General features: G+C 40.6%; 62 protein-coding genes and 2 riboswitches (2 of these 64 only partly in view). Of the genes, 37 read left to right on the top strand and 25 right to left on the bottom strand.

Annotated elements, in window-relative coordinates:
• From H538_RS0102715 to folD, 7 genes are all read left to right on the top strand, one after another.
• A protein-coding gene (locus H538_RS0102715; protein ID WP_026676264.1) for an undecaprenyl-diphosphatase crosses the window boundary here: on the top strand, positions 1-480 show its 3' portion. It extends 120 nt beyond the left edge of the window; only the last 480 of its 600 coding nucleotides appear in the window; its start codon lies beyond the left edge, outside the window; the stop codon is at positions 478-480.
• 21 nt (positions 481-501) lie between these two features.
• Positions 502-1,428: an ABC transporter ATP-binding protein gene (locus tag H538_RS0102710; RefSeq protein WP_026676263.1), complete on the top strand. Its 927-nt coding sequence runs from the start codon at positions 502-504 to the stop codon at positions 1,426-1,428.
• Positions 1,421-2,368 carry an ABC transporter permease gene (locus H538_RS0102705; protein WP_026676262.1) on the top strand — a complete coding sequence of 316 codons (948 nt, stop codon included), beginning with the start codon at positions 1,421-1,423 and terminating at the stop codon, positions 2,366-2,368. The genes H538_RS0102710 and H538_RS0102705 overlap by 8 nt, the downstream gene beginning before the upstream one ends.
• Before the next feature lie 219 nt (positions 2,369-2,587).
• Positions 2,588-5,122: a bifunctional lysylphosphatidylglycerol flippase/synthetase MprF gene (gene mprF / locus H538_RS0102700; RefSeq protein WP_026676261.1), complete on the top strand. Its 2,535-nt coding sequence runs from the start codon at positions 2,588-2,590 to the stop codon at positions 5,120-5,122.
• 29 nt (positions 5,123-5,151) lie between these two features.
• Positions 5,152-5,460, top strand: a complete 309-nt coding sequence (locus tag H538_RS0102695) for a DUF4870 domain-containing protein (protein WP_026676260.1) — start codon at positions 5,152-5,154, stop codon at positions 5,458-5,460.
• A gap of 96 nt (positions 5,461-5,556) precedes the next feature.
• The gene (locus tag H538_RS0102690) at positions 5,557-6,429 is read left to right on the top strand and encodes an ROK family protein (RefSeq protein ID WP_026676259.1); all 873 of its coding nucleotides are present in this window, start codon (positions 5,557-5,559) and stop codon (positions 6,427-6,429) included.
• A gap of 150 nt (positions 6,430-6,579) precedes the next feature.
• The gene (gene folD / locus H538_RS0102685; protein ID WP_026676258.1) at positions 6,580-7,434 is read left to right on the top strand and encodes a bifunctional methylenetetrahydrofolate dehydrogenase/methenyltetrahydrofolate cyclohydrolase FolD; all 855 of its coding nucleotides are present in this window, start codon (positions 6,580-6,582) and stop codon (positions 7,432-7,434) included.
• Positions 7,435-7,521: 87 nt separating this feature from the next.
• On the opposite strand, the gene H538_RS0102680 is transcribed toward folD, so the two are convergent.
• Positions 7,522-8,010, bottom strand: coding sequence for a C40 family peptidase (locus H538_RS0102680; protein WP_051291216.1), 489 nt, complete (start codon positions 8,008-8,010; stop codon positions 7,522-7,524).
• 372 nt (positions 8,011-8,382) lie between these two features.
• Positions 8,383-8,497: riboswitch (SAM riboswitch) on the top strand.
• Between the two features lie 92 nt (positions 8,498-8,589).
• Between H538_RS0102680 and H538_RS25360 the strand changes: the two genes are divergently transcribed.
• Positions 8,590-8,766, top strand: coding sequence for a Fur-regulated basic protein FbpA (locus tag H538_RS25360; RefSeq protein WP_081412552.1), 177 nt, complete (start codon positions 8,590-8,592; stop codon positions 8,764-8,766).
• Positions 8,767-8,810: 44 nt separating this feature from the next.
• Here the strand turns inward: H538_RS25360 and H538_RS0102670 are convergent, their stop codons facing one another.
• Complete coding sequence (locus tag H538_RS0102670) at positions 8,811-9,827, bottom strand: LLM class flavin-dependent oxidoreductase (RefSeq protein WP_026676256.1); 1,017 nt, start codon at positions 9,825-9,827, stop codon at positions 8,811-8,813.
• Positions 9,828-9,971: 144 nt separating this feature from the next.
• On the opposite strand from H538_RS0102670, the gene H538_RS0102665 reads away from it, so the two are divergent.
• The 3 genes from H538_RS0102665 to H538_RS0102655 all read left to right on the top strand — a co-directional run bounded on the left by H538_RS0102665 (position 9,972) and on the right by H538_RS0102655 (position 13,821).
• On the top strand, positions 9,972-10,406 hold the full coding sequence (locus H538_RS0102665; protein ID WP_026676255.1) for a hypothetical protein: 435 nt from the start codon (positions 9,972-9,974) through the stop codon (positions 10,404-10,406).
• A 183-nt stretch (positions 10,407-10,589) separates the two neighbouring features.
• Complete coding sequence (locus tag H538_RS0102660; RefSeq protein ID WP_026676254.1) at positions 10,590-12,071, top strand: amino acid permease; 1,482 nt, start codon at positions 10,590-10,592, stop codon at positions 12,069-12,071.
• A gap of 367 nt (positions 12,072-12,438) precedes the next feature.
• Positions 12,439-13,821: a glycine--tRNA ligase gene (locus H538_RS0102655; RefSeq protein WP_026676253.1), complete on the top strand. Its 1,383-nt coding sequence runs from the start codon at positions 12,439-12,441 to the stop codon at positions 13,819-13,821.
• A gap of 78 nt (positions 13,822-13,899) precedes the next feature.
• Here H538_RS0102655 and H538_RS22940 read toward each other — a convergent pair whose 3' ends face one another.
• Entirely contained in the window at positions 13,900-14,184 is a 285-nt protein-coding gene (locus H538_RS22940; protein ID WP_035349782.1) for a YjcZ family sporulation protein, read from the bottom strand.
• A 110-nt stretch (positions 14,185-14,294) separates the two neighbouring features.
• Positions 14,295-15,185, bottom strand: coding sequence for a LysR family transcriptional regulator (locus H538_RS0102645; protein ID WP_026676252.1), 891 nt, complete (start codon positions 15,183-15,185; stop codon positions 14,295-14,297).
• 139 nt (positions 15,186-15,324) lie between these two features.
• On the opposite strand from H538_RS0102645, the gene H538_RS0102640 reads away from it, so the two are divergent.
• Positions 15,325-15,864: a flavodoxin family protein gene (locus H538_RS0102640; protein ID WP_026676251.1), complete on the top strand. Its 540-nt coding sequence runs from the start codon at positions 15,325-15,327 to the stop codon at positions 15,862-15,864.
• Positions 15,865-15,879: 15 nt separating this feature from the next.
• Positions 15,880-16,815: an EamA family transporter RarD gene (gene rarD, locus H538_RS0102635; RefSeq protein ID WP_026676250.1), complete on the top strand. Its 936-nt coding sequence runs from the start codon at positions 15,880-15,882 to the stop codon at positions 16,813-16,815.
• A gap of 108 nt (positions 16,816-16,923) precedes the next feature.
• On the opposite strand, the gene H538_RS0102630 is transcribed toward rarD, so the two are convergent.
• Positions 16,924-17,286 carry a hypothetical protein gene (locus H538_RS0102630; RefSeq protein WP_026676249.1) on the bottom strand — a complete coding sequence of 121 codons (363 nt, stop codon included), beginning with the start codon at positions 17,284-17,286 and terminating at the stop codon, positions 16,924-16,926.
• A gap of 392 nt (positions 17,287-17,678) precedes the next feature.
• Between H538_RS0102630 and H538_RS22935 the strand changes: the two genes are divergently transcribed.
• Both H538_RS22935 and spoIIP read left to right on the top strand, forming a co-directional pair.
• Positions 17,679-18,710 carry an LCP family protein gene (locus H538_RS22935; RefSeq protein ID WP_051291215.1) on the top strand — a complete coding sequence of 344 codons (1,032 nt, stop codon included), beginning with the start codon at positions 17,679-17,681 and terminating at the stop codon, positions 18,708-18,710.
• 148 nt (positions 18,711-18,858) lie between these two features.
• Positions 18,859-20,004: a stage II sporulation protein P gene (gene spoIIP / locus H538_RS0102620; RefSeq protein WP_051291213.1), complete on the top strand. Its 1,146-nt coding sequence runs from the start codon at positions 18,859-18,861 to the stop codon at positions 20,002-20,004.
• A 60-nt stretch (positions 20,005-20,064) separates the two neighbouring features.
• On the opposite strand, the gene H538_RS0102615 is transcribed toward spoIIP, so the two are convergent.
• Complete coding sequence (locus H538_RS0102615; protein WP_035349781.1) at positions 20,065-20,274, bottom strand: hypothetical protein; 210 nt, start codon at positions 20,272-20,274, stop codon at positions 20,065-20,067.
• A gap of 140 nt (positions 20,275-20,414) precedes the next feature.
• Here H538_RS0102615 and H538_RS0102610 point away from each other — a divergent pair, with 140 nt between their 5' ends.
• Positions 20,415-20,645: a hypothetical protein gene (locus tag H538_RS0102610; RefSeq protein ID WP_026676246.1), complete on the top strand. Its 231-nt coding sequence runs from the start codon at positions 20,415-20,417 to the stop codon at positions 20,643-20,645.
• A gap of 15 nt (positions 20,646-20,660) precedes the next feature.
• Here H538_RS0102610 and H538_RS0102605 read toward each other — a convergent pair whose 3' ends face one another.
• Positions 20,661-21,647 (bottom strand): DMT family transporter, encoded by a 987-nt coding sequence (locus H538_RS0102605; protein WP_026676245.1) that lies wholly within the window; start codon positions 21,645-21,647, stop codon positions 20,661-20,663.
• A gap of 127 nt (positions 21,648-21,774) precedes the next feature.
• Between H538_RS0102605 and H538_RS0102600 the strand changes: the two genes are divergently transcribed.
• Entirely contained in the window at positions 21,775-22,335 is a 561-nt protein-coding gene (locus H538_RS0102600) for a thioredoxin family protein (RefSeq protein ID WP_026676244.1), read from the top strand.
• Between the two features lie 38 nt (positions 22,336-22,373).
• Here the strand turns inward: H538_RS0102600 and H538_RS22930 are convergent, their stop codons facing one another.
• From H538_RS22930 to H538_RS22920, 4 genes are all read right to left on the bottom strand, one after another.
• Entirely contained in the window at positions 22,374-22,826 is a 453-nt protein-coding gene (locus tag H538_RS22930) for a CotD family spore coat protein (RefSeq protein WP_035349778.1), read from the bottom strand.
• A gap of 89 nt (positions 22,827-22,915) precedes the next feature.
• The gene (locus tag H538_RS22925; protein WP_154657885.1) at positions 22,916-23,146 is read right to left on the bottom strand and encodes a hypothetical protein; all 231 of its coding nucleotides are present in this window, start codon (positions 23,144-23,146) and stop codon (positions 22,916-22,918) included.
• A gap of 242 nt (positions 23,147-23,388) precedes the next feature.
• Positions 23,389-23,685, bottom strand: a complete 297-nt coding sequence (locus tag H538_RS25950) for a DUF5316 family protein (RefSeq protein ID WP_154657884.1) — start codon at positions 23,683-23,685, stop codon at positions 23,389-23,391.
• A gap of 296 nt (positions 23,686-23,981) precedes the next feature.
• Positions 23,982-24,743, bottom strand: a complete 762-nt coding sequence (locus H538_RS22920; RefSeq protein ID WP_026676242.1) for a YdcF family protein — start codon at positions 24,741-24,743, stop codon at positions 23,982-23,984.
• A 579-nt stretch (positions 24,744-25,322) separates the two neighbouring features.
• On the opposite strand from H538_RS22920, the gene H538_RS0102580 reads away from it, so the two are divergent.
• On the top strand, positions 25,323-25,841 hold the full coding sequence (locus H538_RS0102580) for a hypothetical protein (RefSeq protein ID WP_026676241.1): 519 nt from the start codon (positions 25,323-25,325) through the stop codon (positions 25,839-25,841).
• A gap of 19 nt (positions 25,842-25,860) precedes the next feature.
• Complete coding sequence (locus H538_RS0102575; protein ID WP_026676240.1) at positions 25,861-26,202, top strand: DUF4064 domain-containing protein; 342 nt, start codon at positions 25,861-25,863, stop codon at positions 26,200-26,202.
• A 764-nt stretch (positions 26,203-26,966) separates the two neighbouring features.
• On the opposite strand, the gene trhA is transcribed toward H538_RS0102575, so the two are convergent.
• The 5 genes from trhA to H538_RS24970 all read right to left on the bottom strand — a co-directional run bounded on the left by trhA (position 26,967) and on the right by H538_RS24970 (position 32,160).
• A complete protein-coding gene (gene trhA, locus H538_RS0102570) occupies positions 26,967-27,608 on the bottom strand; it encodes a PAQR family membrane homeostasis protein TrhA (protein ID WP_026676239.1) in 642 nt (213 codons plus the stop codon).
• A 91-nt stretch (positions 27,609-27,699) separates the two neighbouring features.
• Positions 27,700-29,085 (bottom strand): sensor histidine kinase, encoded by a 1,386-nt coding sequence (locus H538_RS0102565; RefSeq protein ID WP_026676238.1) that lies wholly within the window; start codon positions 29,083-29,085, stop codon positions 27,700-27,702.
• On the bottom strand, positions 29,082-29,777 hold the full coding sequence (locus H538_RS0102560) for a response regulator transcription factor (protein ID WP_026676237.1): 696 nt from the start codon (positions 29,775-29,777) through the stop codon (positions 29,082-29,084). Before H538_RS0102560 ends, H538_RS0102565 begins: the two co-directional genes overlap by 4 nt.
• Positions 29,778-29,794: 17 nt before the next feature.
• Positions 29,795-31,045, bottom strand: a complete 1,251-nt coding sequence (locus tag H538_RS0102555; protein WP_026676236.1) for a hypothetical protein — start codon at positions 31,043-31,045, stop codon at positions 29,795-29,797.
• A gap of 101 nt (positions 31,046-31,146) precedes the next feature.
• On the bottom strand, positions 31,147-32,160 hold the full coding sequence (locus H538_RS24970; RefSeq protein ID WP_051291211.1) for a polysaccharide deacetylase family protein: 1,014 nt from the start codon (positions 32,158-32,160) through the stop codon (positions 31,147-31,149).
• Positions 32,161-32,253: 93 nt separating this feature from the next.
• On the opposite strand from H538_RS24970, the gene H538_RS0102545 reads away from it, so the two are divergent.
• The 4 genes from H538_RS0102545 (at position 32,254) to H538_RS0102530 (ending at position 35,546) form a co-directional block, all read left to right on the top strand.
• Positions 32,254-32,445 carry a hypothetical protein gene (locus H538_RS0102545; RefSeq protein WP_026676235.1) on the top strand — a complete coding sequence of 64 codons (192 nt, stop codon included), beginning with the start codon at positions 32,254-32,256 and terminating at the stop codon, positions 32,443-32,445.
• A gap of 64 nt (positions 32,446-32,509) precedes the next feature.
• Entirely contained in the window at positions 32,510-33,490 is a 981-nt protein-coding gene (locus H538_RS0102540) for a Bug family tripartite tricarboxylate transporter substrate binding protein (protein WP_081412556.1), read from the top strand.
• A gap of 51 nt (positions 33,491-33,541) precedes the next feature.
• Entirely contained in the window at positions 33,542-34,000 is a 459-nt protein-coding gene (locus H538_RS0102535) for a tripartite tricarboxylate transporter TctB family protein (RefSeq protein WP_026676233.1), read from the top strand.
• A gap of 19 nt (positions 34,001-34,019) precedes the next feature.
• Complete coding sequence (locus tag H538_RS0102530; RefSeq protein ID WP_026676232.1) at positions 34,020-35,546, top strand: tripartite tricarboxylate transporter permease; 1,527 nt, start codon at positions 34,020-34,022, stop codon at positions 35,544-35,546.
• A gap of 19 nt (positions 35,547-35,565) precedes the next feature.
• Here H538_RS0102530 and H538_RS0102525 read toward each other — a convergent pair whose 3' ends face one another.
• Entirely contained in the window at positions 35,566-36,864 is a 1,299-nt protein-coding gene (locus H538_RS0102525) for a purine/pyrimidine permease (protein ID WP_026676231.1), read from the bottom strand.
• Between the two features lie 401 nt (positions 36,865-37,265).
• Between H538_RS0102525 and flgM the strand changes: the two genes are divergently transcribed.
• Positions 37,266-37,544 (top strand): flagellar biosynthesis anti-sigma factor FlgM, encoded by a 279-nt coding sequence (gene flgM / locus H538_RS0102515; RefSeq protein WP_026676229.1) that lies wholly within the window; start codon positions 37,266-37,268, stop codon positions 37,542-37,544.
• 52 nt (positions 37,545-37,596) lie between these two features.
• Here flgM and H538_RS0102510 read toward each other — a convergent pair whose 3' ends face one another.
• Positions 37,597-37,992 (bottom strand): phage holin family protein, encoded by a 396-nt coding sequence (locus H538_RS0102510; RefSeq protein WP_026676228.1) that lies wholly within the window; start codon positions 37,990-37,992, stop codon positions 37,597-37,599.
• Positions 37,993-38,208: 216 nt separating this feature from the next.
• Between H538_RS0102510 and H538_RS0102505 the strand changes: the two genes are divergently transcribed.
• Positions 38,209-38,481, top strand: coding sequence for a hypothetical protein (locus H538_RS0102505; protein WP_026676227.1), 273 nt, complete (start codon positions 38,209-38,211; stop codon positions 38,479-38,481).
• An 89-nt stretch (positions 38,482-38,570) separates the two neighbouring features.
• Here H538_RS0102505 and H538_RS0102500 read toward each other — a convergent pair whose 3' ends face one another.
• Positions 38,571-39,194, bottom strand: coding sequence for a hypothetical protein (locus H538_RS0102500; RefSeq protein WP_026676226.1), 624 nt, complete (start codon positions 39,192-39,194; stop codon positions 38,571-38,573).
• Between the two features lie 136 nt (positions 39,195-39,330).
• Between H538_RS0102500 and H538_RS0102495 the strand changes: the two genes are divergently transcribed.
• Entirely contained in the window at positions 39,331-40,356 is a 1,026-nt protein-coding gene (locus H538_RS0102495) for a YkvI family membrane protein (protein ID WP_026676225.1), read from the top strand.
• Positions 40,357-40,721: 365 nt separating this feature from the next.
• On the opposite strand, the gene H538_RS0102490 is transcribed toward H538_RS0102495, so the two are convergent.
• Complete coding sequence (locus H538_RS0102490) at positions 40,722-41,822, bottom strand: hypothetical protein (protein ID WP_026676224.1); 1,101 nt, start codon at positions 41,820-41,822, stop codon at positions 40,722-40,724.
• 34 nt (positions 41,823-41,856) lie between these two features.
• Positions 41,857-42,705: a C39 family peptidase gene (locus tag H538_RS0102485; protein WP_026676223.1), complete on the bottom strand. Its 849-nt coding sequence runs from the start codon at positions 42,703-42,705 to the stop codon at positions 41,857-41,859.
• Positions 42,706-42,980: 275 nt separating this feature from the next.
• Here H538_RS0102485 and H538_RS0102480 point away from each other — a divergent pair, with 275 nt between their 5' ends.
• The 4 genes from H538_RS0102480 to H538_RS0102465 are packed head-to-tail and all read left to right on the top strand — an operon-like array spanning position 42,981 to position 45,678.
• On the top strand, positions 42,981-43,355 hold the full coding sequence (locus H538_RS0102480) for a YwqH-like family protein (protein ID WP_026676222.1): 375 nt from the start codon (positions 42,981-42,983) through the stop codon (positions 43,353-43,355).
• 16 nt (positions 43,356-43,371) lie between these two features.
• Positions 43,372-43,650 (top strand): YwqI/YxiC family protein, encoded by a 279-nt coding sequence (locus H538_RS0102475; RefSeq protein ID WP_026676221.1) that lies wholly within the window; start codon positions 43,372-43,374, stop codon positions 43,648-43,650.
• Between the two features lie 13 nt (positions 43,651-43,663).
• Positions 43,664-45,256, top strand: coding sequence for a ribonuclease YeeF family protein (locus tag H538_RS24965; RefSeq protein ID WP_051291209.1), 1,593 nt, complete (start codon positions 43,664-43,666; stop codon positions 45,254-45,256).
• Between the two features lie 14 nt (positions 45,257-45,270).
• Positions 45,271-45,678, top strand: coding sequence for a hypothetical protein (locus H538_RS0102465; protein ID WP_026676220.1), 408 nt, complete (start codon positions 45,271-45,273; stop codon positions 45,676-45,678).
• Between the two features lie 61 nt (positions 45,679-45,739).
• Here H538_RS0102465 and H538_RS0102460 read toward each other — a convergent pair whose 3' ends face one another.
• Both H538_RS0102460 and H538_RS0102455 read right to left on the bottom strand, forming a co-directional pair.
• On the bottom strand, positions 45,740-47,320 hold the full coding sequence (locus H538_RS0102460; protein WP_026676219.1) for an MDR family MFS transporter: 1,581 nt from the start codon (positions 47,318-47,320) through the stop codon (positions 45,740-45,742).
• A gap of 24 nt (positions 47,321-47,344) precedes the next feature.
• Positions 47,345-48,235 carry a TetR/AcrR family transcriptional regulator gene (locus H538_RS0102455; RefSeq protein WP_026676218.1) on the bottom strand — a complete coding sequence of 297 codons (891 nt, stop codon included), beginning with the start codon at positions 48,233-48,235 and terminating at the stop codon, positions 47,345-47,347.
• A gap of 267 nt (positions 48,236-48,502) precedes the next feature.
• Between H538_RS0102455 and H538_RS0102450 the strand changes: the two genes are divergently transcribed.
• On the top strand, positions 48,503-50,854 hold the full coding sequence (locus H538_RS0102450) for an FdhF/YdeP family oxidoreductase (RefSeq protein WP_026676217.1): 2,352 nt from the start codon (positions 48,503-48,505) through the stop codon (positions 50,852-50,854).
• A 36-nt stretch (positions 50,855-50,890) separates the two neighbouring features.
• Here H538_RS0102450 and H538_RS0102445 read toward each other — a convergent pair whose 3' ends face one another.
• On the bottom strand, positions 50,891-51,859 hold the full coding sequence (locus tag H538_RS0102445; RefSeq protein ID WP_026676216.1) for a YecA family protein: 969 nt from the start codon (positions 51,857-51,859) through the stop codon (positions 50,891-50,893).
• 159 nt (positions 51,860-52,018) lie between these two features.
• A complete protein-coding gene (locus H538_RS22905; RefSeq protein ID WP_035349777.1) occupies positions 52,019-52,249 on the bottom strand; it encodes an IDEAL domain-containing protein in 231 nt (76 codons plus the stop codon).
• Between the two features lie 423 nt (positions 52,250-52,672).
• Positions 52,673-52,780: riboswitch (TPP riboswitch) on the top strand.
• An 83-nt stretch (positions 52,781-52,863) separates the two neighbouring features.
• Here H538_RS22905 and thiD point away from each other — a divergent pair.
• The 6 genes from thiD to clpP form a co-directional block, all read left to right on the top strand.
• On the top strand, positions 52,864-53,673 hold the full coding sequence (thiD, locus tag H538_RS0102430; RefSeq protein ID WP_026676214.1) for a bifunctional hydroxymethylpyrimidine kinase/phosphomethylpyrimidine kinase: 810 nt from the start codon (positions 52,864-52,866) through the stop codon (positions 53,671-53,673).
• A 16-nt stretch (positions 53,674-53,689) separates the two neighbouring features.
• Complete coding sequence (gene thiM, locus H538_RS0102425; RefSeq protein ID WP_026676213.1) at positions 53,690-54,493, top strand: hydroxyethylthiazole kinase; 804 nt, start codon at positions 53,690-53,692, stop codon at positions 54,491-54,493.
• A complete protein-coding gene (gene thiE, locus H538_RS0102420) occupies positions 54,490-55,149 on the top strand; it encodes a thiamine phosphate synthase (RefSeq protein WP_407636371.1) in 660 nt (219 codons plus the stop codon). The genes thiM and thiE overlap by 4 nt, the downstream gene beginning before the upstream one ends.
• Positions 55,150-55,286: 137 nt before the next feature.
• A complete protein-coding gene (locus H538_RS0102415; RefSeq protein ID WP_026676211.1) occupies positions 55,287-55,895 on the top strand; it encodes a winged helix-turn-helix domain-containing protein in 609 nt (202 codons plus the stop codon).
• The gene (locus H538_RS0102410; protein WP_026676210.1) at positions 55,885-56,124 is read left to right on the top strand and encodes a hypothetical protein; all 240 of its coding nucleotides are present in this window, start codon (positions 55,885-55,887) and stop codon (positions 56,122-56,124) included. Before H538_RS0102415 ends, H538_RS0102410 begins: the two co-directional genes overlap by 11 nt.
• A gap of 24 nt (positions 56,125-56,148) precedes the next feature.
• Positions 56,149-56,159, top strand: partial view of an ATP-dependent Clp endopeptidase proteolytic subunit ClpP gene (clpP, locus tag H538_RS0102405; RefSeq protein WP_026676209.1) — the beginning only. It continues 571 nt past the right edge of the window; 11 of the gene's 582 nt are visible here — the first part of the coding sequence; the start codon lies at positions 56,149-56,151; its stop codon lies beyond the right edge, outside the window.

Raw genomic sequence — 56,159 nt, 5'->3', positions numbered from 1 at the left:
TTAGGAATGATCGTCTATTGGTTTACAAGAAGAGAAAAAAATAGGCTAATGGTTTTTAATGCGGCGGCTGCGGCTGTCATTGCCGAAGCCTCAGGCAAAATGGCAGGCTTGATATACTCCCATAACCAACCGTTTGCGTCGCTTCCACATGTGAATAAACTGATTGAACATGCCGTGGATAATTCTTTTCCAAGCGATCATTCGATTTTGTTTTTTTCCATTTGTGCATCCTTTTGGCTGATGCGAAGAAAAGAAGGATGGGTATGGCTGATTCTCGCCATTTGTGTAGCAATCTCTCGTGTGTGGGTTGGCGTTCATTATCCTGTAGATGTTTTGGCCGGAGCCTTTATCGGCATCACTTCAGCATTGTTCGTTTATTGGATCGTTCCAAAGCTTTCCTTTATTCAACGATTGCTGTTAATTTATGAAAAAGCAGAACAACGTGTTTTGCCATCAAAAAACAAATCGAGAAATTTATAATTGTTAAGAGGAGGAAGAAAGATGAGTCAAACACCGATTGTGCAAATTCAAAATTTAAAAAAGAAGATCGGGAATAAAACGATCATTCACGGACTTACATTCGATATATATAAAGGGGAAGTCTTTGGCTTTCTTGGGCCGAATGGCGCCGGGAAAACGACAACTATCCGGATGATGGTCGGATTGATGGGAATTACGGAAGGAAAAGTGTTAATTAAAGGGAACGACATTAGTAAAAATTTCAAAGAAGCGATTTCACATATTGGGGCGATCGTTGAAAATCCTGAAATGTACAAGTTTTTATCCGGGTATAAAAATTTAATCCACTATAGCCGGATGGTCAAAGGTGTGACAAAAGAGCGGATTAAAGAAGTCGTGAAGCTTGTCGGGCTGGAGGACGCCATTCACAATAAAGTGAAAACGTACTCGCTCGGAATGCGCCAGCGATTAGGAATTGCCCAGGCGTTGCTTCATTCGCCATCTGTCTTAATCCTTGATGAACCGACAAACGGGCTCGATCCGGCGGGCATCCGCGAAATTCGCCATTACTTACGGAAATTGGCCCAGGAAGAAGGTCTGGCTGTCATCGTGTCCAGCCACTTGCTCGCCGAAATGGAATTGATGTGTGACCGGATCGGCATCTTGCAAAATGGCCAATTAATCGGAGTGCAAAACATCACTGAATTCGTGAGCGGAGAGGAACAAAAAACGGTCCGCTTTCATGTTGAGCCTGTTGAAAAGGCCCAACGCATTTTTGCGGCTAAACTGAATGACGGGGTGATAACAACAGGTGAAGATTACATCGACGTTCTCATGGAGAAAGAAGCGATTCCGGACATTGTCATTGATTTAGTCGAAGAAGGGATCAAGATTTACGGAATTTCGGAAATGACGAAAACGTTAGAGGAGAAATTCCTTGAAGTGACTGGAGGGAAACAAGTTGGCTAATTTTATTGGACTAATCCGAAATGAAAATATGAAAATTTACCGTAGAATCGGAAGCATTATTATGCTCCTTCTATTAGTTGGCGGGATCATTTTAATGGGGGTCATTGAAAAAACGACGACGGAGAAGGCAAACGATGCAAATTGGAAACAGGCGGTAACGAAAGAGATTAAAGAAGACAAAAAAACGCTGAATGAAAAATTGCCGGATGACATTAAAAAACATGTGAAAAGGAACATTGCGATCAATGAATACCGGCTTGAGCATAATATAAAGCCGATTCAATCTGACAGCCTCTGGGGTTTTGTCGATAATACGAGTGATTTAGTAAGTGTCATCAGCATTTTTACAATTATCATTGCCGGAGGAATTCTGGCCAGTGAATTTTCGTGGGGGACGATTAAACTGTTGTTAATCCGCCCTGTTAGCCGAACGATGGTGTTGTTCTCTAAATATATCGCCACTCTTTTATATGCGGTTTTCATGTTAGTCGTTTTATTTGCCGTTTCATGGATTTTAGGCGGTATTCTATTCGGATTTGAAGGAGTTTCTGCGCCATATTTAGCCTATACCGATGGAAAAGTCGTTGAGCAAAACATGGTTCTTCATATTATGAGCACATATGGATTAAACTGTATCAGCCTGATTATGATGGTCACATTTGCCTTTATGATGTCAACCGTTTTCCGCAATAGCTCGCTCGCCATTGGCATCTCCATCTTTTTAACGATGGGCAGCTCTATTGCCATTCAAATTTTGCATAAGTATGATTGGGTGAAATATGTGTTATTTGCAAACACCGATTTAACACAATATACGACAGGCACCCCGCTAGTTGAAGGCATGACCCTTGGCTTTTCGCTTACCGTTCTCGCGGTTTACTTTATCATTTTCGTAGCACTTTCCTTAGTTGTATTTAACAAACGGGATGTAGCGGCTTAATAAATTATGATAAGTTCTCGAATTTTAAAAGATGTTATGAGATAATTAAAATCTACCGTTCTTTGGAAAAAGGATGGTAGATTTTGTCTTACTGTTCATAATTGGATGAAAGAAAAATAAAAAGGTTTTTTATGGCGTATTCAGGATAAGAATGAAAGTAGAGGAAAAAGTAACTCGTTTAGCGGACGTGCTCATGTAGAGGGGGAAAGACTGCAAAACATGAATGAAATGACAAAACGTTTATTGAAAATAGGGAAGATCCTTTTTCCTATTTTATTGATTACCTTTATCTTTTTTCAAGGCAAAAAAGAATTGGCCGGGCTCTCGCTTAAAGATTCAATAAAAGCAATTAAAGAAATTCCAAATGGCGGCTTTCTACTTGCGGTTGCCGTTGGTGCACTTGCGGTTGCTACGATGTTTTTTTATGATTATATTCTTGTCCGGTCATTAAAGACTGAAATCCCTGTTCAAAAGATCTTTCGTGTATCATGGATCGCGAATACGTTTAACGGTATTTTAGGTTTTGGCGGTTTAATTGGCGCAAGCCTGCGGGCGATGCTTTATCGCGAGCATGTCGATGATGGAAAACAGTTGTTAAAAGGAATCGCCTGGATGGCTCCTGCGGTTATTAACGGTTTATCCATATTGGCGCTTCTCTCTTTATTTAACGTCTTTCCGGCTCATGTCGTTCTTGATGAAAAAGTATGGATGTGGGTTGTATTTGTCGGTGTCGCATTAATCGTCCCCGCCTATATTTTAGTTTCAAAATTAAAAAAGAGCGATTCGATTTCCCCGAAATATACGCTCATGTATTCTGCCGTCTCATTCGTTGAGTGGCTGTCGGCGGGCGTTGTTCTCTATGTCATTTTGAAATTGACGGGGATTGATTTGACATTTGCACAAACGATCGGCGTTTATACGGTTGCTGCAACGGCCGGTGTTATCAGTTTGATCCCCGGTGGCTTTGGGTCGTTTGATTTAATGTTTTTAATTGGGATGCAAGCGTTTGATATTGAAAAAGGCGCTGTATTAACCGCGCTTCTTTTATATCGGATTGCTTATTATTTTATTCCATTCGGGTTAGGTCTTGTTTTTGCCGCACTGGAAATGACGGGTGTGGTCATGAAAAAGATGGACGATAACCGTTTTTTAACGCCGGCTATTGAAACAACAGGTGTAATCTGGACATTGCAGCGCCAATTTTTTATACGGCTTGGTTCATGGTCGCTTTCTGCCCTTATTCTTCTTTCAAGTTTATGGATTTTCATGCTCGTCTCATTTGAAGTCGTTTATTTATTAGCGAGCGGTGGAGCGGATTTTGAACTTCCGGTCCAGCTCATCTATTTAGACCATGCGCTTACCTTTGGTTGCGGGCTTATCCTTTTATTTTTAGTAAAGGAAATTTACCGGAAAACGAAACGGGCGTATTACATGGCGATTATCGCTCTCGTTGCCGCCAGCATCTTAAATTTGTTGACGTTATGGGTGTTGGTCGCGATTATTTTATTAATTGTCGCAGGGTTATTGTATACGCTCAGGGGCCGGTTTAAACGAAGAAGCCTGCCGTTTACGTCAGCAAGCGTATTCCATATGATCATTCTTTCGATCATCACGTTATGCCTGTTTGTCTGGCTGACAAAATTGCTGCTTGATTTAAGCGGTTATACAGGCTCATATATCGGATTATATTCTGTGACGTTTTCTGCGTTCCTCTTTGCCTGCATTTATATTACCGTCTTTGTCATCATTTTTGACAAAGCCCATGATCAGCTGCCGGGGGAAGAGGCGGATGATAAGAAGCTCGAGGCGTTTCTGGCAGAGCATGGCGGAAATGTATTGAGCCATCTAGGGTTTTTAGGCGATAAACGCTTTTATTTTAGCAGTGACGGAAAAGCGATGCTGCAATTTGCGAAAGTGGGAAAACGGCTTGTTGTTTTAGGGGATCCTTTTGGGGAACCTTCTTCAATCCCTGCCATTTTAAAAGAATTTACGGATGAGACCGACCGCTATGGATATTATTGCATTTTTTATCAAATCAGCGGCCAGCTGATGGCCTTATATCATGATCTTGGCTACAATTTCTTTAAATTAGGCGAAGAAGCGGTCATTTCGCTAGACTCGTTCACCATATCAGGGAAAAAACGGGCCGGGTTGCGCGCGACGTTCAATCGTTTTGAACGTGAAGGGTATACGTTCGATGTCCATCACCCGCCATTTTCTGAAGATTTTTTTCAGGAGTTGCGCCATGTTTCTGATGCGTGGCTAGGAACGAAAAAAGAAAAAGGATTTTCATTAGGCTATTTTGATGAAGACTATTTATCACGTGCTCCGATTGCCACGCTTTCGGATCAAGATGGGAAAATTGTCGCCTTTATGAATTTCATGCCGGTTTATCAGCCTGGGCAGTTATCGGTTGATTTAATGCGGTATTATCCCGATTCACCTGGCGGTATTATGGATGCCATGCTCATTCATTTATTGAATTGGGCGAAAGAAAATGGGTACAAGTACTTTAATATTGGAATGGCGCCTTTATCGAATGTCGGCCAGGCGAAAACCGCATTTTTGTATGAACGGATTGCGGCGGCTATCTTCAACAAAGTGCGCTATATGTACAGTTTCAGCGGGTTACGGAATTTCAAAAGCAAATATAGCCCGATTTGGACTGGGAAATATTTAGCCTATGGGAAAAGAGGATCACTGGCGGCTACGATTATCCTTGTCACACATTTAATCGGGAAAAAACAGAAGTAAAGCAAATTTGTCATGAAGGAGAGGTTGGAATGGAAGGGAAATGGTTGAAAGTGATCGTCCATGCGAGCACATGGTTTGCACCTATCCTCGTTCCTTTAATCGTCTTGCTTTTAAGCGGCGATAAAGAGGTAAGAAGAATTTCACTGCAAGCATTAGTTTTTCATATTGTAATGGGAGTACTCATCTGGCTATCCATCGTTTTTTCGTTTATCCTCATCGGTATTCCGTTTTTGATTATTTTTGGATTAATCGCCATTATCGCACCGATTATGGGGATTGTGTACGCCTTAGGGGATCGTACGTTTAATTACCCGATGATTGGGCGGCTAATAAAGTAAATACAGGCAGCCGATTTTCAATTGAGGAAATCGGCTGTTTTTTTTATGATAAGATAAAATGTAGAATTTTAAGAAAAAAGAGAGGAAGATGACGCAATGCGTTTCGGGGCAATTGAAGCAGGGGGAACAAAGTTCGTTTGCGGAATTGGGAATGAAAAAGGGAAGATACTAAAACAGATCAGTTTTCCAACAACAACGCCAGAAGAAACGATGGAACATGTCTATGCCTTCTTTGCGGATGAGAAGCTTGATGCGATTGGAATCGGTTCATTCGGACCCATTGATTTACATAAAAACAGCAGTACATATGGCTTTATCACAAGCACGCCAAAACAGCATTGGAAAAACTTTAATTTTGTAGGCGAGATGAAAAAACGATTCTCTGTGCCCATTGGCTTTGATACAGATGTCAATGGTGCGGCGCTTGGTGAATTATTGTGGGGGGCGGCAAAAGGCCTGGACAGCTGCTTATATATGACGGTCGGGACAGGCATTGGCGTCGGGGCAATCGTTGAAGGACAGCTGCTTCACGGTTTATCTCATCCGGAGATGGGACATATTGTCGTTAAACGCCATCCAGAAGATCCTTTTGAAGGAAATTGCCCGTACCATCAAGATTGCCTGGAAGGAATGGCGGCAGGCCCAGTAGTTGAAAAAAGATGGGGAAGAAAAGGGATGGAGTTAAGTGATATTAAAGATGTGTGGGAATTAGAAGCCTATTATTTGGCTCAAGGTCTGGTCAACTATGCTTTAATTTTATCTCCGAAAAAAATGATTTTAGGCGGAGGAGTTATGAAACAAAATCATCTTTTCCCCCTTATTCGCAAAAACGTGAAGGAAATGTTAAACGGCTATATACAAAAAGAAGAACTTCTTGAGAACATTGAGCATTATATCGTTCCGCCAGGTCTGGCCGACAGGGCCGGATTATGCGGCGCTCTTGCTCTTGCAATGAACGCTTTAACGTAATCGGAAAGTTTTTAAAGTTGCGTCTATTGTTCCTGCCAATATAAATCCTTTAATTTTTATCGAGGTCATGTTATTTTATATATAAATAACGAATGATAAAGTCGCTTTTTAAAAATAATGTTCGGTTTTTGTGATTGGAGGAGGCAAATGATGGCAGCAGTATTATTAAACGGAAAAGAATTAGCGGAAAAGAAACAAGCAGAAATGAAGAGTGAAGTCGAGCATTTGGCGGATAAAGGAATCGTACCTGGATTAGCCGTAATTATTGTCGGAGCCAATCCAGCGTCTCAAACGTATGTCCGTTCGAAAGTGAAAGCATGTGAGAAAGTCGGAATGCATTCCGTCCTGGTTGAACTTCCGGAGACGGTAACGGAAGAAGAACTTCTTGATCAGGTTGAAAAATTTAACAAGGATAGGAGCATCCACGGCATTTTAGTGCAACTTCCTTTGCCAGATCATATTTCGGAACAGAAGGTCATTGAAACGATTATTCCAGAAAAAGATGTGGACGGCTTCCATCCGGTGAATGTCGGAAAAATGATGCTTGGCCAGGAATGCTTTATTTCATGTACGCCATACGGAATATTGGAATTGATCAAAGCGTATGAATTGCCGATGGAAGGAAAGCACGTCGTTGTCGTTGGAAGAAGCAATATCGTAGGGAAACCGGTCGGCCAGTTGATGTTGAATGAAAATGCAACGGTTACCTACTGTCATTCAAAAACGGAAAATTTAAAAGAAATCACTTCACAGGGTGATATTTTAATCGTAGCTGTCGGAAGACCGAAAATGATCGGTAAAGACATGGTGAAAGAAGGGGCAGTTGTCATCGATGTCGGGATTAACCGAATGGAAGACGGAAAGCTTTGCGGCGATGTTGATTTTGAAGACTGTCTCGAGAAAGCTTCTTACATTACACCAGTGCCAAAAGGTGTCGGTCCGATGACGATTACAATGCTGCTTGCAAATACGATCCAATCCGCAAAACGAGCGTATTCCATCTAATAAAGTAAAAAGCATGCAATCTAAAGAAGCAGGTTGCATGCTTTTTATGTAGAGTTTAGAGTTTTGCTTGATTTATTGATTTGAAATTTATTTTACAACGCGTTTTGCGTCAGCGTAAGTGCTTTTCCAGTACTTTGTGGATAATGATTGAACTTTAACGCCTTTTGTAGTAGCTGCAATAAATTGATCTTTCCCTAAGTAAATACCGGCAAAAGAAACGTTCTTGCCGTCCAGCTTAAAAAATACTAAGTCTCCAGGCTGCAATTTCTTTTGTGGAACGGAAACTGCATTTTTGTTTTTATATTGCTGGTCAATCGTACGCGGTAAGGTGGCATTCACGGCTTGTTTGTATACATACTGAGTAAATCCGGAAGCATCGAACCCTTTAACCGTTGTTCCGCCATATTTATAAGGCTTCCCTTCTAGCGTCCTGGCAAAAGAGGCAATTTGTTCGCCTTTAGAAGCTTTTGCGGCATACGCTGAATTCGAAAATGGCGAGAAAAGGATCGTTGCTGCAAGCAACAATGTAGATAAGACAACAAGCAATACGTTTGCTCTGCGAATAATGGTTGTCATTTGAAATTCCCCCAATGATTTTTCTCAATAGTTTGAAGAAAGTTTAACTACGCTTAAGCGATAAAAAGTACAAAGTATAGAAAAACGAAAGCTAACGCTATTCATACGTTACGCTAAGCCAAGTTTTTCTGCTGTAGTTGATCAACTGAAATTATCTTAAATCAACTTCCAAATGAAGTGGTTACAAAAAAGTTACAATTTATATTCTGTATTTAAACTTTTTTAATGCGGTAAAAACAGTGGAGCGAACAGAACGTCCTTTATTTAAACAATTGAATATCGATAAAAGTGATGGGATTAATTGAAATTAAGTATTGACAAAATCAGAATCATCCATTAAATTGTAGTATACAATTGCATAGTATGAACGGATTCTTATCAAGAGAGGTGGAGGGATTTGGCCCTATGATGCCTCGGCAGCGGGTTCTCGCTTGAGAATACTGTGCCAATTCCAACAAGCAAGGGTAGTTTGCTTGATAGATAAGAAGAGCGACGTGACTTTACATATTCGTGCCCTCTTCTTGCTTTGATAAGAAGAGGGCTTGCTTTTTGTATCAATCAACGAAAGAGGGGGAGACGATGGGTGAATTGTCAAAAGCCGTCAAGAAGCGAAAAGACGAACTCATTAACAAGCTGATTCTGCATCATGTTTATAAAGCTTCGGATGGCTCTCAACTATATGAATTGCCGCTAAAGGATTTGGAAAGAGAGTACGAGCTTGTGAAAGAAAATTCAAAAACGCAAATCCAAAGATAAAAGACAGGCTATTGGCGCCTGCCTTTTATAATGTCCCACGGCTATTAATCGCGGGATGGCTTCTGTGGAAACATTTCTGAAAGTAATTGATAAGAGTTGAGTTTATCGTTGAAATCATGGGTAATGGTTACGACCATTAACTCGTCGGTCTCGTAGTCATTGCTTAACTGAAGGACTTGTTGTTTCACTTGTTCTGGAGCACCGACGATCATCCGCTTGCGATTTTCCCTGATTCGGATCAGGTCGTAAGTCGTATAAGGATAATTGAGCGCCTGTTCAATCGATGGCACGCCGTTCCGCCGCTCTCCTTTTTCAAGCATTAAAATCGATAAATCCAGGCTGGAGGCGATTCTTTCCGCTTGTTCTTCCGTATCCGCACATATGGCAAATATGGCGGCGATCACTTTCGGTTCAGCGAGCAGGGATGACGGCTGGAACGCTTCACGATACGCTTTTGCTACGGCAGGTCCGTCAATGCCGTTGATAAAATGGGCAAACGTAAAGGGGATCCCTTTTTCAGCCGCCAGTCTTGCGCTAGATCCGCTAGAGCCAAGCATCCAGATCTCCGGCGCGGTCTCTGGAATAGGGGTGGCCTCTAACCCGCAAAATCGGTGATTTTCATCAACTGCATTATGCAAATAAGCAATCAGGTCATCCACCTGCTGCGGATAATGGTGGATTCCGCGCGTATTCCCTTCTTGCAATGCCATTGTCGCAAGCGGCATGCCGCCGGGGGCACGGCCGATCCCTAAATCGATTCTGCCCGGGTAAAGAGTCTCGAGCATCCTGAAATTTTCCGCTACTTTATACGAACTGTAGTGGGGCAGCATCACTCCGCCAGACCCGACGCGGATGGTTGATGTTTTCGCGGCAAGGTGGGAAATAAGCACTTCGGGGGTCGAACCGGCGAAATTTTTCGTATGGTGGTGTTCTGCCACCCAAAAGCGGTGATACCCCATTTTCTCCGTTTCTTGTGCAAGTCGAACGGTATTTTGAACAGCCTCTCTCGGTGTACTTCCGAAAGAGACAGGTGATTGGTCTAATACGCTTAATGTTAACATAATAGTTTCCCTTCAAAAAAATAATATTAACTATATTATCGTTAGTATGAGAAAAGAAGTCTACTAATATGCTTCTTTTTGCAGGCGAATTAAAAGGGATTCTCATTTGGAAAGGGGAAGTAATAACAGACCGGGGGTGTTGAAATGAAAATTTTTCTATTGTTGATGGTACAAGCTTTGATCATGGCCGGATGTTCTGAAAAATCAATCGATAAACCGGCGAATTTTGATTTTGTCTTAAAGTACGGACCGGGTCAAAAAAACGAGATTAACACTTTCGATCAAAAGCTTGTGCTTCAGCTTAATTACAACAAAGTCGTTACTCAATCGGACTTTCAATTGCCGGAAAGCGATATGCATGAAATTTATAAAGAAATGGAGAAAGTAGATATTTTAGGAGAAAAAAATCTAAGCAAAACATGTGAAGAAAAACCCTTTTTGACGTATTACTTAAAAGTCAGGATCAACGATGTTTATCGGACATATCGGTGGACAAGCTGTTCGGTTACGGAAGATGATGAAAACATGATACGGATTGCACAGCTCATTAAGAAAAAGGCGCTTCACAAGCTAAATTAGCAGCACGTTGAAAACTTCTTCGTTCAGTTAATGCTTTATAGGTCTAAAGTCGTGTGTTTTCTACTATTTTTAAGATTATTTTTTGAAAAAGAAGGATTTTAGTTCAAATGTACTGAATATTCTTAATTGAACTCATTCTCATAATCGAAAGATCAGTTCAAAAAATAACAAAGGAGAGATGGTATGAGCAAACCTTCACTACAATTAAACGAAGCCGTCCCGCTTCAATCGGAAAATCAATTAAAACGCGGCCTTCGGGCAAGGCACATGACGATGATTGCGATCGGCGGTTCCATTGGCACAGGGTTGTTCCTTGCCAGTGGCGGAGCGATTTCTTCCGCCGGACCAGGAGGAGCTCTCGTCGCCTATGCTGCAATTGGAATTATGGTTTTCTTTCTTATGACAAGCCTGGGAGAAATGGCTTCTTTCATGCCGGTAACCGGATCGTTCAGCACGTATGCGACAAAGTTTGTTGACCCTGCATTAGGGTTTGCCCTTGGATGGAACTATTGGTACAACTGGGCGATTACGCTTGCCGTTGAACTTTCGGCCGGGGCAATGGTGATGGAATTTTGGTTTCCGAAATCTTCACCTATTTTATGGAGCGCCCTATTTCTCGCTATTTTGTTAGCCATCAATGTTTTATCCGTTAAAGGCTATGGCGAGGCGGAATATTGGTTTGCCTTTATTAAAGTGGCGACAATTATTATATTTATCGCAGTTGGCCTCCTCATGATTTTCGGCATTATGGGCGGCGAATCGGTCGGGTTTAAAAATTTCACCGTAAAGGACGCCCCGTTCAGCGGCGGAGTTATGGGGATTCTTGGAGTCTTTATGGTTGCCGGCTTTGCTTTTCAAGGAACGGAGCTTGTCGGGATTGCCGCCGGTGAAAGTGAAAATCCGGAAAAAAATATTCCGAAAGCAATTAAACAGGTGTTTTGGCGCATTTTATTATTTTATGTCTTAGCGATTTTCGTCATTGGATTGCTCATTCCTTATACGAATCCGAACTTGCTTCACTCTGACATTAAAGACGTTTCTGTAAGCCCTTTCACCCTTGTGTTTGAGAAAGCGGGACTTGCTTTTGCGGCATCGGTGATGAATGCGATCATTCTTACAGCCGTCTTATCTGCGGGGAATTCGGGGATGTATGCGGCGACCCGGATGTTATGGACACTTGCGAAAGAAGGGAAAGCGCCTCGTTTTCTTGCGAAGGTCAATTCCCGGGGAATACCAATGAATGCGCTCCTCGTTACAACGGTTATTGGAGCAGCTGCTTTTTTATCATCATTGTTTAAAAATGATGCTGTTTACCTCTGGCTATTAAATGCATCGGGCATGTCCGGCTTTATCGCCTGGCTTGGAATTGCCATCAGCCATTATCGTTTCAGAAAAGCTTACATCGCTCAAGGGCGGGATTTAAATGAACTTGTCTACAAAGCGAAGTGGTTCCCGTTTGGCCCATTGTTTTCGTTCATTTTATGTTTGTTCGTCGTTCTTGGACAAAACTACGGAGCTTTTACCGGCGGGAAAATTGATTGGTATGGTGTGGCAGTATCCTATATCGGTTTGCCGTTGTTCATCATCGCCTGGCTTGCTTATAAATGGATAAAGAAAACAAAAATCGTGCCATTGGAAAAATGCGATTTTAGTAGTGAAAATTAAAATTACATGTAACCTTCCTTGACAAACTGGATATACTTTATATATTATCAATAAATAAAAATACTGTTTGGCAGTGAAAGGCGTATAGTATCTGAGCAGCTTTTCTTTCTAGCGATCCGGGGATGGTGGGAGCCCGGAAGAAAGTTCAGAGAAACGGCAGTCTGGAGCCATTTTGATGAAAGTGGGCATGCAGTTTTTGGTATGCCAATTAGGGTGGAACCGCGTGAGTACAGCTCTCGTCCCTAAGCGTTATGCTTAGGGATGGGAGCTTTTTTTCATTCTATTAATGGATGAAAGTAAAAGAAAGACTGCTGCGCGCTAAAAGCCTGACGATAATCGTAGTTTTTCTAACAAGGAGGATTTTACAATGAAGGTCACAATGGAACAAATCGTGAATCTGGCAAAACAAAGAGGATTCGTTTTTCCGGGTTCAGAAATTTACGGAGGACTTGCGAATACGTGGGATTACGGTCCGCTCGGTGTTGAACTGAAAAACAATGTGAAAAAAGCATGGTGGAAGAAATTCGTTCAAGAATCTCCATACAATGTCGGTCTTGATGCTGCCATTCTTATGAATCCGCAAACATGGATGGCCTCTGGCCATATCGGCAATTTCAATGATCCAATGATCGATTGTAAACAATGCAAAGCGCGCCATCGTGCCGACAAACTCATTGAGGAAGCAGCGCAAAACGCCGGTCAAGAGATCATCGCAGACGGCCTTTCGTTTGAAGAAATGGAGAAGCTCATTGAAAAGTTTGAAGTCGTTTGTCCGGATTGCGGAGCGCGTGATTTTACGCCGATTCGTCAATTTAACTTAATGTTTAAAACCCATCAAGGAGTGACGGAGTCAAGCGCCAATGAAATTTATCTCCGCCCGGAAACGGCTCAGGGGATTTTTGTCAATTTTAAAAATGTACAGCGAACAATGAGAAAGAAACTTCCATTCGGCATTGCACAAGTCGGCAAAAGTTTCCGAAATGAAATTACACCGGGTAACTTTACATTCCGGACGAGAGAATTTGAACAAATGGAACTTGAATTCTTCTGTAAACCAGGTGAAGAATTAAAATGGTTCGATTACTGGAAAGACTTTGCCGAAAAGTGGCTTCTCTCATTAGGAATGAAAAAAGAAAAGTTGCGCCTTCGCGACCATGAAAAGGAAGAGCTGTCCCACTATAGCAATGCCACGACCGACTTTGAATACCAATTCCCGTTTGGCTGGGGCGAGCTATGGGGAATCGCTTCACGGACCGATTTTGACTTGAAGCGCCATAGCGAACATTCAGGAGAGGACTTTGAATATGTCGATCAAGAAACGAACGACCGTTACATTCCATATTGCATTGAGCCGGCATTGGGCGCGGACCGCGTTACACTAGCTTTCTTGATTGATGCCTATGATGAAGAAGAAATCAGTGAAGGCGATGTCCGCAAAGTGCTTCGTTTGCACCCGGCTCTTGCCCCGTATAAAGCGGCGATTTTGCCATTGTCGAAAAAGCTTTCCGATGAAGCGCGTGAAGTCTTTGCTGATTTAGCTAAACATTTTATGGTCGATTATGATGAATCAGGTTCGATCGGCAAACGATACCGCCGCCAGGATGAAATCGGAACGCCGTTCTGCATTACGTATGATTTTGATTCAAAAGAAGACAATCAGGTGACGGTAAGGGATCGTGATACGATGGAACAGGTGCGTATGCCGATTACTGAACTGAAGGCTTATATCGAAGAAAAATTGACATTTTAAGCGAAAGCGGCTCATCCATTAAAGGATGAGCCGTTTTTTCATTCAAAGAGCTTCTTTAATCGTTTCATGATGGTGTTTTTAACAGCGGCCGTCGACTCCTCCCCAGTCTCCGATCCAACAAAATCCGTTCCAGCAGACATAACCGACTATAATAAGAAGAATAAACAGGACGACAATGATCGCCCACCAGAACCACCCTCCACCCCGGGTCCAGTATTTGTATTTGCCAAAATATCCTCCGGGGCCATATCTAAATCCATAACCGTATCCGTAGGCGGCTGGAACGACCGGGTAGACGGGCATCATATAGGCGGGGTACCCGGCAAACATTTGACGTTTATCAGGTTTTTTAAAAAAACCCATAAATTTTTCTCCTTTCTACATGTTTTCGCCGTTTACTACTAGTTTATGAGAATTGCTTGATAAGCGTTTAGGACAGACCATCAATTCAATCGTTTAATTTTATATGATCTCTATCCTTTCAATACTTCTCTTGTCACATCAATAAATGCTTTCAAAGCGGGCGAAATCCATTTATCCTTGTGCCAGGCCAGATACGTGTAAATCGAAAACCCGCAGCCTCCCCAGGCAAGTTCTTTCATGCGTCCTTGTTCAATATCTTTTTGAATCGCAATTGCGGGAAGAACCGCAATTCCGAGTCCGGCTATCACACACTGTTTAATTGCTTCAATGCTAGCAAATTCGATAATGTTCGAAGGCTGAACACCGACCGAAGATAGAGAGTCCTCAAAAATCCGGCGGTAACTGCAGCCGCATCCGGTAAGCAAGAGAGGCTCGCCTTGCAAATCAAATGGCATGACAGATTCTTTATCGGTTAACGAGTGTTCCGGATGGGTCACGATTTTAATGGATTCTTTTACAAGTGGTTCGACAATTATATGTTCGGAGGCGCCAGGTATATCCATTAAAACGGCAACATCGAGCACTCCTTCGGCCAGCTGAAACATCACTTCCTGGTCAGAGGTTCCGGGATGGAAACTAAGTTGAACCTTCGGATATCGTTCCCGGAATTTCGCTAATACGGATGGCAGCCGATACGTGCATTGGCTTTCCGGCGCACCGATAACAAGTTTGCCGGTTGGCTCTTTTTCACCGGCTACGGCTGTTTTTGCTTCTTCAGTTAATGAAATGATTTTATTGGCATAAATTTTTAATTGCCGGCCAGCTTCAGTCAAAATGAGCCGCTTGCCAAGCCGTTCGAATAATTGGACGCCGAGTTCCGTCTCAAGCGATTGGATTTGCGCGGTCACGCTTGATTGGGCAAAGTTTAGAGCTTCGGCGGTACGGGTGAAATTTAACTTTTCCGCTGCCGTCCGAAACGTTATCAATTGTTTATATTCCATCTATGTTACCTCTCCTTTTATCGGCATTTTCGATTATAATCATCGGAATAATCGTCTGTACTGATTATGGATCTACTTGTATGATACATTTATAGGAAACAGTAAACAATCATTAAATGAGCAGATGGAGGATTTAAACATGTTTGTACTACATGGCAGTTCACGAGAAAACGGCAATACAGAATCTATCATCAATCTGTTGCTAGAAGGGATAGAAGCAGAACGGATTTACTTGCGGGAGAAAAATATTCTTCCGATCGTAGATAAACGGCACGATCCAGAAGGATTTCCGCAACGGCATGATGAATATGAAGAAATTGCCAAAAAAATGTTGGAACACGACACGATTGTATTTGCCACACCACTTTACTGGTATGGAATGAGCGGCACGATGAAAAACTTTATCGATCGATGGTCTGAAAGTTTGCGCGATCCGGATTTGCGGTTCGCTGAACGAATGAAAAACAAAAAGATGTATGTCGTCATCGTAGGAGGGGATGATCCAAAACGAAAAGCATTACCTCTCATCATGCAGTTTCAATATATTTTTGATTTCGTCGGAGCTTCGTTTGAAGATTATATTATCGGAGAAGGGAATAAGCCGGGAGACATTATGACTGATCATGAAGCTCTTCATAAAGCGCGATTTTTAAATAAAGTTTTGAAACATAAAAAGTAGATAGAGGTGGAACGAATGAAAAATCGAGAGAATGATTCGTGGGGAATAGGGTATGCCGCAGCTTCTTACGTATTATGGGGATTCCTGCCATTATACTGGAAAGCGGTCAAGGGCGTTTCAGCACATGAAATTCTTGCCCATCGCATTATCTGGTGCTTTCTGTTCATGATTCTTGTCTTATTGATTTCACGGAGAACAGGCCAATTGAGTACTAGCTTAAAGCGATTATTTCGTTCCTGGCCGATCTTCTTATCCGTATTCGCCTCTTCTCTCTTAATCAGTGCGAACTGGTTTATTTACATTTGGGCGGTCAATACCAATCGCGTCATTGAAACGAGTTTAGGTTACTATATCAATCCGCTTATAGTTGTTCTGTTAGGAGTTTTTGTGTTAAAGGAAAAGCTCAACCGCTGGCAAATCATTTCCTTTTTCTTAGCTTTCATCGGGGTAGCGATTTTAACGATCCAATACGGGCATGTTCCATGGGTGGCGCTTTCGCTGGCATTAAGCTTTGGGTTATATGGATTAACGAAGAAGCTGGCCCCATTTGACTCTGTTATTGGCCTAACCTTTGAAACGATGTTCGTAGTCCCTTTCGCCTTTATTTTTTTACTCTATGTCCAGGTCAAAGGAACCGGCGCTTTTATGGCAGATGCTCCTTCTGTTTCGTTTCTGCTCGCAGGGGCGGGAGTGGCAACAGCACTGCCATTATTATGTTTTGCCGAAGGAGCAAAGCGGATTACGCTTGCGATGGTTGGATTTCTTCAATATATCGCCCCGACCATTATGCTGTTCCTGGGCATTTTCGTCTTTAATGAAAGGTTTTCAAAAGTCCAATTCGTATCGTTCCTTTTCATCTGGCTGGCGCTTATCCTTTTTTCGCTTTCAAGGGCAAAATTCATGGCTCATTTATTCCCGAAAAGAAAGTCTTCCTTCGAAGCACGGTCTTAATACGTTAGAGATAGGGCAAAAAGCTGCATTTTCTATTGTAAAATGCAGCTTTTACTCGTTTTCAATGAACGTGTTACTGTTTATTCGTCTGCAAAAAATTTTATTCATCTAGTAAGCATATTGAATATGCTTTCGAATTTCAGCTACTACTTCTTCCGGTTGGTCGATCTCAAAAATGACATAGTGATAACGTTCATGGCCGGCCAATTCAAGAATGACATGGGGCCCTTTATGCTCATAGGAAAGAAAATACCATTTATTTTCGTACCGAAAGCTGCCTTCATATAGATATGGCGGGATGCATGTTCCAGGCATTCGAAGCATCCAAAAGGGCGCTTTAAACGTATCGATAATGGCGCTTTTAATTGCCGGATATGGAATTTTCACTTCGCGTTTTAAGGCGGCGATGCTCGTAAATCCTGTTAATTTCAGCGTAAGTTCTTTTTCATCAAACCGAATGATTCTCCCCATGCCAAATTCTCCTCAGCTTAGAATCTTTTGTGTTCATTATAGTACCCACTAATACTGTTTTTCCAATAAAAACCTTAAAGTCAATACGTTCATTGTCAAACTGCTGTAACAAACGAAAACTATAATGGAGTCAAGTAAACGATGAAAACAGCTTTATAAATTTCCCACAATGCAAGCAGGGGAATTTTAACAAAGCAATCTTTGATTTATAGCATTCATGAACGATATGAAAATCGTGAAAACTATAAAGTACAAATGAAGTAAAAAGGATCTTCAGTTTATAATTGTTTAATATTTAAAAATACGATAAACTAATGAAGTCAATTAACATTTTTTGATGTAATTCGTGAGATCACGACAATCTTTTTAACTTATTACGAGGAGCAATGTAAATGAATGAACCGCGAACGAGGGTAAAGAAAAAGAAGAAAAAGAACCGCTTTCTTCGTCTTCTTCTTGTTGTTATATTATTTTGTTTTGTTGGAGCGGCTTCGTATGCCGGATATTTAGCATACAAAGTAAAATCCGCGGCCGATAAAACATACCATGGATTATCACGCAAATCCGATTTACGGACGGAAAAAGTTACATTAGGTGAAAACCCGGTAACGATTCTTCTTCTTGGAATTGAAAAATATAGCGGGGATGAGCCTCCGCATTCGGATTCGATGATGCTTATCACGTTAAATCCAAAAACGAAAGAAACGGCAATTCTTAGTATCCCGCGTGATACACGAACATTTTTGCCGGTTATTAATCAAGAGAGCAAAATTACGCATGCTTACAGTTATGGTAATAAAAAAGGCGGACAAAAGGCAGCCGTCGAAGCGAGTATGGAAGCGGTCGAGAAGTTCCTTGATGTCCCGATTGATTATTATGCCACAGTCAATTTTAAAGCGTTTAAAGAAGTTGTTGATGATTTAGGCGGTGTAACAGTGAAAGTAAAAGTGGCAAAGCCGATTACGCAACGTTCGATGAAGGCGGTCGGTGGGAAAACCTATACATTTATACCGGGTGAAACGAGACATATGAACGGAGCAGAAGCATTGACGTACGTTCAAATGCGAAAAACAGATCCAGAAGGGGATTTCGGCCGCCAAAAACGCCAGCAACAAATTTTGCAGGCACTTGCCGATAAGGCGTTGTCGGTTACGACTGTGACAAAAGCAACCGATCTTCTCGACACTGTTGGCAACAACATTACGACCAACATAACCTTGAAAGAAATGTTCGGCATGCGAAATTTCTACAGTTCGATTAAAGATGGAAAACATATGGAACATTTTGTTTTTACCCATAGTCCGGAAACAGATGTGTATCTTCCAGCTACCGGTCCGGGACGGACATATTATTTTGTACCGAAGCAAGAAGAAGTTCAAAAAATTAGCAACCGCTTAAAAGAAATTCTTGAAATTAATCAATAAGAGAAAGCCCTGTTAGCAGGGCTTTCTCTTATTGTAAGGGCATCGACGAAGGCGATGCCCTACAAAATTGCTTTTGCAACTTTGCATTTTTCAACATTCTAAATCTAGTTTTTCTTTCATAAGTATTTACTAGAAAGGATGTTGAGAAATGATCATGAAGCGAAGGATAAGAAATCGGACAAGCTTAGGAATCGTCTTGATTCTAGTTCTTTTCGTACTGTTTTTCGGCGGCATTAAAGTCTTGTCTTCGTTAAAAGACAGCATGAACTCTACATTGGTCAATAAGTGGTTTAGCCATTTTAAAGTAGAGAGTTTTGTTCATTTTATGGGGACTGAAATTCCATATTTAACACAAGTACTGCCAGTAGAGTCTAAGCCTCCCGGGCTGTCATCCGTTCTTTTTGAATTAGCGACAAACGTCAGGCCGGGAGATATTCGCAGTCTTTTAGGGCGGGAGCTTCCGGGGTTTTCACTATACGATACGGAAATTGTTGTCGCCGGGGAAGGAACGGATTTCACGAATTTGCCAGAAGACTCAGCACCTCCGATGAAAATATTAAAAAGAAACGAAGACATTAATGAAGAAAATTTAAAAATCGATGAACAAGAACCTGCACCCGCGCCGAAACATACGACGAATGGGAAGAAAGTCGTTTTCATCTATCAATCGCATAGTACGGAATCGTATGCCCCTTTACTAAAAGGCGGAAAAAATCTTAAAGACCCACGAAGCACGAACAATAAAGCGAATATGATTGCGATCGGCAAAATGTTGAGCGACGAACTTGAAAAAAGAGGCATCGGCACGGAGCATGACACGACAGACATGAATGCCTTTTTAAATAAAAAGGGCTGGTCCTACTATCAATCGTATGATGCTTCAAGGAAAATCGTCCAGGAGGCGATGGGACAAAATCGGAATTTAAATTTCATCATTGACGTTCATAGAGATTCAGCGGGAGGGAATGTCACACGGAAGGTCATCAATGGTAAATCGTATGCGAGACTGGCTTTTATTGTTGGCGGAGAACAAAAGAATGCAGCCAAAAGCCAGGCATTTGGAAAAGCGTTATTTGATCATTTAAATAAAAAATATCCGGGGCTTTGCCGCGGCGTCGTCGTCAAATATAAAACGATGGGGAATGGAGTATACAACCAGGACCTTGCGGATCATGCCATTTTAGTGGAAATCGGCGGGATTGACAATACAATGGATGAATTGTACCGCTCTGTCGTCGCCCTTAGTGATGCGCTAAGCGATTATTATTGGCAGGCGGAAAAGGTAAATAACTGACATGGCCTCAAGCCTGTCAGTTATTTTTTTGAAAAGAAAAGCCGGACGTTTGTACTTTCCCTACAGGTTGTTATTTTGTTGGCTAATTTCGGCTTCATTTAAAAATTCGTTCACACGCTCGATTTTCTTATATTCATTGACAGAATCCCCTGGATAAAAATCATCGGAATCATATGGTTGCTGTGAATGAATGTTCGATGAGATCGTAATTTCTTCTTTAGTCGGGGTATTCGTTTGCAGATTTCTCGTTCTCTTTTTTATTTCGTCCATTGATCATCGCCTCGCTTTAAACTATAGACTGGCCAAATGTTTGCCATTTATGCACATGAATTTAAGAATATCGGGACATATTCAAATGGAAAGAGGGAAATACTTGAGTAAGCAAAGGTAGCTTTTTAGGAGGCGATGACATGAGATTTTCAGCACATGCATTCGATGATTTTTTCTGGAATGAAGTTCATTATGAAAAGATATTGCAAGCGGTAATGAATCGTGAAAATATGGGAACGATTCCAAATAGCAGCCCGGACATGTCGGAATGGATAGTAGAAAATTGGGCACCTGGAGAATTTAAACCAGAATGTTATTGTGATTTCATGCATCATCTCGAGGAATTGACATATGAAAAAGAATTGGAATAAAGAAAGCAGCCGCTGTCATTTGAGAGTGGCTGCTTCTTTCGATTCGTTTTGGCAAGAGGCAGGCTGCGCTTGATGAGTAAACAAGCTATGAAGAATCATGCCTATGATAATGAGGGCAATCCCAATATAAGAAAGAATGGAAGGCATCGCTCCATGTAAAAAAAGTATTTCTCCAAGAAGAGTGAAAAGCACTTCTCCTGATTGAGTTGCTTCAACGGCTGCAAGTTGATGCGGATCGTTGCGAACCATGTCTGTCGCCAGAAAAAATAAGACGGTAGCGATAATGCCCGAACAAATGGCGACTAAAAAGGATTGCGTCGTTTGCATGGCGGTTGGCGGACCTTCTTTTAGCAGGCCATACAAAGATAGCAATAACCAGAATGGCAAGCTTGCCAGCGTCATTCCAAGCACGCGCTGAAAGGGATCAAGCCGCCCGCCGCAAATTTCCATCATCTTCCGGTTTCCGAGCGGATAGGCAAAAGATGCGATAACGACCGGAACGACACTTAAGAAAACCGTTGTAAGATCCAGCTTTTCGGCGTGTTGGAATTGAATAAGAACTACTCCAGCAACAATAATAAAGGAAAGCGACAGCCCTTTTAAAGGGATTCTCTGCCTGACCTTTACCGTGCCATTTGACGTGTGGATCGTCTCGTAAAAAAACGGGACGATCAGAGACCCTGCAATGATTGTAAATTGCCACGTTCCTGCTGTGAGCCATCCAGGGCTAAATGCCGCGGCGTACGTAATCGGGGCATAAAATAAAACGAATCCGACAAAGCTCCATATGATCCAGGGCATGGGCCGTTTTCGCATTTCCAAAAATAATGGCCGCAAGTTCCCACGCATCCTGACAATGAGCCATAAAAAAGGAATCATGAAAATAAAACGCAACGAAGCGCTCCAAACCCAAAATCCACCAGAGACTTCCATTGACCGGTTTAAAACAAACGTAAAAGCAAAAAAGAAAGAAGCAAGTATACCGAGAAAAATCGCCTTCAATTTGTTTTCCTCTCCCTATTCTTAAGCTGTTGGTATTATTATCATTATAGTACACCTTGTTCATAAAAAGAGAGAATTTATTGATTTTAATTGGTAGATTATACTTATGGTAAGGAGGTTTTTGTAAATGAATTTAAACGACTGGTTTGACAAAGGAATGTCATTTAAAGACTACGTGGCGGCAATGAATGTCAATAAGGAAGAATTGGCGAACATTTATGATCAATTCTCTCTTTCGAAGGAAGATGAGGAATTTTTTATGAAATGGCGCGCAAAAGGCTGGCGCGTCATCGTCCTTACGGCAGATTGGTGCGGCGATGCATTGTTGTGCGTTCCGATCGTTAAGCGGATTTCCGAAATTGCCGGATTTGAAATGAGTCTCTTAATCCGTGATGAAAATCTTGAATTAATGGACCAATATTTAACAAATGGCACTTCTCGGGCAATTCCGATTTTTATTTTTATCGATCACGATGGAAATGAAAAAGCGGTATGGGGCCCGCGCTCACCGGAAGTGCAAGATATGATTATGACGATGCGTTCTGAGCTTCCAGATCAAAGCTCACCTGAATTTGAAGCAAAGCAGCAAGAGATGTACCGTTCATTTAGAGAAAAACTAGCAACGGATAAGACCATTTGGGCCTCTGTCGTCCGCAGTGTGAAGGAACGGTTCAAAAGCGTAATATAAGAAAGCCCGGGCATTGCCCGGGCTTTCTCTCTGCAGTACTAGTCCATTATTTTCGGTTTCGGCTCTTCTACTACTTTGTTTACATGTTCGCATGTTGTTGTTTCTTTTACAGGATATTGGTGTTTATGAATATAGACGTTATGATGTTTATGTTCGATAGTAATCGGATGAATATGTTTGATCTCATATTCTTTATAATAATCTTTTACATAGTTTTGTGCTGGATAGACAACATCGTTTAACGATTGATTTGGCGGACATGCAGCTTGCGTGGCCGGGCTTACAGCACCGGGATGTGAAGGCGGCTGATAGGCCGGGCTAATCGGCGCGTTCGTTGGACTGACTGCGGGTTGGACAACGTGAGCGGGACTAACCGGGTAGGTTGGAACAACTTGCTGGACCGGAAGAACGGGAATAACCGGAATGAATGGAACGGGTGGTGGTGGAAGAAACGGCCGCGGCGGGCCAAAAAAACGGGAATCTTTGGACATTCAGTTCTACTCCTTGAATATAGAATTTGAAACCTTTCTTACTTTCTATCCTATGGACATTCCCTATTCTTGCAAACGGCATGTACCTACTATTTGTAATATTGTGTTGGACTAACGGGATAATTTGGTTTCATTGCCGGGCTAACTGGCATTACGGGTTGAACAGGGCTGACTGGCATCGTAGGCACATAAGCAGCAGGACTTACCGCCGTTGGGCTTACAGAAGTAACAGGGCTCACAGCTGTTGGACTCACAGCCACCGGGCTAACCGCAGTCACAGGACTAACCGGATAGGCTGGCGTCACTTGTGCAACGGGCATGACCGGTATAACTGGAATGAAGGGAACGATAGGCGGAGGCGGTGGTGGAGGTGGAGGACAACAACAACCAAATCCAAAACCAAAACGTTCTTGATCTTTAGACATTCGTTTCTACTCCTCTAAAAGTATTTATTTTAAGGTGATACATGATAGTTTATGGAAAGACGGCGAACTTGCAAACGGCATGTACCTACAGGAAATAAAATTTTTAAACGACTACCTCATCTGGTAGTCGTTTAAGTTCACATCATATTTAGAAAAATAACAGCACCTACTGCCCCTATCAGGCATGGAAGACCGAGCATCAAGAAGCGAAATGACCATTTTAAACGCCTGTATTTTCGGCTATTGGGATCCACATAAAAATTTAGCCGCCTGCGATCGCTGCTGACAAAATACCCTAATGAAAACCTTGAACAAAGAATTGAGAGGCTACTTACGATCGTCGTTAACTTTATAAACAGTTCAACAGTATAGAACAAATGAGATACAATAAGAGCGGTCAATACGATGCAAATGCCTAATCCAAATGATTTCATATCGAACACCTTTCTTCATCGTCAGTCGTTAATTGGTAAAGATAAGGCTCTTTTACATCGTATGTATCGTTTACATAATGGTGAAAAGCTACTGAAACCAGCTTCAGTAGCTTTTCTCTTTGCCATTTCTTATACGAATCGGAAAGATTCAAGTTTAGCGGGCTTGCGGCACTTTTTCGTGAGTCCTGGCATTTATTCGTCTAATCGAATCTCTTATTCGTCTAACAAGGCAACTTATTGGTCTAAAACCAACGTTTATTCGCCTGACCCTTGCTTATTGTCTGTCACGGACTTTTTCAAGGGTTGCCCATTTTATCAAACACATAATACTTAGCAAGGGCAAGAATTTCCCGCACATGAACCTGGGGAATGACGCTAAGGGGTACTTTCGAGCCTGCTCCGAAGGCTTCTAATCCGAGATCCCTCGCCATTGACTTTGCCCGATGGAGGTGGAAGTTGCTCGAAATAATTAATACCCGCTCAGGATAATGAACTGCACTTTGCCTGTTCATCAAGTCTCTTGAAAATTTCAGGTTTTCATAAGTGCTTGTCGCTTTTTCTTCCTTTACAATTCGCTGGGATGGAATGCCGTGGGCAAGTAAGTAGTCTTCCATAACGGATGCCTCACTGACCGGTTCATCATATCCCTTCCCGCCGCTTACAACAACTTTCGCTTTCGGGTATGCTTTTAAATAATCAACCGCCTTATTTAATCGTTCTTTAAGGACAGGGGAGGGTTTCCCTCTCCTGATTCCGGCCCCGAGGACGAGCACATAATCGAGTTTTTTCGGATGATCATCGGCAATCGATGATAAAATGAGCCCTTCCAATACGCAAGAGACGATGATGATTGCTCCTAGTAACGTTAAGACTAGTATTCTAGCACTTCTTTTTCTACTCCATACTGTTTTTAAAGGACGGTAAAAAACGTAAATCGCAATAAAAAAAAGCGAGAAAGAGAATATGACGACTGCCCCCGTGTCAATGTTCGCGATTCGGATCAAATTCATACAATAAAGCAAACCAATGATTCCTAAAACCAAAAATAAATTCCTCATTTATGTGCCTCTCAATCACTGTTTTTTAACTTAATCCAATTTTACCATTTATTACACAAAAAGATAATGCCGTTTTTACTAATAAATGAGTCTTACAATAAAATTGTTGCAGGAAATGACTAAATGTTAGTTTTTTGAATCTTTATTGAAGTCCCTAAAAAGACGAATAACCTCGCTTTTTGTAGAAATCGAAGGTTCCAAAGAAGGAGACAATGACTGCTTACCTTTTTCATCCTAGAAGATATGGCTGTAAAAAAGATTACTTCACGAACGTATGGAAGCCCTAGTCTTTCGGCTGTACTTTCTCAAGGACTATCAACTGTATACGCACTCGTTTCAAAGAAAAAATGATTTAGCTATCGTCAAAGGAAACGAAGTTATCGGTGATGAAATAGTCAATGTTTTTATAGACAGTTGCTATACCAACAAAAAGTATCGGTGCCTGTAGTTACAGTACACTTCGCATAAATAGGCTAATGAAATAAGAATTGAAAAGTAAGAAAAACTGTCCACATTATTACGGATGTGTGATAATATTGTAATTGGTTTGTAACAAATGAAATAGGGGAGGAATAATTGATGAAAAAATTGTTAGGGATTGCATTATCTTCACTCTTAGTTATGGGGCTTGCAGCTTGTTCTGCTGACTCTGAGGACGTGTCAACTGGGGAAAAGACAAAAACAGAGAAAACACAAACCACTAAAGCTGAAGATGGTAAAAAAATTGCCATTAATAAAGAGTTTAACGTAAATGGACTCAAAGTAAAAATTGGTGAAATGAAGCTGAAAAAGAATAAAGTTGTTGTTGGTATGACTGTTAAAAACACTACCAAAGATAAATTATCGTTCTTTCCTGACCAGGGTAATGTAGTTATTGGAAACCTTCAACTTGATGCGGACCTTTTTAATGGTAAAGGTAATGTTGGTGGTGACATTCAAGCAGGTGTGAGTAAGTCTGGAGTTGTAGAATATGCTGTTCCAGATGGAAAATCTTTAGATGTTGACAAAGTAAAAGAAGTTCAATTACATTTTGGTGATATATTTAACGAAAAATCAATGGATGCAAAGCCGTTTGATCAAGTTATTAAATTAAAATAACTTAAGGAGAATAGAAGTAATGAAAAGAACAACTGAATTTGTATTAGGTCTTTTGGGTGGTATATTTGGAATTATTGGAGCGTTTATTGCTTTGTTTATTGGTGGGGTAGATGCTGCAATTAACGGATCAAGTAATATTATTGGATTAGGATGGACAGCAGTTATCCTTTCAATTTTAGGCATTGTTGGATCTGTCGTTGTAAAAGGTAAACCAAAATTAGGCGGAATCTTTATGTTAGTCGCTGGTATAGGTGGATTTATCTGTGTATCGTTCGCATATATTTTGAGTGGGGTATTACTTATCATTGCTGGTGTAATGGGTGTTTTCCGTAAAGATAAAACATCTTCTACTCAAGTATAATTAACTTTGTAAAGGCATGGTTTTCAATTAAGAAAATCATGCCTTTTTATGGGAGAAATATAGGTGATCGAAAAAAAGCGAGAAATATAAACAATGAGAGACAAGGATGAACTATTGCCCTTTCTAGAAAAATAGTTTGAATATCAGTAATCGAACATTCGTTATTTTAAGAACACCTCGTTAGATCTGTGAAATGAGGAAAAACGATCATGAATCGTTACATGATTTAAAATTTTTTCGTTCTCGGACAATAAGTGCTCTTATTTGGACAATAAATCATCCGGTTTAGACAATAACATTTTACTTTTGGATAATAAGTGAAAAAACTACTCATTTTATTGTCCGACACAGGCCATTTATTGTCCGATGGAATCGATTTATTGTCGGAAATCCACTGTTTATTGTCCAAATGCCATGAAAATAGCACCACACTATACACTAGAGAAGTTTGATCCTGTTTTTTGCTTCTATTTTTTTACAGGCGAAAATGGATTCTTGAAAATAAGAACTTTCTTAGCTGAAAGGGCACTATTTACAGATATTCAAACAAAAAATTCATTCAAAAGAAACAGATGAGAATTAAAATATGGTTTGAAATATTGGGTTACATCGGTTGTTGCTGTAATGATCAAAATAACAAAATTAGTTGGAGGTGGCTGGAGAAAGATTTAAAAGTACGACCAATAAAGCATTTGAAGCGTTCGGGATAAAATAATAGAAAGAAAGCCATCCAGCAATTAGTAATGGGATGGCTTTTTGTTTTTTTAGCGTATTGGCAATAGGTAGAACATCATAAGAAAATGGGCAATGCTGCCGGCGAGTACGAAAAGATGCCAGACTGCATGATGGAAAGGAAAGGCGCGCCAAACATAAAAAATGGAACCGACCGTGTACAAAACCCCGCCGGCAACTAAACATGCAATGCCATTTGTGGATAAATGATGCAAGACGGAGCTAAATGCAAAGATGATCATCCATCCCATTGCGATATAGCCAAGGGTAGATAAAATGACAAACTTTTTCGTGAAAAAAATTTTAAAGATGACACCGCAGAAAGCGATCCCCCATACAATACCAAATAGTGTCCAGCCCAATGATCCGCCAACTACAATTAAAACAATCGGGGTATACGTTCCAGCGATAAACAAATAAATGGCGGCATGATCCATAATTTCGAAAAGGTCCTTTATCCGTCCTTCGGGAAAGCTATGGACCAGAGTGGAAGACGTATAAAGCAAAAGCATCGTAGCACCGAAAATCGCGAAGCTAACAATATGCAAAGCCGTTCCATGCAATGAAGCAAAAACCGTTAAAATGGCGATTGAAGCAATGCTAATTAAGACGCCAATGCCATGGGTAATGCTATTGGCAATCTCTTCACCTTTGGAATACGTAAATGTGCCCATAAAATTCCTCCTCATTATCTAACAAAGTATAGCAGAAGATATGAAAATTTACGAATAAAAGGACATGTCTGTATCTGAGCATGTCCTTTTATCATTTGCCCTTTTTATAGTTTTTTGGCAGCTTAATCGTAACAGTTGTTCCTTTCCCGGGAGTGCTGTCGATCTTTAGCTCACCTTTATGAAGCGATACGATCTGCTCGGTTACGGCTAAACCGATTCCTGTTCCGAATTTGTTCGGATCAACCTGGTAGAATGTTTTCGTTAAAAGTGGAAGATGCCGTTTATCAATGCCGATCCCTTCATCTTTCACTCGAATAGAGACCGTATCTTTTTCTTCCGTCATATGGATGGTAATCTTGCCATTTTCATGCGAGTATTTAATCGCATTATCAATCACATTGATGAATACTTGCTTAAGACGGCCTTCATCAGCGAAAATCGTGCACGGATTATTTTCTTCCATTTGAATGGAGCAGCCTTTTTCTTCCGCTTTCACTCGCATTTGCATCATTGCCTGCAATAGAAGATGGTCCAAACGAAATTCGTCCGGAAATAATACAATTTCTCGATCCGCAGACAACTTTGAGAAATCAAGTAAATCTTCGACAAGAGAAATCAATCGGTTGGTTTCATCGGAAATGATTTTTAAGCCTTGTTTTTTATCTTCTTCTGACAAAAATCCTTTATCTGACTGAAGGGTTTCACTCCACCCTTTAATTCCGGTTAAAGGTGTTCGAAGCTCATGCGAGATGGATGAAATAAATTCACTTTTTAACCGATCGGTTTTTACTATTTCATCGGCCATATAATTTAACGTTTTTGCCAGATCGCCAAGCTCATTTTTATAATTTTCGTTAATCCTGTTGTCGAAATCACCTTTTGCCATATCTTTTGAAACGGAAATGATTTTATTGATCGGATCAACGATAGAATTGGCCAGCTTTGTACTGATGAATAAAACGATCAAGCAAATAATAATCCCATAGAGAATGGCGGTAAAAGACAAATAAAAAATCACTTTATTAACGGCATTTAATGAAGTTTCGTAATTTAAAATGCCATAAATTTGCCCCTGTTTTTTAATCGGGTATTGTACATTCATGATATGTTCTCCCGTTTTATCACTTTTTATAAGGTGATATTCGGGCTTATTACTAAAAAGGACTTCATTAATCGGGAGTTTATCTGATTCTATAAATCCGCTGGTCGATAAAATGACATTTCCTTTTAGGTCGACAATTTCAAGCTCCGTCCCTTTAAATTTTGCTTTCGATAAAATTTCATCCGCCTGAGTATAAAGGCTTTGATTTTTTTCATCTTCCGTAATAAAAGCGGATGACGTTTTCGCATGGTCAATAATGGCCTTAGCCGTCCCTGAATAATAAAACCGTTGGACATAAATTAAAAAAACCGCTTCAACAAAGACGATGGTCAATAAAATGACCATCATAAAGTACAATATAACCCGGCGTTTCATCGGTCAGCGTCTCTCCAAATATATCCTCTGCCCCAATAGGTTTCGACATATTTCGGACTGGACGGATCGTCTTCAATCTTTCTTCTTAGACGGCGGATATTCACATCAACGATTTTTGTATCTCCGATATAATTTTCTCCCCAAACGAGATCGAGAAGCTCATTGCGTGAAAGAGGCTGATTTTTATGTTTAAGTAAATGTTTGGCCAGCTGAAATTCAGTCGGCGTTAAATCGATCGTCACGTTATGTTTCGTTAACCGTTCTTCTTTTATATAAAATTCAAAAGGACCTGACGTGATTTTTTCAACTTGCTTCTTTTTTCTTTTTGTCCGGCGCAAAAGGGCCTTCACCCTTGCGACTAATTCAGGCGGGCTGAAAGGTTTGGCAACATAATCGTCGGCCCCGATCGTCAATCCGTGCACCCGATCATCTTCCTGGACTTTTGCCGTCAGCATGATGATTCCGATATGTGAATATTTTTTTCGGATATGTTCGCATACTTCAAATCCGTCAATACCAGGAAGCATAACGTCCAATAAGGCGATATCGATATCTTGCCCATCTTCTTCAAGGATCGAAAGTGCTTTTTCGCCCGATTCAGCTTCAAGAACTTTAAATCCCGCACTTTTTAAATTTATAATAACAAAGCTTCGAATGGCTTGTTCATCTTCAACTACTAGTATTTTTGTCATGACAACCTCCACATTCATTATTCTTCAGGAAATTCGACAATCGAATGGAAGTACTTAGAATTCTTTCGGTTTTCAGCCGTGTTGGCAGTAGCATAAATATAGCGGTCCGTCCGGCGAATCGGAATAAATTTGTCACTGTTATTCCAGCGTTTATGTGTAAATATTTTAATGGTTAATAGCGGCTTGTTAGAATTGACTTCTACAATTTGAATCATCCGGCGGCTCTTATTTTCCTTAATCGTTACGTTTCCTACCCAGCTCTCGGGAAAATCGACATAGAACCCTTTTTCGTTATCGACGTACAATTCTTTAACTAACTCTAATTTTTTTGGCGTCCATTGATAGTATTGCTCAATCCAGACGGCTGTTGCATAAGGTTCTTTTTCATACCCTTTTGCGACTCTTGCATTTCCGATTTCAACGATCCCATCGTTGTTAATATCAACGCTTTTAATCATGTAAGGCTTAAAGGTCGCTTCGTCGTTTTTGAAAATTTTCTTCAGCTTCCCCTGGTCGAAAATAACTAATTGGGTATATGCTGAATGGGCACCCTCGCCGATATCTAATACTAGCGCCCGTTTATTTTTCGTTATATTGGCCGCAAACATATGATCATAAAAGCCATATTGATCGAGAACGGTTTCTGAAAGCTTTGAAAACTTCTCATGTTTATCCGCCTGGTAAAAAGAAACTTTAACTTCCTTGTCTTTTTTTACCCTTAAAATCGAAATGTCTGTTTGCTTGTCTTGATTAAGGTCATCCAATACCGCTTTCGTATAAAACTGATCAAAAACTTTTTTCGTCGTTTTGCCGTTCACTGAAAGGACAAGCAAGGCGTTATTATAAAAATCATGGTAAGTAATTCCTGCAACTATATCAAGCTTACCATTATTTGTGACATCTTTAAATTGAAGCATATCCAGTGAATAACCCTGGATGGTCGCCTGCGAAATTTTTTTCCATTTGTTATGGCTATTCGCAAAGATTATCAATTTAATGTCATAAGCATCTTTGTCCGTTTTATAAAAAACGATCGCTTCTTTTTTATGATCAGCATTGATATCAACTAACGAAATGTATGATTTTTTCTTTCCTTGATCCGGCGCGAGCATGATTGCATGTTTCGGAAGGTAATGGCTAATTTGGCTTTTTAGACTTGCCTGCTTTGCTTCGAGTTTTGGCGTTTTCAATAAATCTTCCGGAGATTTTGGCATGCCGCAACCAGATAACGCTAACAGTAAAGTGAAAACAATGAGTAAGTATTTCATACGTCAATCCTTCTTTTTGAATTTTAAAAGACTACATTAGCCAACCGCTAATCTAGTCTCTTGAATAGGCTGCATATAATACTATCGTATACAGGTAGAATTTATTTAACCGTCTTTTGTTTAAATTGCAGTGGTTTCATATCAGGCGTCAGTGCTTTCATTTGATAGCCGTTTTCTTTTAAATACTTTAATAGAAGTGGGAGATGTGGCGCGGTTTCCGGACGATCATGAAGCAAGATGACGAGCTTTTCATGGCTTCCCTTTAACCGTATAATTTGTTGAATGGTATTATTGACAAATCGGCGGTCGCGATAGTGCCAATCTTTGCTGTCAACGTCCCAATCCCACATAATAAACCCTTGCTCTTTCACTGCTTGCCGGTATTCTTTCTTCATGCGGGGAACACTTCCATAAGGCGTCCGAATAAGACGGGCATTGTACCCGGTGATCTTTTTTAACGTATTCTTGTCTTGCATCATTTCTCCGACAACCGTTTTCTTCGATTGATAAAAAAGATGGGCATTATGTGTTACACCGTGCAGCCCTACAGTGTGGCCCTCAGCCACCAATCGTTTCACTGCAGCCTTATATTCCTTCATTCTCGGTTCCAGCATGAAAAAGGTCGCTTTTGCATGATACGTTTGAAGTGAATCTAAAATTTGATTTGTTACTGGCGATGGCCCGTCGTCAAACGTTAAATAGACGATATTATCGTTTGTAGGTTTTTGTCCTTGCTGATTTTTCTTGTTTTTCGTACTTGAATTTTTATTATCGGTTGCTTTTGCGGTTGAATGATCAGGAGAAGAAGGAGTCTTCGCTTTTTCTTTTTTCGCAACCTTATGATCCGTTTCATGATGCTGTTTCGTTTTTGAGTCAGATGATTTTTGATCGTTCGGCTGTTTATCGCCTTCTTTTTTTATAACAGCGGGATCCGTTTTTTCACCAGCTGTCTGGCTTGAGGCCGGCTTTGTTTTATCATCATTTTGAAAGGCACTGCAGCCGACAAATAGAAGCAAGACAACAGCAGCAATAGCAATAGTGACTACGAATCTTTCTTTTTGCCTTTTTCGTTTTCGCTTTTTCTTTAAGCTCATAATCCCAACTCTTTTCCCCATTTTTCCCTCCTTCAAGTATAAATGACTACAAGTTTAAAAGGGTTACAGAAAAGTTACAGAAAACAACGTGAATTGACTGATAAGTGCATCCAAATGATTGATAATCTATGCGAAATGATTGATAACTGGTGCGAATTAATTGATAAAAAAGAAGTAGAAGGGCTGTTGTTAAAAGAACGGTTCCTTTTAAGCGTGAACTTAATGAACAAAATGCACTTTATGATCGAAATATTTATTTTCAGAATATTAGGTATTATTATTCTTGTAAGCGTTGCCAAAACGTGAATTTAAAGGGGGAATTAGATTGTTGAAGGGAACGAAGAAATGGTCAAAATTTTTAATGATTGGCATGCTGGCACTTAGTGTTACGGCCTGCAGCAAAGACACGGCGAACTCAGGGAAGTCAACGTCGGCTTATCCTGAAAAGCCGCTTGTTGTCGTTGCTCCATCGGGTGCCGGCGGTGGATGGGATTTAACGGCGAGGTCGCTGACGAAAATCCTGAATAAAACGAATCTTGTCGCTCAAACGATGACGGTAGAAAACAAACCGGGAGGCGGCGGCACGGTATTCATGGCCGAATATGCAACGCAGGAAAAGGCGAATGATTATAAGCTGTTCGTCAATTCACCGCCGATTCTCATCAATCATTTAAAAGCGGAAGGCAACACCCCTTATGGGTATAAAGACACAACGCCGCTTGCCCAGCTGACAAAAGACTACGGCGCCATTGCCGTTAAAGCGGATTCAAAATATAAAACGCTTAAAGATGTGATCAATCAATTAAAGAAAAATCCGAAGTCAATCACGGTAGCTGGTGGTTCTGCGCCAGGCTCCATGGATCATCTCGTTTCAATTCTTCCTGCTTACAAGTCAGGAATTGATCCAAAGTCGATCAAATATGTCGCCTATGATGGCGGGGGAGAGGCAGTCGCATCTTTATTGGGAGACAATGTTGATGTGATTGGAACAGACGTGTCTTCGCTCGGTGAATATGTAAAGGCCGGGAAAATAAAAATTCTTGCTGTTGAATCGCCTGAGCGCCTCGGCGGTGATTACAAAGATGTACCGACGTTAAAAGAGCAAGGAATTGATGCGGAATTCATCATTTGGCGCGGGGTATTTGGACCGAAAGAAATGTCAAAAGACGCGAAAAAATTCTGGGATGATACGCTTAAAAAACTGTCCGAAAAAGAGGAATGGAAGGCAGAGCTGAAAGCGAATAACTGGGAGCCAGAATACAAGGATTCAGAAGAGTTCACGAAGTTCTTGAAAGATCAAGAAACGATGATTCAAAAAATGCTCAAGTCGCTTGGAATGGAGAAGAAATAATAGAGAAGAAGAGCCCGCCTCTTCTTTTCTATTCTATCGTGAGGTGAAGTTATGAGCAAAACATTTGATCGGTATGCAAGTTTCATATTTTTCATCGTCGGCATGGCTTTTATGATTGAAAGCGGACGAATTTCCCATTCCGCTTATGGAAGCAACGTGGGGCCGAACGTGTTCCCGTTTCTTCTCGGACTCATTCTCGGTTTATTAAGTATTAAATTATTTATTGAAACGATGAAGTACCAGAATGAGCGAAAGGAAAAAGAAGCCCTCGATTATAAAAAGTTTCTCATCATTTTAGTAGCTGCCATTCTTTACGCTCTTCTATTGGAGCCGCTCGGTTATATCATTAGCACGTTTCTCTTCCTTCTTGTTGGATTTCAAACGATTGAAAAAGGCGGCTGGGTGAAAACCGTTTTGATTTCGGCAAGCTTCTCTTTCGGTGTCTATTATCTCTTTGCCGAAGTGTTGAAAGGAACATTGCCGGGCTTGCCGGCCTGGTTTAGTTCATGATGAAAGGAGGCGGCTTTACATGGACACGGTACACTATCTTTTAGAAGGCTTTGGAACGGCACTTTTGCCGATTAATATTTTATTTGCGTTTATCGGTGTTTTAATCGGAACGGCGGTCGGAGTTTTACCCGGAATTGGGCCAATGAGCGGCGTTGCCCTATTGATTCCGGTGACCGCCTCGATGACGGGAGGAATGGATCCAGCGGCGGCCGCGACAAGTTCCATTATTTTGCTTGCTGGCGTGTACTACGGGGCGATGTATGGCGGATCGACAACATCTATTCTTTTAAATACGCCGGGTGAATCATCGTCAGTTGTAACAACATTAGACGGCTATCAATTGGCCAGGCAAGGAAGGGCGGGTTCAGCGCTTGCGATAGCGGCGATCGGCTCATTTTGCGCCGGGATTGTTTCCTTAATCGGACTCGCATTGTTAGCAAAACCTTTATCGGAAGTTGCTTTAAAGTTCGGGCCAGCCGAATATTTTTCTCTCATGTTGCTCGGGCTGGCAGCCGTCAGCGGTCTTGCTGGAAATTCGATGACGAAAGCCGGAATCATGACCATATTTGGATTGCTTCTATCTACGATCGGTCTGGACAACGTTTCAGGGGTTGCCCGGTTCACGTATAATATTCCCGCGCTTTATGGGGGACTGGAGTTTCTAACGGTGGCGGTCGGTTTATTTGCCCTCGGAGAAGTCTTCAAAACGATTCTTCATAAAGAAAGTCATGATGGCAATTTAGCGAAAGTCGGCAAAATCCTTCCTTCGAAACAAGAATTGAAGGAAAGCTCGGGACCGATTGCAAGAGGATCGCTGCTAGGCTTCTTTGTCGGCGTTTTGCCTGGAGCCGGCGCAACGCTTGCTTCCTTCTTCTCTTACATTATGGAAAAGAAAATAAGCAAGACGCCTGAAAAGTTCGGAAAAGGAACGATTGCCGGAGTCGCTGCCCCTGAATCAGCCAACAACGCCGCCTCGGGTGGAGCGATGATCCCATTATTGACATTAGGAATACCAGGATCGGGGACGACCGCCATTTTAATGGGAGCACTGATCATGTATAACATTCAGCCGGGTCCTCTTTTGTTTCAAGACCATCCGGGTGTCGCATGGGGATTAATCGCAAGCATGTTTATCGGAAATGTCATGCTCTTAATTTTGAATATGCCGCTCGTTAAAGTGTTTGCCAAAATTATTGAGACTCCGCCAAAATATTTAATCCCGATCATCATCGCGATATCTGTCTTTGGCGTGTACGCCGTTCAAGTCAATACTTTTGATCTTATTTTATTAATCATTTGCGGCCTTGCGGGGTACTACCTGGCGTCGAATGATTTTCCGCTCGCACCGCTCGTCCTTGGGCTCGTGCTCGGACCGATGATAGAAAACAATATGAGAAGAGCGCTTACTGCATCAAACGGCGATTTTATGGTTTTTTTGGAAAAACCGATTTCCCTTGCCTTTATCGTTATTGCCGTACTCTGGATTGTCATTCCGTTTGTCCTTAAATTAAAAGGGAAAAAGGTTCTTATTAACGAAGAAGCATAAAAAAAGTGCTGCCCCTTCGTCAATGATCACGACGTAAGGGAGCAGCCTCTTTGTTTTTTAAAACCCGTTCAAGAATCATGCATACAATCATGCCAAGAACGAGACCGTTATTTAAAATGGTTGTTAGCAGACTCGGAAGTCCTGTTAAAGCACTTGCCGGTATAAATAAACTGCCAATACCAATCATTAAGGATATGCTAATGATCAACGACGTATTTTCGGTAAAGTTTAATAGACGATATTCGTTGAAAGCAATTGCGATTAAACTTGAAAAAGGAAGAAACATCGTCGCATAGCCAACCGGTGCCGGCAAATTGGCGAAAAAATGGGTAAGTGCTGGAAAGAAACTAACAACTAACATAATCATACTTCCAATAAGAAAAGGGAGGCGCTGGTAGATTTTCGTTGTTAAAATGAACCCGGCCGTTGCTGATATAGGCACGCACGCAACGGCAGAAAATATCCCCGCAATCCACGTATTGATTCCCATCATGACAGTGACCCGGTTGAACGGAATGGGCGTTGTCGATACTTTCGCATTTTTGTACGTTTTTTCAACAACATTAATGGTCGCAACCATATTCGCCAGCAATAATAGGCCGATGAAAATGGAAGTGACAAGGATGCCCGAGCTAAATTGCGGCAAGCCCCATGCAAACCATTTTGGTACGGAAATCCATTGTCCGCTATAAGAATCATGCTTCGTTAACCCTAATAATCCGAATAGCGCCCACCCGATTAAAAGGCTAAGAAGAAGCGAATAACTATTAAGAAACTTAACGTTTGACTTCGAAAAAAAGATGGAAATTATGACAACAATACACGCGCAAGCAGCAACTTTTCCATTAAAATGGCCGGAAGAATAGCCAATCCCTGCAATGCCCTTAACGAATGAACCGCTCAATTGGGAAACAAGAAGAAGCAAATAAGTACCCGTTACAAGCGGTGTAAACAATTTCTTAACAGGTTCCATCCATTTTAACAGGCCTAATAAAATAAAGAGCGCGCCACAAATCAACATCCCCATTTCCAGTTCTTGAAGACCTCTTGCGGTGCTTAAAGAACCGGATGCAACAAGTCCTGCGTAAATGATAAAAACACCCCACCAGAGGCCGGCTGGCCCTTCGGAAATAGGCAATCGATGACCAAATAATGTTTGGAGTAACCCGGAAACCCCGATAACGAGAAATGTCCGCTGCAGCAATTCAGCAATTTCCTGTGGTGACATGTGGAAGGAATGACCGATCGCAATCGGCGTAATAATGGCCTGCGCTAAAATAAAAAAGAGCCATTGTAAAGATGAGAAAACGGTTTTCATGATGTAACACCTTCATTATGTTAAAAGTCACAAAGCTAATTATAGCATAAAAAGAAAACATAAATACCCCGTTAAAGATTTAAACACTTTCGAAGTACTATTTTGAACAAAATAGTCACTACAAAAAGGGGTTAGGGACCGGTAAGATATGGACACAATACTATACGATGAAATCGTCATTTGGATGGAAAACAACTTAAACGATTTTCACAATTTTAAACCTTTTTTGTTTACGGATGTATGGATTCATTTGTTTTGTGAATCACGGAATAGTGGAAAAGAGTATGAAATAAAATATGATAAAAACAATAACAAGCTTTTTATGAGGTATTTGGAACCGTCTGAAATTGATGACGATTGGATTTGTATCGGAAACATAAAGAGATGAATGAGGTGTGACAATGAAGATAGAGAACATAAATAACGTTCATCCTGTAAATCAAGCGAAACAAAAGTATACTTATCCTCAAGAAGAACAACAGAAATCAAAACAAAATAAAGACAGAATTGAAATTTCTGATGAGGCAAGAAAGCTGCAAGCAAATTCATCTTTACAAGCTGAGCGGCTTAGAAAAGTTGAAGCGCTCCGGAAACAGATAAAAGCTGGAGAATATAAGATCGATCCGCAAAAAATTGCGGAGAAAATGGCTTCTTTCTACGGCATAAAAAAAGCAGATTAGATTTTAATACATCTAATCTGTCTGTTTATGTCCTCAAAAAAGAATGATAGAATTACTCTTTATCCTTTTGATCGTGCAGTAATTTAATCATTTTTTTTAAAGCCTTTGGAATCGGTACATTCAATCTCCCTACATTTTCAATTACTGATAACAGCTCATTCGCAATATAAAAGAAAATGGTCGCATCTCTTATATAATGAAAGGCGAAAATTTGATCAAGTGAATGGGCGACGGCCACAACAAATAAAATAGCAACTTTTTTTAATATTCCTCTAAAACCAACTTTGCTTGAGAGCTCGCCCTCATAAGCGGAAGCGATTAGTCCTGATACATAATCGATGACAATAAATACAACAAGTGCGCCAAGCAGCTTGGAAGGGCTCCCGAACAAATAAGTAAGAATCATGCCAACAAACGTAAACAACCCACTAAAATAAAGCTTATCCATAAAAAATGATCCCCCCTATTGAACAGAACGTGATGTAAAAATCTATTACATCTGTTAATAGATTATGATATTGTCGATTGATGGTTACGGTATACAACTAAGAAATAACTATTTTTAAAAGGGAATAAATGAATGATTTTTGCTTGAAAAAAATGAAGCAAAGTGATAATTTTTTGTTACAATAGAAAAAACCATTTGAAGGAGGAAGATAGTAGTATGAATAAAATTACTCTTGGTTTGCCTCCACGCTGTCACAAAGTATTTTTTGACGGAAAGGTTTTTAAGATTAAAGATTTTAACAATGAGAAATGGGTTGTTCCTGTTTCAAGAACAGAGAGCGCTGAAGTAAATAAGCTCGATGAAGAGACGGGAAGGCTGAATATAATAGGGAAGGATCGGATTCTTGCCTCCCTCGAAATGCCCCTGCGCTTTTGTGAAATAGGCAAAGGCTGGCTATTGGATAAATTGACAAAAACGAAAAGAAAATAAATAAATAACGATACGGCAGCCGCCGTATCGTTTTTTTGCGAAAGAAGAACGCCTTGGACTCTATAAAGCGCCGTTAAACCATTTACAATTTAAAATTCCACTTTCATTTTAAAAAGAATGACTCTCGAATTTTTTAAAAGCTTTTGTACCGCTTCTTTATTCCCGGTAAAAATATCTGAACGCATCGGAATCCCGCTCTTGTCATGTTGATTTTCTGCAAAGGCATATAAAATGATAGATTCCCCGGGTTTAATTATGGTTTGATCTGATAGTCTTATAGACGCAGAGTTGCTATCAGAAAAAGAGGAAACCGATATCGAATCGCCGCCCGACATCAAACCGCCCTCTGATTTAACTGAAGCGTAATAAGAAATTTTCGTCTTTTTCTTTTCTTTCTCCATTTCCTGGCGATAAAAAATGAGTGCTTTTTTTGTTTTTTTAGAATGAATGGTAAATAGAGGTAAATCTTTTTTTAGCTTTCCATTTTCATATAGTTCCAACGAAAGCTTAATTGCCTTCAATTTTTTTTCGGCGCCATTCACTTCCAAAAAAAGATGGTCTGAAGGAAGTGTAAGATCCAAAATATCCTTTTCCCGTTTTGACATTTTCAGCGGCTGAACCGTAAGTCCGTTTGCAGGCTTTTGCTGATTTGTTTCACAACCGGACATTAAAAATAAAATACTGCAAAGCAAAATCAATATCCATTTTTTCATCACTAACCCCCTAAAAGTTAACGTATTATTCTAAGTTTACCAAAAAATAAACGGTAGATGGTAAACATTTAGAATTCCTTCTAATTTTTTTGTACAGGCATACATTAGTATGGGGAATGGACATGGGGGGACGGAGATGGCAAGTCGACGAAAACAGATGATGCAAATTGCGGCAACCTACATTGGAACGGTTGTCGGTGCGGGATTTGCAACAGGCAGGGAAATCGTTGAATTTTTTACGAGCTACGGTTCCGCCGGATTAATCGGGATTATCATCAGCGGGCTCTTGTTTATTTTCCTCGGGACAAGAATCATGCTCGTTGCCAGGAAAATCGGAGCACATACATACGAGGACATTAACCGCCACATGTTTGGCTCCCGAATGGCTTCATTTGTGAACATCATCCTTTTTATTATGCTGTTCGGCGTGACCTCGGTCATGCTGTCAGGAACGGGTGCCATTTTTAAAGAACAGCTTCATTTGTCGTTTCAGATTGGGATTTTCTTAACGCTTTTCCTCGTGTATATTGTTATGCAAAAAGGAATGAAAGGCATTTTATGGACAAATTCGATTGTTGTCCCGATCATGGTTCTTTTTTCGATCGTTATTTCGATTTCGATGCTTGATGATGCAGGGAGCCGGGCCCTTATAGAGCAAGATGATTTCATCGGCCAGTGGAAGTGGCTGTTTAGCTCTTTTACGTATGCCGCTTTTAACTTAACGCTCGCGACAGCAATTTTAGTTCCATTAAGCAAAGAGGCAGAGGATGATGGTGTGATTAAGTGGGGAGGGCTGTTCGGCGGATTAGGATTAATGTTTATTTTATTAAATAGCCATTTTGCCTTATATTCCGTTCCAAGGGTTCTAAATTATGAAATCCCTATTGCAGAAATTATCGGTCAGCTCGGTGCAGTTGTCCATTTGCTTTTTTTGCTCGTTGTCTACGGGGAAATCTTCACGACCTTGATCGGAAATCTGTTTGGTCTTGTTGGCTCACTGACCCGGAATTTCCGGGCATCATCCAACATGCTCTTGCTTGTTATCATGCTCGGCAGCTATTTGATCAGCCAATTTGGCTATTCTTCCTTGCTTCACTTTTTGTATCCGCTGTTTGGGATGATCGGCCTTGTTTTTTTAGTGATGCTTGCATTCAAACGGTGAAAAGACATGAAGAGATGTTCATGTCTTTTTACTGTTACTCCAAAGTTTTTATTGTTCATTGTTTAATACGAACAATCTTATAGTGAGGGTATTATGCTTAACGGATGATGTGAACACAATCATGAAGTCGTTTGATGATTGTCACTTTGCCTAAAATCCAGGACGAAGGTGTGCTTTCTGAAATCTATCGAGCGAGAAAGAAAGAACGGGAGACGCTTTATCAATTTTATCTTAATTAATACGCTAAATTAGGTGTAACAGGATATCGAGACAATAAGAATGGTAATTTTTAAAGGGATGAAGACACATATCTTAGCCACTTAAGATAAAAACCTCCTTTCTATAGTGGAAGGAGGTTGGAAATTTTAATTTAATGGAAGATCTGATGTGGTTATTAATAAACTTGACCTTTTATCTGTTTTATCTTTCATCATTAAATAGTCGCCCATCTGATTAGTAGAGATGTCAAATATATCGGATTCATTTAACTTACCTAATTTTGTTATAGTATTTTCATTTACTTTGTAAATTTGATAATCTTCATAACCATCCATATGAACAAATAAATGATTAGAGGAGTCTTTTTGAAGACCGTCTACTCCCATTTTTTTATTTGAGAATTCTTTAACTTTTTTTGTTGAAGTATTATATAATACTAACTTATTATCAGAAAAGGAACTGGAGTTAAATGATAAATATACAAACTGATGATCATTTAATAGTTCGCCCCAACCAATATTTTTATGGGGTACACGGAAATGATATAATTTTTGTTTTGGAATATCATATATATAACAAATTCCCCCTTTTTTTTCTACATCTGTAAATAGAATCTTTTTGTTTTGAACCGATAAATCATTATTTTGTAAAGTATGTGAGTTTAGTGAGTGAATTTTTGTATTTCGGTGTTTATTTAAGTCACGAATCATAACATAAGACTTTTCTTTTTTCCGGTCATAATAAATCCAGGCCAAATGACTATCTGACAAAACAGGAAAACTATTCTGAATAGAGGGATCATTTTCGTGCATAACGGCTTCAATCTTCTTTGTTTCAATATTCATTAAATAAATATTGATTTTAGTTCCATAACCATCGGAGTCTATCCATGTCAACCATTTACCGTTGGTTTGCACCCCCTGTACAGACGGGTCACTAAATTTAGAAGTGAAGAGTGTTGTTACCTTCTTAGTTTTTTTATTAAAGTTAATCAACTTGTTTGCCATTCCGTAAGGATTTTTATCCCCTACACTTATATAAATATCATCCTTATATGAGGAAAAAGAGGATAGGTTTTCAAACGGTAATTCAACCTCCGTCCTTTTATCTCTATCAATAATTTTAATATGCTTTAAATTTTTTTTTGAATAGCTTTCCTTTTTACCTGAATTATAATTTTCATTTACACAACCGCAACAAAATACAATTAGAAAAATCAATCCAATTAAAACTTTTAGTATTTTCATTGATGAAATCCTCTCACTTTTCTTATTATCGTTATTACCAAACCATAACGGGATTTTTACTAGTTTCTTTATTAGCTTTATAAACTGCTTGAGCTATACCTTTTACACCCTGTTTTGTTGTTCTAATTCTTTCCCAATATACTGGTTTTGGAATAACATCTGTATGATCATTAGGGTCTACTAACCTAAATTCATCGGCATTTTTATCATATCCACTTACAGTAACATAATGTCGCCAGTCCCTCCTTTTGTAATTTGGCATATATTTTGTTTTTAATAAAAGAATTGGTGCTGTTTTTTTACTTCTAAGCGTGGCCTTCACCCTAGTTTCTAACTTAACTGCCGGATAATCAAATTGGGCTATATTTCCTATAACATAAGGGTTGCTACTAAATTTATATACATACTTATATTGATTAAGAGCATGAGCAATCCAAGTTGAAGTTGCAGCGCCTTTTCCGGGAAAAACACCCATTGATCTTCCTAAATAATCTTGTGATGGTAGTGGTTCAGAACTTTTGCTTTTCAATTTATGAAAACTTAAAGCTTGTCTACCCGATGCTACACCGCAAAAATTCCAATATTTTTGCATATTAGGATTAACTGATATTGTATAATGTTCATTAGATGAAGCAGCAAAATTGCTTTTAAACATTGTTTCCTCTTTTTCAATTTGTCTATCTTTTTTTTCCTCCAAAGACTTATAGTATTTTTCATTTCTAACATATTCCGGATCGTAAAGGGTAGCTCCAGTATTAGTTGATTTCTCAATTCTCGTATTTTTAATGTCACCATTCATTGAACTTGCATATATAGGTTCCGACATAATTAAAGTTGTGCTTAAAAATATTGTTAGACTTAACCCCGCAACTTTTTTATTCATGAATTTCCTCTCCTTACATCATCTTAGTTTTACAACTACTAAATCATACAATATTTTCCTGGATTTCTAATGAGTCCTTTTTACTAAATATCCTTATTTTTCTATATCGTGCCAAAAGAATAACTAATGAAACTAAGTAGCACTTTCTGGTAAATTGTATTTTAAAAAAGCCCTAATTATTTTCTGGAATAGGTATATAGACTTATTTTCATTTGAAACAATAGACCGTGAAAATGAGTTTGCTATAATGTAAAAAAACGGAAAGGGTTGATCGTTTGGACGTAATAGAAAGTACAATTCGTTCGAATATAGCGTCTTCCAACGCTTTAATTCGTGTAAAACAAGAACAAATTCATCAATTGCTCGCATGTAAAAAGAAATTGGCTGACTGCCGCAGTGATTTTCATGACAATAAGTCTTTATGCCTAAACCCCTCTTTATCTAATCGTACATATCATGGCAGCTGGGCAAGCCAATTCGACGAAATCAGAAAACAAGGAATTCAAAGTGCTTATCATGACGTTACGAAAAAGCAGTTTCAACATGCCTTTAAAGTGTTGACGGATAAAATAACGCAACTTCAGAGCGAAATCGATGCTCTTCAGTTGTCGGTTACGGCATTAGAAACACAGCTTGCGATTTTGCCTTAAATGAGGGAGTGAGGAAATGAGCGGCGAAATTAAAATCAAGTTTGGAGAAGTGGAAAAGAAATTAATAAAACTGCACACCTCTTCAAATGCGCTTATAAGTTCTTTACCGACAGACATTGGCGGCGATACGGTTCTTGATGTTGTCGCAAAGCTTAATACTCTGAATAGCACGCTCAACAAAGTCATTCAATCCTACAAAAGTTTATGCTTAAAAAATGAAAAAGCAACGAGTCAAGCGGTCCAATCAATGAAAGAAACAGATGAAAAAATAGCCGTTTCCATGACTTTCCGGTAAGGAGGGAACGATCATGAAACGTTTGGATGTTCAAGGTTTTCGTTCGGGGATTGACGACATTCTTCATCACTTAAGAACACTTGATGAGCAAATGAAACAAATCAAGGACGATATGAACGGCATCATCGGTTTAGAAGACGCTTTGAAAGGAAAAGGGGGACAATCCATTCGCTCCTTTTATCAAGAGTGTCACGGTACATTTTTATTGTTTTTTGAAGGGTTTCTAACAAACTATAAATCCATTTTGCGGACGATGAAGCGGGAACTTCAATCGCTTGAGCCAGCCGAAGATGGCTTTATCGACGAGGAGTTTTTAGAGCACCATCTTGAACAGGGATTGAAAAAAATAGAGTCCGTAACGATCGAATTAACGGATGAGGCGAACCGGATCATGAAGTCGGTCAACGACATCGTTGATTTGCCACAAATTCAAGACGAAGGTGTGCTTTCTGAAATCCATCAGGCAAGAAAGAAAAAGCGGCAGACGCTTGAGCAATTATACCGATTCGATTATGTACAAACGAACGCACTGAATTCGGTGGAACAGGATATCGAGACGATGAGTCGTTATTTAAAGCAAATGGAGTCGATGTTTCAAACCGGACAAAATGTCATTGAAAACTTTTCTTCAAATCTTTTGTTGAAAAACGACGCGTATGCCGCCTTGAAAAAAGGAATCGAAGAAAGAAATGGCCGGGTTAGTCCACAGGAACTCCCTTCAAGTTTTCTCTATCCGAAGACGATCATGTTGCCAGATCCCGGCCAAATACTGGCCGACTGGCTGAACGAATACCGAATGAGAGCCTCTGGCTATAAATTCAGGGTTTGGGCGTTTACAAATACAGGAGTACCCTCAGACAAAATAGGAAGTGGCACGACAACCAGCGTGTCATTTGAACCATTCAATGAGCAAAATAATCGGTACAGTCTGTCAAATGAACGCCAAAAGTATATAAGTGAATGGCTCCAGGCTCTAGGAACACCGCGAGAAAGGTATTTCGAAACGGGAGACGATGAGGGAAATAGCAATGAAGTCGATTACGTGAACCGAAGACCGGACTTTTCTGATAAACTGAAAGTGATGGGGAACCCGAACTCCAAGCTTGCGGGAGATATGTTCACACTTGGCGATATTGCAGCCGGGGTAGGGGGTTTTTGGATTAGCGACGTTGAAACGATGTTTGATGAAAACGCAAGCTTCGAAGACCGGGCACTTTCGACCGTTTTTACGCTTGTGAAGCCTGCTAAACTCGTGGAGAAAGGTTACGATTCCGTTAAGATAGGGAGACGAGTTCGGAAAGGGACGGAAAAAACTGTAGATGATTTAATCCAAGGAGCAAAGCCTATTAAAGACAAAGGTGTTGCTACAATTTATGATAAAACTGGTGGATATAGCAAAGCAGTAAAGGAATTCGAAACATTAAAGCCTGTAAAAGTTAAAGAAATCATTAATAAGAAAACTGGACAAGTTATTGGAAAACGTGGTCAAATTACCATTGATGGAAAGAACGTAAATATAAATGTGAGAATGAAGAGCTCACATGATAATAGGCCCACTATTGAAATTATTATAGATAAGTATGATAGGGTAAAAATTCGATATTAAGGGAGATTATACAAATGAAAAAAGAACAATGGCAAAAATGGAAACCGTTAGAGGAGTTTCCGAGTAAATTATGGTTTGATTATCTCCTACAAAACAGGGATGGATTAAAAGTACAGTTTGAAAGTGAAGATGAAAGAAAAGTAGAGGTCATATTTGGATATTCTGCTTTAACTCATAGAGTAACCGATGAAGGTGATTTGTTACAAACGATTGATTTTTGGTCTAGCGAATACGGAAATGACTTTTTTAGCTGGTCACTTTATAAATCCAGTAATTCTTCATTTATAGATTGGTTTCATGAAGAAAGCTGCGAAAAGTTTGAGGATGAAGCTATTGAACATTATGCTTTTATAACCCCAAATGAAATAATTGAAGTACTATCAGCAATTCCGCCAGAAATAATTATTAGTAAAAAGAAGTAATTTTTAAAGGGATAATAAGATAAAAACCTCCTTCCGCTACGGAAAGGAGGTTTTGTTATGTCTATTCAGTTGCCGCTTCTGGCTTTGCTTTGGCTGCCTTTTTTGGTTCGTCGCGCTCGATTTTACCGCTGCCGACACAAAGGGCGACAATGATTCCGATTCCGAGGAAAATCAGTCCGGTTAGAAAGACGGTCGTAAACGATTCGCTCCATGCTTTTTGAATGGACGTAATCACCGTTGCCTTAACCGTTTCCGGCAACTTTAACGCTTCTGGGTGAATGAGCAGGCTGAACAGTGAGTCGGTTTTCTCGGCTAATGCTGAAAACAGCTTTTTCATCATTGGATTTGCCTGATGGTGTGCGATCGTTTCCATTTTTGATTGCAACGTCTCGTTCATCACTGTATTCAAGACTGTAATCCCGATAGTTCCGCCAATTGAACGGAAAAAGGTAGAAGCGGAAGTGACAGCACCCAATTGGTGTTTCGGAAACGCATTTTGGACGGCGATCATTAATGTTGGCATGACAAGCCCCATCCCAAAGCCCATTATAATCATATAAATGTAAGCCGTTAATTTGCTGGAATCAAGCCCCATTGTACTCATTAAATAAAAGCCAAAAGCTGTAATGAGCATTCCGACGGTTAAAACGGTACGATAGCGAAGCTTAAGTAAGATGCGGCCACCGATAATGCTCGCGAAGATCATTGAAATCATCATTGGCGTCATTGTAGAACCGGCCTGTGTCGGCGATACGCCAAGAATGCCTTGCATAAACATTGGGACGAAGCTGATTGCCCCGAACATTCCAAGTCCGAGCAAGAAGCCAAGGCCATTCATTGTTGAAAATACACGATTTTTAAATAAGCGAATATCAATGATCGGCTCCTTCGCTTTCGTTTCAATCCATCCGAAGATGAGCGTTAGCACAATTGCTCCGCCAAAATAAAGGAAGGAAGGAATTGATACCCAATCAAAATTCTTTCCAGCATTCGTCAATCCGAGCAACAATAAAACAAGGGCTGGAACAAACGTAATGATTCCGAGATAGTCGATGTTTGCATTCCCTTTTTTCGCGATAATTTCGTGCTTCATACCAATGAAAATAAGAATTCCTGAAAGAAGGCCGAATGGCACGTTAATAAGGAAAATCCAATGCCAGCTAATCGCATCGACTAAAGCTCCGCCGATTAATGGGCCGATAACTGAGCTTAATCCGAAAATGCCGCCGAATACCCCTTGCCACTTCGCACGTTGTTCAGCTGTGAAAATATCGCCGACAATCGTTTGTGAAAGAGGCATGAGCATCCCGCCACCGATTCCTTGAATTCCCCGGTACCAGATTAATTGCTCCATCGTTTGCGCCGTTGCACAAAGCCCTGAACCGATAACGAAAATAATAACGCCAAGCAAATAAAATTTTCTTCTTCCATACATGTCGGATAATTTCCCGATAATCGGGACGACGGTTGTTGATGTAATTAAATAGGCTGTTGTTACCCATGCAAATATGGAAAATCCATGCAATTCTCCAATGATAGTAGGCATCGCCGTTCCAACAACGGTTTGTTCCATCGCGCTAAAAAACATCCCGATGATTAAACCGGTTAAAACAACATTTCTGTTAATTCGCTCTGTATTCATTCAAAATCTCCTATTCTTTTTTATTTATAAAAGATCGACATCTAAAAGCTCCGCCAATTTCGTTCGATAGGCTTCCAGTGGCTCTATTCCTTTAAAGTGAGCAAGCATCCCCTGGAATATAAACTTTTTCGGCTTTTCTTTTTTCATTTCAGCCAGTAAAAAGTCGATGACCGAATAAAATTCCTCTCTTTGATGGTGATCCAATTCAATTTCCGTCAATTCCTTTTGCATTTCCAATAAAAGCTTTACAATCGTTTGCTTCGTTTGATCTTCTGCATTTGTCATGTCTTTATAAAAATAGTAGTCAATGACTTCACGAGAAAGTAAAGGGGGTTCGTTTTCTTTTAATATCCCATCAACTAAATTGTCGAGCCGCTTGACGATCATCGTTGAAAGCTGAAGTAAATCCAGTTTAATTTTATCGATGATAATAAACTTAATATAAATTTGTTTAATTCCTTCAAGAAGAATAGAAATATCGATAATATATGGAATGATCTGTTCACCGTACAATTCAATTAGTCTCGACTCATACCATTTTTGGACGTCGAGCCGTGTTTGCATCATATATTGATGGATTTTATCATTGACCGAGTGAACATGTTCACGAATGTACATAATAATAAAGTCCCGATATTCCACCGTTTCTTGAAATTGTACGTTAATTTGCTTAATTAATTTTTCCCTTGGTGATAAGTTGTCGGTTTCAACTTCAAGCACTTTTTTGCGCATCCGGTCGTGATAATAATGGAAAATCGATAGCAATAACTCTTCTTTTGAAGAAAAATGCAAATAGAAAGCGCCTTTAGAGATGTCGCTTTTTTTTGTGATCTCCTGGATCGATGTTGAGTAAAATCCTTTTTCAGCAAATAATTTAATGGCGGTTTCAATGATCTTTAACTTTTTCTCATTCAATGGGTACACACCTTCTAAATAAGAATGTTGACTAATTGGTCAGTCGGATGAATGGAATGGCTTGAGTCAGCAATTAACAGTATAATTCGCCATGACCAGTCAGTCAATAGGCAATGCAATAAACGATGAAAAAATTTGGCGGGCATTGCGAATAAAAGGGGATAATGCTACAATTTCCATAGATTAATAGCTGTTCGCATTGCCCGAACGTCGCCATTTCTTATGAAAGCGTTTACTTCACTATTTTAGCGAAGGAGAGTGTTTCTTTTGGGGAAAACAAAACATACGGGTCCGATGAAGCTGCCAAAGTTGCCTGATCCAAAACTATGGGTAAGCCCTATTCCGTTTGGGCTAGGAAAAGTGAAGCCGCACCACCTTCGCGATACGGTAAAAGTCGTCTGGGAAAACAAAGACAATTTAAGCTACGCCGCAAGAATATTGACGCAAGGAGTATGTGATGGGTGTGCATTAGGCGTGTCGGGACTTCATGATCAGACGCTTGCGGGCCCGCATTTATGCACGACAAGGCTCAACGTCCTTCGATTAAATACGATGCCAGCCATTAAAGATGAAGTGATTTTTCAAGATATCCAAGAATTGCGCAAATTAAGCTCAACCGAACTTCGGAAGCTGGGCCGGATTCCTTACCCGCTAATGAGACGAAAAGGAGAAGCACGATTTAAGCGCCTCACATGGGATGAAGCGTTAACGATCATCGCCGATAAGATGAAGGAGCTTGATCCGAAACAGATTGCGTTTTATCTTACGTCCCGGGGAATTACGAATGAATCGTATTATGTCGCGGCAAAAGCGGCCCGTTTGATCGGAACGAATAATATTGACAACGCCTCTAGAATCTGTCACTCTCCATCAAAAACGGCATTGAAACGTTCGCTCGGGATCGGTGCTTCAAGCTGTAATTATAAGGATTGGATTGGGACAGATGTGCTCGTCTTTTGGGGATCTGTTGCCGCTAACAACCAGCCGGTTTCTACAAAATACATGTATGCTGCGAAGCGAAAAGGGACAAAGATCATCGTCATTAATCCTTATCATGAGCCGGCGATGGATGAATATTGGGTGCCTTCTATTCCCGATTCAGCATTATTCGGGACAAAATTGGCGGATGATTTTTACCAGGTGAACATAGGCGGAGATATTGCTTTCATGCACGGAATTATGAAGCATTGGTTTGAAATGGAAAACGAAAAGCGTGGATCTGCCATCAATTATGACTTTGTCGAAAAACACGTCAATGGTTTTGAAAAATTAAAGCAACATGTCGAGCAATATGACTGGGAGGCACTTGAGAAATCTTCCGGGATAAGCAAAGCACGAATGAAGGAACTTGCTAAAATGTTAGCAGCGGCTAACTCGGGAGTATTTGTCTGGTCCATGGGGCTGACCCAGCATCGTTTCGGAACCGATAATATATCGCAAGTCGCAAACCTTGCCTTGCTTAGAGGCTTTATAGGACGGGAACATTGCGGAGTGATGCCGATTCGCGGACATTCGGGCGTACAAGGTTCAGGAGAGATGGGCGCAGACCCGTTTAGTTTGCCGGGCGGAGGTTTCGATAAGGAAACGGTTGAACGAATCGAAAATGTATGGGGGTTTGAACTGCCAAAATGGCAAGGGGACATTGTCGGGGTAAGCCTCGAAAATGCTCTTTTACCGGACGATCATGAACGGAAGCTAAAACTTTATTATATGTCAGGCGGGAACTTTTTAGAGACGATGCCAAATCCTGATTTTGTCAAACAGTGCCTGGAAAATCTCGAACTGCGGGTTCATCAAGATATTATTTTCAATACGTCGACATTGCTTGATGCAAAAGAGGCGGTAATTGTTTTACCAGCGATGACGCGTTATGAACAGCCTGGCGGAGGAACGTCTACTTCAACGGAGCGAATGGTCTATTTTTCTCCAGAAATTAAAGGGCCGAGAATTGAAGAGGCAAGGGCGGAATGGCAGATCTTCGTTGATCTTGCGAAGCGGGTTAAACCGGAGAAGAAACATTTGATGAACTTTCAAGATGCGTTTGCGGTTCGCGCGGAAATTGCAAAGGCTGCGCCAGACTATGACGGCATCCAACATTTAAAACATAAAGGGGACGTCTTTCAATGGGGCGGCGCATGGCTCTGTGAAGATGGCATTTGTCCGACAGAAGATGGAAAAGGGAACTTAATCACAGTGGAACTTCCTGAACTTCGTAAGGCGGAAGGACAATTTTATGCAACCTCGCGGCGTGGGAAACAGTTTAATTCGATGATCTACAGCGAAAGGGATCCATTTAATGGTGCGGATCGTTACGATGTTCTCATGTTTCGTGAAGATGCCGAAAAGCTTGGAATTCAGGACGGCGAGGCCGTCGTTGTATATAATCGCCATGGACTTTTTCAAGGAAGGGCCAAAGTGGAAAATGTGAAGCAAGGGAACATTGCCGTTTATTGGCCAGAAGGAAATTCGCTTTTTCCGAAAGGCGTGTATGAACAATATGCGGGGATTCCTGAATATAATACAACGGTTATTGTAGAAAAAGCGGAAACCTTTTATGCCCAAAAAGACGTGAAGTATAAAGAAAAACGGATTGAAGAATTAGAGATGGAAGTCGGATAATTCATAAAAAGAACCCTGCTGTTTGCAGAGTTCTTTTTATTTGGCAGGCAAAAATTCCTTCAATTCACGGTAGCGTGAGGAAAGACTTGAAGCCGTTGTATGGTAGCGTTTGGCGATGGATACTTGAGTCGGTTTTTCTCCGAGAATATCTTTCGCCACGAGATAATGAAGGGCGCTGGCGAAAATCTCTGCTTTTCGTATGACTGGTTTGCGATTTTGATAATAAGAGTTCCAGAGTATTTCCGCTTTTGCCGCTACTTCCTCGCCGGCTTCTTTTTTTAAGAGAGCCAATACGGAATCATCGATATTCTCCGCTTCACTATGGTTATTCCGAGGATGCTCGGATAGGGCGAGCTGTAAAATTGCCGGAAAGTGATCTTTTAACGAAGATCCTTCCGCCAGGTTGTTTATTTCTTCGAGAAAACGGGATTTCCTTGATTCGGAAATCTCGATGAAGCTAATATAAAATTCATGGTGATTTCCGTTAAAAATCAATGTGCCTAGTAGAAGGCTGTTGGATTGAGGCAAATGATTCTCATTCATGATCACTTCAAATTCATCATGACCATAAACATCACGAAGCTTAAATGTGTTTTTATTGATTTGTGATTCAATCGAGTAGACGGACGGCTCTCTATATTGCCAGCTGCAAAGCATCTGCCATATTTCTTCTGAGACATTTTCTTTTACAGATTCGATATACCATTCGATCGGAGTCTTTCCTTCTTTGATTGGAGAGCAGAAAATTTCCCAGCATACAGCAACATTTGCAAATGCCTGGCTTTTCGATTTTTCTACTGGATGTTTTGCAAGATGGTTGGCAATTCGTTTTGCCATTTCTACCTGGTGGTTGTCAAAGACAAATTTAATTAATCCTTCCTGATGTTTAGCCATTTCATTTACGATCGCAAGTTTTTTAGATGAAATGGTAACCATGCAACAATGTTTATGCTTTTTGCCGCTCCCGCACGGGCAAGGAGCGTTTCTTCCAATTTTACTTCCCATGTTGATCCTCCAAATGTTTCGGCCAATCATACCATGTTTCATACTAGCACAACTAAAAAAGTTTTCAACAGAAGTAGAAAAAGTGCTTTTTTTCTAAAAACACTTTTGCCGGAGCCTAAAAAGAAAGATCAAAAAACCAGACAGCGTTCGCTGCCTGGTTTATCCAATAAATTTCTTATATTCTTCTGTCAGTTTCATGAACAATTCACGGTCACGTTTTTCTAACGCTTCATCAATGCGTTTTTTATAAAGATTAATATGAAAGTCATGTAATGATTCATCAAGGATCATTTGAGCAACCAGGCTAAAGGCGAACGGGTCATTTCTTTTCTGAAGCTTCTGTTTCACCAGTTCGTTCATTTTTTTGTTATACGATGTATTGTCTTTCATGCTCCATTCCTCCTTGAATGTTTTTTGAAAAACAGTGTGCTTACAGTGTAAAGTAAGCTGCTTTCCTGTTTCATACTCGCTTGTTTTGTGAAAACGAGTATTTCTACTAGTATACTGGGCAACCGGGTGATTGACAACAGTTTATCTGAAAATTTTGATAAATTTTTTATTGATGAATACTTCGACAGCAACGGTTGATATCCTTTTTTGTATAAATCAAAATATCACGGCCTTTATTGCTAATGACAATACGCTCTTTCAGAATTTCGATGTTTAACGATATCGTTTGTTTAGATATTACCCGATAATGCGGATAGGTTAAACCAAATTTATTAAAAAATTTATAAAGCACAAAAAATGTCAGTGAAGGCCGGCGAAAAAAGTTGACTAACAAAAGGGATTGATTTACCCTAAAATAAAAAAACGATCCACTAGGGGTGCTTTATTCTAAAGCTGAGAGAAGATTAGATTCTTCAACCCTTTGAACCTGATCCAGATGATGCTGGCGTAGGGAAGTGGTGTGGCTATTTGACAATCACTTTTTGTTAACCACCCACTTATCCAAGTGGGTGGTTTTTTACATAATGAGGAGATGGTCATTAATGGAACATGTAATGGTACCTAAGGCGCTTACAATTGCAGGTTCGGACAGCGGCGGGGGAGCAGGTATACAGGCGGATCTAAAAACGTTTCAGGAGCTGAATGCGTACGGAATGTCGGTGCTGACCGCGATAACGGCACAAAATACGCTAGGGGTTCAAGGCGTTTACCCGATGGATGTTCAGGCTGTTGAAAGACAGTTATTTTCTATTGGCGAGGATCTGCCGCCGGATGCATTAAAAACAGGGATGCTCTTTAGCAGGGAAATCATCGAAACGGTTGCTTCAAGCATTCGCCAGTTTGGCTGGGGAAATGTCGTCGTCGATCCCGTGATGATCGCAAAGGGAGGAGCGGAATTATTACAAGAAGAAGCGGTTGCCGCTTTAAAAGAGCATCTGTTTCCACTGGCGAAAATCGTTACGCCAAACATTCCCGAAGCTGAAAAACTTGTAGGCAAGGAGATTGTAAGTTTGGAAGATCGAAAGGAAGCGGCGAGAATTCTTGCTGATCTGGGCGCCGAACATGTCGTCATTAAAGGGGGCCACCTTGAAGATGAGCAACATGCCAATGACCTATTTTATGATGGCGAGATTTTTTTTGAAATAGAAGGAAAACGGATTGCGACAAAACAGACACATGGTACGGGCTGTACATTTGCCGCCGCAATCACGGCCGAGCTGGCCAATGGAAAAACTCCGCTACATGCTGTGAAAACAGCAAAACAATTTATCCAGGCGGCAATTGAAAATCCTCTTCATATCGGTTCCGGCCATGGTCCAACCAACCATTGGGCATTCATGAAATACAATAAAACTCTTGTATAAAGGGGGTACAAATAGAATGACACTGATTTTACAAGAAATACGAACGAAGAATCCTCTCATTCACCACATAACGAATCAAGTGACGATGAATTTTCTCGCAAACGGAATTTTAGCGGCTGGCGGCAGCCCGATGATGGCCCATCATCGTGAAGAAGTGGGGGAGGCAGTGGCCCATGCGGATGCTCTCGTATTAAATATTGGCACGCTCGATCCGGAAATGGTCCAATCGATGCTTATCGCGGGCAAAAAAGCAAAGGAACTTGGCATCCCGGTCATATTTGATCCTGTCGGAGCGGGGCTGTCCAATCTGCGCAAAAATGCCGCGCGCCGTATCGTTGATGAAATTCATCCTGATGCCATTTGTGGAAATGCGGCTGAAATTTCGTTTTTGCTCTCTTCTACCTGGGAAGGAAGAGGAGTGGACGGACATTTAGAGAAGAATGTTGAAGAGCTCGTCTTTGAAACTGCGAAAAGCCTCCGCACAACTGTTGCATTGACAGGGAAAACGGATGTAATAAGCGACGGAAGCGTTGTTTATACGGTGAATCACGGTGACGAATTGTTGACCAGGGTAACCGGAACGGGTTGCTTTGCGACATCGCTGATCGGGCTGTTTATGGCCAAATCGGTAGAAACGTCTTTAACGCCTGCTGAACGAGAGACAAAAGCGGTTACGATGCTGAACCTTTGCGCTGAGAAGGCAATCAATCATTCATCCGGACCGGGGAGTTTTCAAGTTTCATTACTTGATGCGTTGTACGCGATCGATGATGAAGCGCTAAAAAATGCCGAGAAGGTAAAGAAAGTGGATGTTCAATAATGGCGGTAATAGTTAATACGTTAAACGATGTGCTAAAGCTATATTTTGTCATGGGAAGCAACAACTGTGAATCCGATCCGGTAGTTGTCCTTGAAGAGGCATTAAAGGGTGGCATTACCTGTTTTCAATATCGGGAAAAAGGAGCGCAGGCAAAGATTGGCAGAGAGAAGATCGAGCTTGCCAGACGGCTTCAACAGTTATGCCGGGAGCACGAAGTTCCTTTTATCGTAAATGATGAAATAGAGCTAATGAAAGAGCTTGATGCAGATGGCCTTCATATCGGACAAGAAGACGGAGATGTTGAAAAAATCAGGCGGCAAATTCCCGGGAAAATTCTCGGCGTTTCCGCGCATAATGTAAAAGAAGCCGAAGACGCCATCCGCCAGGGAGCGGACTATCTGGGGGTTGGACCTGTGTATCCGACCATTACGAAAAAAGATACCAGGCCGGTAATGGGAACAACCATTATCCGACAGCTGAGAGAAAAAGGAATAACGGTCCCGACCGTTGGAATTGGCGGAATTCAAATTGGGAAAGCAAGGCCCGTCATAGAAGCGGGCGCTAATGGAATTGCAGTTATTTCTTCGATAAGCATGGCCGATTCACCAATAGAGGCAGCAAGAAGGTTGTTAGATGAGGTAAGTTTTGTTGGGTAGAATGATAAGCGGATAAAAGAATGGGGACTTGCTCCATTCTTTTTTTGGTTTAAACGTACAGTTTTTTGACAAAACTAAGCCTAACGTAATAAAATGTTTTTACGTAATATAAATATTTTATGAAACGGGGTGATTGGATGGAAAAACGGGATGAAATTCTAGAAACGTATGTAGTAACAATTCCGGAGCAGGCAGCAGCACTCCTTCATCCTGTTCGCTCTGAAATCATTCGCGCATTAAAAGAGCCACGTTCGGCGACTGAAGTGGCAAAATTGCTTGATGAAACACCGCAAAAAATCAATTATCACCTTAAAACGCTGGAAAAAGTAGGGCTCGTACGAAGAGTCGGCACAAGGAATGTTAGAAATCTTGTAGAAGTATTGTATCAGGCGGTTGCGCAAAACTTGATATTGTCCGATTCGTTAGGGATGTCTGCGGAAACGGCGCAAAAATTAAAAGACCAGAGCGCGCTTGCCCATGTGCTCTCTTTAACGGAAAAAATGAAAAAAGATGCCATTCGGCTCATGGAACAAAGTGAAGAGGAAGAAATTCCGAGCGCGGCATTACAAACATCGATCACATTGCGGACGAAGGAAGAACGCAATCAATTTGTCAACGAGTATGTCGCTTTAGTAGGTCAGCTGATTGAAAAATACCAGAGTGATGTTGATGAAAAATCCGTGTCTTATCATGTTTCTCTTGCAGTTTACCCTAAACCGGAGGGAAGTGAAAAAAATGGCTCATAAGCAGGATACCGTTTTATGGGAAACGAAAGAAGCTCCAGATGAAAAGAACGCTAAAGTCGTTTCGATCAACAGAAAACGCAATGAAGTAACGACATCCTTTGAACCAGTTCGAACTGAAGTGGAGATTAAAACAGAAAGTGAAAAAACGGCAACCGTTATTTACGTTACATCCGGGTTTGGCGAAATCAAGGCGGGAAGCGGTTCTGGCCCGAGGTGTATGGCTGCTTAACACTTTTTAAGGGAGGACAAAAAGATGAATTTAGT

The sequence above is a fragment of the Fictibacillus gelatini DSM 15865 genome, assembly GCF_000430745.1.
Classification (GTDB): Bacteria; Bacillota; Bacilli; order Bacillales; family Fictibacillaceae; genus Fictibacillus_A; species Fictibacillus_A gelatini.
Note: the sequence above shows the minus strand (reverse complement) of the source record. Positions and strands in the feature narration are given on the sequence as shown.

Excerpts from the sequence above, each read along its gene's own strand:
- trhA (WP_026676239.1), bottom strand. The coding sequence starts at position 27,608 with ATGGGCACATTTACGTATTCCAAAGGTGAAGAGATTGCCAATAGCATT.
- flgM (WP_026676229.1), top strand. The coding sequence starts at position 37,266 with ATGAAGATAGAGAACATAAATAACGTTCATCCTGTAAATCAAGCGAAA.
- H538_RS22905 (WP_035349777.1), bottom strand. The coding sequence starts at position 52,249 with ATGAAAGACAATACATCGTATAACAAAAAAATGAACGAACTGGTGAAA.
- H538_RS0102535 (WP_026676233.1), top strand. The coding sequence starts at position 33,542 with ATGAGCAAAACATTTGATCGGTATGCAAGTTTCATATTTTTCATCGTC.
- H538_RS25950 (WP_154657884.1), bottom strand. The coding sequence starts at position 23,685 with ATGAAATCATTTGGATTAGGCATTTGCATCGTATTGACCGCTCTTATT.
- H538_RS0102415 (WP_026676211.1), top strand. The coding sequence starts at position 55,287 with ATGGAAAAACGGGATGAAATTCTAGAAACGTATGTAGTAACAATTCCG.
- folD (WP_026676258.1), top strand. The coding sequence starts at position 6,580 with ATGGCAGCAGTATTATTAAACGGAAAAGAATTAGCGGAAAAGAAACAA.
- H538_RS0102580 (WP_026676241.1), top strand. The coding sequence starts at position 25,323 with ATGAAAAAATTGTTAGGGATTGCATTATCTTCACTCTTAGTTATGGGG.
- mprF (WP_026676261.1), top strand. The coding sequence starts at position 2,588 with ATGAATGAAATGACAAAACGTTTATTGAAAATAGGGAAGATCCTTTTT.
- H538_RS0102670 (WP_026676256.1), bottom strand. The coding sequence starts at position 9,827 with ATGTTAACATTAAGCGTATTAGACCAATCACCTGTCTCTTTCGGAAGT.
- H538_RS0102655 (WP_026676253.1), top strand. The coding sequence starts at position 12,439 with ATGAAGGTCACAATGGAACAAATCGTGAATCTGGCAAAACAAAGAGGA.
- H538_RS0102505 (WP_026676227.1), top strand. The coding sequence starts at position 38,209 with ATGAATAAAATTACTCTTGGTTTGCCTCCACGCTGTCACAAAGTATTT.
- H538_RS0102465 (WP_026676220.1), top strand. The coding sequence starts at position 45,271 with ATGAAAAAAGAACAATGGCAAAAATGGAAACCGTTAGAGGAGTTTCCG.
- H538_RS0102615 (WP_035349781.1), bottom strand. The coding sequence starts at position 20,274 with ATGGACGAAATAAAAAAGAGAACGAGAAATCTGCAAACGAATACCCCG.
- H538_RS0102445 (WP_026676216.1), bottom strand. The coding sequence starts at position 51,859 with ATGGGAAGTAAAATTGGAAGAAACGCTCCTTGCCCGTGCGGGAGCGGC.
- H538_RS0102630 (WP_026676249.1), bottom strand. The coding sequence starts at position 17,286 with ATGGGGAGAATCATTCGGTTTGATGAAAAAGAACTTACGCTGAAATTA.
- H538_RS0102660 (WP_026676254.1), top strand. The coding sequence starts at position 10,590 with ATGAGCAAACCTTCACTACAATTAAACGAAGCCGTCCCGCTTCAATCG.
- H538_RS0102710 (WP_026676263.1), top strand. The coding sequence starts at position 502 with ATGAGTCAAACACCGATTGTGCAAATTCAAAATTTAAAAAAGAAGATC.
- H538_RS22925 (WP_154657885.1), bottom strand. The coding sequence starts at position 23,146 with ATGCCCGTTGCACAAGTGACGCCAGCCTATCCGGTTAGTCCTGTGACT.
- H538_RS0102695 (WP_026676260.1), top strand. The coding sequence starts at position 5,152 with ATGGAAGGGAAATGGTTGAAAGTGATCGTCCATGCGAGCACATGGTTT.
- H538_RS0102640 (WP_026676251.1), top strand. The coding sequence starts at position 15,325 with ATGTTTGTACTACATGGCAGTTCACGAGAAAACGGCAATACAGAATCT.
- H538_RS0102410 (WP_026676210.1), top strand. The coding sequence starts at position 55,885 with ATGGCTCATAAGCAGGATACCGTTTTATGGGAAACGAAAGAAGCTCCA.
- H538_RS0102665 (WP_026676255.1), top strand. The coding sequence starts at position 9,972 with ATGAAAATTTTTCTATTGTTGATGGTACAAGCTTTGATCATGGCCGGA.
- H538_RS0102610 (WP_026676246.1), top strand. The coding sequence starts at position 20,415 with ATGAGATTTTCAGCACATGCATTCGATGATTTTTTCTGGAATGAAGTT.
- H538_RS0102485 (WP_026676223.1), bottom strand. The coding sequence starts at position 42,705 with ATGAATAAAAAAGTTGCGGGGTTAAGTCTAACAATATTTTTAAGCACA.
- H538_RS0102530 (WP_026676232.1), top strand. The coding sequence starts at position 34,020 with ATGGACACGGTACACTATCTTTTAGAAGGCTTTGGAACGGCACTTTTG.
- H538_RS0102475 (WP_026676221.1), top strand. The coding sequence starts at position 43,372 with ATGAGCGGCGAAATTAAAATCAAGTTTGGAGAAGTGGAAAAGAAATTA.
- H538_RS0102575 (WP_026676240.1), top strand. The coding sequence starts at position 25,861 with ATGAAAAGAACAACTGAATTTGTATTAGGTCTTTTGGGTGGTATATTT.
- H538_RS22920 (WP_026676242.1), bottom strand. The coding sequence starts at position 24,743 with ATGAGGAATTTATTTTTGGTTTTAGGAATCATTGGTTTGCTTTATTGT.
- thiD (WP_026676214.1), top strand. The coding sequence starts at position 52,864 with ATGGTACCTAAGGCGCTTACAATTGCAGGTTCGGACAGCGGCGGGGGA.
- H538_RS0102525 (WP_026676231.1), bottom strand. The coding sequence starts at position 36,864 with ATGAAAACCGTTTTCTCATCTTTACAATGGCTCTTTTTTATTTTAGCG.
- H538_RS22930 (WP_035349778.1), bottom strand. The coding sequence starts at position 22,826 with ATGTCCAAAGATTCCCGTTTTTTTGGCCCGCCGCGGCCGTTTCTTCCA.
- H538_RS0102555 (WP_026676236.1), bottom strand. The coding sequence starts at position 31,045 with ATGAAATACTTACTCATTGTTTTCACTTTACTGTTAGCGTTATCTGGT.
- H538_RS0102540 (WP_081412556.1), top strand. The coding sequence starts at position 32,510 with ATGCTGGCACTTAGTGTTACGGCCTGCAGCAAAGACACGGCGAACTCA.
- thiM (WP_026676213.1), top strand. The coding sequence starts at position 53,690 with ATGACACTGATTTTACAAGAAATACGAACGAAGAATCCTCTCATTCAC.
- H538_RS0102560 (WP_026676237.1), bottom strand. The coding sequence starts at position 29,777 with ATGACAAAAATACTAGTAGTTGAAGATGAACAAGCCATTCGAAGCTTT.
- H538_RS0102495 (WP_026676225.1), top strand. The coding sequence starts at position 39,331 with ATGGCAAGTCGACGAAAACAGATGATGCAAATTGCGGCAACCTACATT.
- H538_RS0102680 (WP_051291216.1), bottom strand. The coding sequence starts at position 8,010 with ATGACAACCATTATTCGCAGAGCAAACGTATTGCTTGTTGTCTTATCT.
- H538_RS0102490 (WP_026676224.1), bottom strand. The coding sequence starts at position 41,822 with ATGAAAATACTAAAAGTTTTAATTGGATTGATTTTTCTAATTGTATTT.
- H538_RS22935 (WP_051291215.1), top strand. The coding sequence starts at position 17,679 with ATGAATGAACCGCGAACGAGGGTAAAGAAAAAGAAGAAAAAGAACCGC.
- H538_RS0102545 (WP_026676235.1), top strand. The coding sequence starts at position 32,254 with ATGATTGATAATCTATGCGAAATGATTGATAACTGGTGCGAATTAATT.
- spoIIP (WP_051291213.1), top strand. The coding sequence starts at position 18,859 with ATGATCATGAAGCGAAGGATAAGAAATCGGACAAGCTTAGGAATCGTC.
- H538_RS24970 (WP_051291211.1), bottom strand. The coding sequence starts at position 32,160 with ATGGGGAAAAGAGTTGGGATTATGAGCTTAAAGAAAAAGCGAAAACGA.
- rarD (WP_026676250.1), top strand. The coding sequence starts at position 15,880 with ATGAAAAATCGAGAGAATGATTCGTGGGGAATAGGGTATGCCGCAGCT.
- H538_RS0102510 (WP_026676228.1), bottom strand. The coding sequence starts at position 37,992 with ATGGATAAGCTTTATTTTAGTGGGTTGTTTACGTTTGTTGGCATGATT.
- H538_RS24965 (WP_051291209.1), top strand. The coding sequence starts at position 43,664 with ATGAAACGTTTGGATGTTCAAGGTTTTCGTTCGGGGATTGACGACATT.
- H538_RS0102600 (WP_026676244.1), top strand. The coding sequence starts at position 21,775 with ATGAATTTAAACGACTGGTTTGACAAAGGAATGTCATTTAAAGACTAC.
- H538_RS25360 (WP_081412552.1), top strand. The coding sequence starts at position 8,590 with ATGGGTGAATTGTCAAAAGCCGTCAAGAAGCGAAAAGACGAACTCATT.
- H538_RS0102645 (WP_026676252.1), bottom strand. The coding sequence starts at position 15,185 with ATGGAATATAAACAATTGATAACGTTTCGGACGGCAGCGGAAAAGTTA.
- H538_RS22940 (WP_035349782.1), bottom strand. The coding sequence starts at position 14,184 with ATGGGTTTTTTTAAAAAACCTGATAAACGTCAAATGTTTGCCGGGTAC.
- H538_RS0102460 (WP_026676219.1), bottom strand. The coding sequence starts at position 47,320 with ATGAATACAGAGCGAATTAACAGAAATGTTGTTTTAACCGGTTTAATC.
- H538_RS0102500 (WP_026676226.1), bottom strand. The coding sequence starts at position 39,194 with ATGAAAAAATGGATATTGATTTTGCTTTGCAGTATTTTATTTTTAATG.
- H538_RS0102690 (WP_026676259.1), top strand. The coding sequence starts at position 5,557 with ATGCGTTTCGGGGCAATTGAAGCAGGGGGAACAAAGTTCGTTTGCGGA.
- H538_RS0102565 (WP_026676238.1), bottom strand. The coding sequence starts at position 29,085 with ATGAAACGCCGGGTTATATTGTACTTTATGATGGTCATTTTATTGACC.